At 56.1% G+C, this 57,671-nt stretch carries 47 protein-coding genes, 2 tRNA genes and 1 other RNA gene (1 of these 50 running past the window's edge); 6 read left to right on the forward strand and 44 right to left on the reverse strand.

Features of this window, described 5'->3' with window-relative positions:
• Positions 1-321: 321 nt before the first annotated feature.
• A tRNA-Leu gene (locus II896_07495) sits at positions 322-405 on the reverse strand.
• A 129-nt stretch (positions 406-534) separates the two neighbouring features.
• Between II896_07495 and II896_07500 the strand changes: the two genes are divergently transcribed.
• Positions 535-1,407, forward strand: coding sequence for a radical SAM protein (locus II896_07500; GenBank protein MBQ4444480.1), 873 nt, complete (start codon positions 535-537; stop codon positions 1,405-1,407).
• Positions 1,408-1,415: 8 nt separating this feature from the next.
• Complete coding sequence (locus II896_07505) at positions 1,416-2,126, forward strand: RNA methyltransferase (GenBank protein ID MBQ4444481.1); 711 nt, start codon at positions 1,416-1,418, stop codon at positions 2,124-2,126.
• Positions 2,127-2,239: 113 nt separating this feature from the next.
• On the opposite strand, the gene II896_07510 is transcribed toward II896_07505, so the two are convergent.
• The 24 genes from II896_07510 to II896_07625 all read right to left on the reverse strand — a co-directional run bounded on the left by II896_07510 (position 2,240) and on the right by II896_07625 (position 35,733).
• Positions 2,240-4,447 (reverse strand): ABC transporter ATP-binding protein, encoded by a 2,208-nt coding sequence (locus II896_07510; protein MBQ4444482.1) that lies wholly within the window; start codon positions 4,445-4,447, stop codon positions 2,240-2,242.
• Positions 4,440-6,326, reverse strand: a complete 1,887-nt coding sequence (locus tag II896_07515) for an ATP-binding cassette domain-containing protein (protein MBQ4444483.1) — start codon at positions 6,324-6,326, stop codon at positions 4,440-4,442. Before II896_07515 ends, II896_07510 begins: the two co-directional genes overlap by 8 nt.
• A gap of 86 nt (positions 6,327-6,412) precedes the next feature.
• Entirely contained in the window at positions 6,413-8,173 is a 1,761-nt protein-coding gene (locus II896_07520) for an MFS transporter (GenBank protein MBQ4444484.1), read from the reverse strand.
• A gap of 12 nt (positions 8,174-8,185) precedes the next feature.
• Entirely contained in the window at positions 8,186-8,965 is a 780-nt protein-coding gene (locus tag II896_07525) for a leucine-rich repeat domain-containing protein (protein MBQ4444485.1), read from the reverse strand.
• Positions 8,966-8,979: 14 nt separating this feature from the next.
• Positions 8,980-10,038, reverse strand: coding sequence for a type IV pilus twitching motility protein PilT (locus II896_07530; GenBank protein MBQ4444486.1), 1,059 nt, complete (start codon positions 10,036-10,038; stop codon positions 8,980-8,982).
• Between the two features lie 163 nt (positions 10,039-10,201).
• Complete coding sequence (locus tag II896_07535) at positions 10,202-10,549, reverse strand: type II toxin-antitoxin system PemK/MazF family toxin (protein ID MBQ4444487.1); 348 nt, start codon at positions 10,547-10,549, stop codon at positions 10,202-10,204.
• A 595-nt stretch (positions 10,550-11,144) separates the two neighbouring features.
• A tRNA-Glu gene (locus tag II896_07540) sits at positions 11,145-11,219 on the reverse strand.
• A 147-nt stretch (positions 11,220-11,366) separates the two neighbouring features.
• Complete coding sequence (locus tag II896_07545) at positions 11,367-12,143, reverse strand: RluA family pseudouridine synthase (GenBank protein ID MBQ4444488.1); 777 nt, start codon at positions 12,141-12,143, stop codon at positions 11,367-11,369.
• A gap of 2 nt (positions 12,144-12,145) precedes the next feature.
• Complete coding sequence (locus II896_07550) at positions 12,146-13,009, reverse strand: class I SAM-dependent methyltransferase (GenBank protein MBQ4444489.1); 864 nt, start codon at positions 13,007-13,009, stop codon at positions 12,146-12,148.
• The gene (locus tag II896_07555) at positions 13,006-16,113 is read right to left on the reverse strand and encodes an isoleucine--tRNA ligase (protein ID MBQ4444490.1); all 3,108 of its coding nucleotides are present in this window, start codon (positions 16,111-16,113) and stop codon (positions 13,006-13,008) included. The genes II896_07550 and II896_07555 overlap by 4 nt, the downstream gene beginning before the upstream one ends.
• A gap of 157 nt (positions 16,114-16,270) precedes the next feature.
• Entirely contained in the window at positions 16,271-17,785 is a 1,515-nt protein-coding gene (locus II896_07560) for a hypothetical protein (GenBank protein ID MBQ4444491.1), read from the reverse strand.
• Entirely contained in the window at positions 17,778-18,815 is a 1,038-nt protein-coding gene (gene ispG / locus II896_07565; protein MBQ4444492.1) for a flavodoxin-dependent (E)-4-hydroxy-3-methylbut-2-enyl-diphosphate synthase, read from the reverse strand. The genes II896_07560 and ispG overlap by 8 nt, the downstream gene beginning before the upstream one ends.
• A 74-nt stretch (positions 18,816-18,889) precedes the next feature.
• Positions 18,890-20,035: a site-2 protease family protein gene (locus tag II896_07570; GenBank protein MBQ4444493.1), complete on the reverse strand. Its 1,146-nt coding sequence runs from the start codon at positions 20,033-20,035 to the stop codon at positions 18,890-18,892.
• A complete protein-coding gene (locus II896_07575) occupies positions 20,029-21,141 on the reverse strand; it encodes a 1-deoxy-D-xylulose-5-phosphate reductoisomerase (protein MBQ4444494.1) in 1,113 nt (370 codons plus the stop codon). Before II896_07575 ends, II896_07570 begins: the two co-directional genes overlap by 7 nt.
• On the reverse strand, positions 21,138-22,133 hold the full coding sequence (locus II896_07580) for a phosphatidate cytidylyltransferase (protein MBQ4444495.1): 996 nt from the start codon (positions 22,131-22,133) through the stop codon (positions 21,138-21,140). Before II896_07580 ends, II896_07575 begins: the two co-directional genes overlap by 4 nt.
• A gap of 68 nt (positions 22,134-22,201) precedes the next feature.
• Positions 22,202-22,780, reverse strand: a complete 579-nt coding sequence (gene frr, locus II896_07585; GenBank protein MBQ4444496.1) for a ribosome recycling factor — start codon at positions 22,778-22,780, stop codon at positions 22,202-22,204.
• 70 nt (positions 22,781-22,850) lie between these two features.
• Positions 22,851-23,927, reverse strand: a complete 1,077-nt coding sequence (locus tag II896_07590; GenBank protein MBQ4444497.1) for a hypothetical protein — start codon at positions 23,925-23,927, stop codon at positions 22,851-22,853.
• A 182-nt stretch (positions 23,928-24,109) separates the two neighbouring features.
• Positions 24,110-24,811 (reverse strand): UMP kinase, encoded by a 702-nt coding sequence (locus tag II896_07595; GenBank protein ID MBQ4444498.1) that lies wholly within the window; start codon positions 24,809-24,811, stop codon positions 24,110-24,112.
• A gap of 56 nt (positions 24,812-24,867) precedes the next feature.
• A complete protein-coding gene (gene tsf / locus II896_07600) occupies positions 24,868-25,527 on the reverse strand; it encodes a translation elongation factor Ts (protein MBQ4444499.1) in 660 nt (219 codons plus the stop codon).
• A gap of 12 nt (positions 25,528-25,539) precedes the next feature.
• On the reverse strand, positions 25,540-26,307 hold the full coding sequence (gene rpsB / locus II896_07605) for a 30S ribosomal protein S2 (GenBank protein MBQ4444500.1): 768 nt from the start codon (positions 26,305-26,307) through the stop codon (positions 25,540-25,542).
• Positions 26,308-26,494: 187 nt separating this feature from the next.
• A complete protein-coding gene (locus II896_07610; GenBank protein MBQ4444501.1) occupies positions 26,495-26,860 on the reverse strand; it encodes a DUF1292 domain-containing protein in 366 nt (121 codons plus the stop codon).
• Between the two features lie 15 nt (positions 26,861-26,875).
• Entirely contained in the window at positions 26,876-27,289 is a 414-nt protein-coding gene (gene ruvX / locus II896_07615) for a Holliday junction resolvase RuvX (protein MBQ4444502.1), read from the reverse strand.
• Positions 27,286-28,575 carry a replication-associated recombination protein A gene (locus II896_07620; GenBank protein MBQ4444503.1) on the reverse strand — a complete coding sequence of 430 codons (1,290 nt, stop codon included), beginning with the start codon at positions 28,573-28,575 and terminating at the stop codon, positions 27,286-27,288. The genes ruvX and II896_07620 overlap by 4 nt, the downstream gene beginning before the upstream one ends.
• Positions 28,576-28,635: 60 nt before the next feature.
• The gene (locus II896_07625) at positions 28,636-35,733 is read right to left on the reverse strand and encodes a hypothetical protein (GenBank protein ID MBQ4444504.1); all 7,098 of its coding nucleotides are present in this window, start codon (positions 35,731-35,733) and stop codon (positions 28,636-28,638) included.
• A 95-nt stretch (positions 35,734-35,828) separates the two neighbouring features.
• Here II896_07625 and rnpB point away from each other — a divergent pair.
• Positions 35,829-36,151, forward strand: an RNA gene (rnpB, locus tag II896_07630) — RNase P RNA component class A.
• Positions 36,152-36,188: 37 nt separating this feature from the next.
• Here the strand turns inward: rnpB and II896_07635 are convergent.
• The 4 genes from II896_07635 to II896_07650 form a co-directional block, all read right to left on the reverse strand.
• Positions 36,189-36,863, reverse strand: coding sequence for a sigma-70 family RNA polymerase sigma factor (locus II896_07635; GenBank protein ID MBQ4444505.1), 675 nt, complete (start codon positions 36,861-36,863; stop codon positions 36,189-36,191).
• A 129-nt stretch (positions 36,864-36,992) separates the two neighbouring features.
• Positions 36,993-37,832: a hypothetical protein gene (locus II896_07640; GenBank protein MBQ4444506.1), complete on the reverse strand. Its 840-nt coding sequence runs from the start codon at positions 37,830-37,832 to the stop codon at positions 36,993-36,995.
• Positions 37,829-38,290, reverse strand: a complete 462-nt coding sequence (gene nrdR, locus II896_07645) for a transcriptional repressor NrdR (GenBank protein MBQ4444507.1) — start codon at positions 38,288-38,290, stop codon at positions 37,829-37,831. Before nrdR ends, II896_07640 begins: the two co-directional genes overlap by 4 nt.
• A 100-nt stretch (positions 38,291-38,390) precedes the next feature.
• Positions 38,391-38,645, reverse strand: a complete 255-nt coding sequence (locus II896_07650; protein ID MBQ4444508.1) for a YlmC/YmxH family sporulation protein — start codon at positions 38,643-38,645, stop codon at positions 38,391-38,393.
• A 112-nt stretch (positions 38,646-38,757) separates the two neighbouring features.
• On the opposite strand from II896_07650, the gene II896_07655 reads away from it, so the two are divergent.
• Positions 38,758-39,531: a sigma-70 family RNA polymerase sigma factor gene (locus II896_07655; protein MBQ4444509.1), complete on the forward strand. Its 774-nt coding sequence runs from the start codon at positions 38,758-38,760 to the stop codon at positions 39,529-39,531.
• Between the two features lies 1 nt (position 39,532).
• Here II896_07655 and sigK read toward each other — a convergent pair whose 3' ends face one another.
• The 14 genes from sigK to II896_07725 all read right to left on the reverse strand — a co-directional run bounded on the left by sigK (position 39,533) and on the right by II896_07725 (position 54,495).
• On the reverse strand, positions 39,533-40,249 hold the full coding sequence (gene sigK / locus II896_07660) for an RNA polymerase sporulation sigma factor SigK (GenBank protein MBQ4444510.1): 717 nt from the start codon (positions 40,247-40,249) through the stop codon (positions 39,533-39,535).
• Between the two features lie 8 nt (positions 40,250-40,257).
• Positions 40,258-41,028 (reverse strand): sigma-E processing peptidase SpoIIGA, encoded by a 771-nt coding sequence (locus tag II896_07665; GenBank protein MBQ4444511.1) that lies wholly within the window; start codon positions 41,026-41,028, stop codon positions 40,258-40,260.
• A 146-nt stretch (positions 41,029-41,174) separates the two neighbouring features.
• Complete coding sequence (gene ftsZ / locus II896_07670; protein ID MBQ4444512.1) at positions 41,175-42,344, reverse strand: cell division protein FtsZ; 1,170 nt, start codon at positions 42,342-42,344, stop codon at positions 41,175-41,177.
• Positions 42,345-42,365: 21 nt separating this feature from the next.
• Positions 42,366-43,529 (reverse strand): hypothetical protein, encoded by a 1,164-nt coding sequence (locus II896_07675; protein MBQ4444513.1) that lies wholly within the window; start codon positions 43,527-43,529, stop codon positions 42,366-42,368.
• A gap of 109 nt (positions 43,530-43,638) precedes the next feature.
• Positions 43,639-44,436, reverse strand: coding sequence for an FtsQ-type POTRA domain-containing protein (locus II896_07680; protein ID MBQ4444514.1), 798 nt, complete (start codon positions 44,434-44,436; stop codon positions 43,639-43,641).
• On the reverse strand, positions 44,426-45,676 hold the full coding sequence (locus II896_07685; protein ID MBQ4444515.1) for a UDP-N-acetylglucosamine 1-carboxyvinyltransferase: 1,251 nt from the start codon (positions 45,674-45,676) through the stop codon (positions 44,426-44,428). The genes II896_07680 and II896_07685 overlap by 11 nt, the downstream gene beginning before the upstream one ends.
• A gap of 3 nt (positions 45,677-45,679) precedes the next feature.
• Positions 45,680-46,810 (reverse strand): putative lipid II flippase FtsW, encoded by a 1,131-nt coding sequence (gene ftsW, locus II896_07690; GenBank protein ID MBQ4444516.1) that lies wholly within the window; start codon positions 46,808-46,810, stop codon positions 45,680-45,682.
• Positions 46,782-48,056 (reverse strand): UDP-N-acetylmuramoyl-L-alanine--D-glutamate ligase, encoded by a 1,275-nt coding sequence (gene murD, locus II896_07695; protein ID MBQ4444517.1) that lies wholly within the window; start codon positions 48,054-48,056, stop codon positions 46,782-46,784. Before murD ends, ftsW begins: the two co-directional genes overlap by 29 nt.
• Positions 48,040-49,050 (reverse strand): phospho-N-acetylmuramoyl-pentapeptide-transferase, encoded by a 1,011-nt coding sequence (locus II896_07700; GenBank protein ID MBQ4444518.1) that lies wholly within the window; start codon positions 49,048-49,050, stop codon positions 48,040-48,042. The genes murD and II896_07700 overlap by 17 nt, the downstream gene beginning before the upstream one ends.
• Positions 49,047-50,465 (reverse strand): UDP-N-acetylmuramoyl-L-alanyl-D-glutamate--2,6-diaminopimelate ligase, encoded by a 1,419-nt coding sequence (locus II896_07705; protein ID MBQ4444519.1) that lies wholly within the window; start codon positions 50,463-50,465, stop codon positions 49,047-49,049. The genes II896_07700 and II896_07705 overlap by 4 nt, the downstream gene beginning before the upstream one ends.
• A 74-nt stretch (positions 50,466-50,539) precedes the next feature.
• A complete protein-coding gene (locus II896_07710) occupies positions 50,540-52,390 on the reverse strand; it encodes a stage V sporulation protein D (GenBank protein MBQ4444520.1) in 1,851 nt (616 codons plus the stop codon).
• A 39-nt stretch (positions 52,391-52,429) separates the two neighbouring features.
• Positions 52,430-53,065: a hypothetical protein gene (locus II896_07715; protein ID MBQ4444521.1), complete on the reverse strand. Its 636-nt coding sequence runs from the start codon at positions 53,063-53,065 to the stop codon at positions 52,430-52,432.
• Positions 53,066-53,086: 21 nt separating this feature from the next.
• Positions 53,087-54,001, reverse strand: coding sequence for a 16S rRNA (cytosine(1402)-N(4))-methyltransferase RsmH (gene rsmH / locus II896_07720; GenBank protein MBQ4444522.1), 915 nt, complete (start codon positions 53,999-54,001; stop codon positions 53,087-53,089).
• Positions 54,001-54,495, reverse strand: a complete 495-nt coding sequence (locus tag II896_07725; GenBank protein MBQ4444523.1) for a hypothetical protein — start codon at positions 54,493-54,495, stop codon at positions 54,001-54,003. The genes rsmH and II896_07725 overlap by 1 nt, the downstream gene beginning before the upstream one ends.
• A gap of 1,162 nt (positions 54,496-55,657) precedes the next feature.
• On the opposite strand from II896_07725, the gene II896_07730 reads away from it, so the two are divergent.
• Both II896_07730 and II896_07735 read left to right on the forward strand, forming a co-directional pair.
• The gene (locus II896_07730) at positions 55,658-56,353 is read left to right on the forward strand and encodes a metallophosphoesterase (protein ID MBQ4444524.1); all 696 of its coding nucleotides are present in this window, start codon (positions 55,658-55,660) and stop codon (positions 56,351-56,353) included.
• A 141-nt stretch (positions 56,354-56,494) separates the two neighbouring features.
• A complete protein-coding gene (locus II896_07735; GenBank protein ID MBQ4444525.1) occupies positions 56,495-57,127 on the forward strand; it encodes a hypothetical protein in 633 nt (210 codons plus the stop codon).
• 112 nt (positions 57,128-57,239) lie between these two features.
• On the opposite strand, the gene II896_07740 is transcribed toward II896_07735, so the two are convergent.
• Positions 57,240-57,671: the 3' portion of a YihA family ribosome biogenesis GTP-binding protein gene (locus II896_07740; GenBank protein ID MBQ4444526.1), read on the reverse strand. The gene runs 201 nt beyond the window's last position; only the last 432 of its 633 coding nucleotides appear in the window; its start codon lies off the right edge, out of view; the stop codon is at positions 57,240-57,242.

Raw genomic sequence — 57,671 nt, forward strand, 5'->3', positions numbered from 1 at the left:
AAGGATAACGATCTGCTTGGCAAATTCTTTGGATTTATCACGGAGAACGCTGTCAGCCATGGTTATCACCTCAAAAAGATCATAACATAAAGACACAAATCTATCAAGTTATATTGCCACCGATGGTGGCAGTGATATTGTTCCTTCGGGTCAGTTATATTTTGCGGCAGCGCCGCAAAGTTATATTATATTCGCCCTCAAACTGCGCGCAGCGCAATATAACTCGGCGTGAGCCGAATAAAACTGCAACGCAATATAACTCGCCGCAGGCGAATATAACTGAAAAAAACCTAATTTGGTAGACAAATCAGGTTTCTTTCATGGTGCGGATGATGGGACTTGAACCCATACGGAGTTACCATACGCCCCTCAAACGTACGCGTCTACCTATTCCGCCACATCCGCATTACCACTATATTGTAGTCATTTCGATGGCGTTTGTCAATCTTTTATTTGCACTTGATAAAAAAATTACGAAACCGCACGCACCTTTGTATGTTGCAAAAGAAGAAGATCCGTGATATACTGAGACCGATGGAAACCTTTATCTGCAACGAATGCCCCAACAAATGCAACGTCAACCGCACAACCAGTGTAGGTATATGCGGCGTGGGCGTTTTGCCGCGCGTGAGCCGTGTGGGACTGCATCCGTGGGAAGAACCCGTCATTTCGGGCGAGAAAGGCAGCGGCACCATCTTCTTCGCGGGGTGCAATCTGCGTTGCGTATTTTGTCAAAACTACCAAATCAGCCATAGGCACGTAGGCAAGACCTACACCTATCGTGAGTTGGCGGACGCCATGCGTTCTTTGGTAGACCAAGGCGCGCACAATATCAATTTCGTCACCCCGTCGCACTACGCCTACGCCGTGGAGCGGGCGCTCGCTATCTATCGTCCGCCCGTCCCCGTGGTGTACAACTCCTCGGCCTACGACGACTTGGAAACGCTAAAACGCTTGGAAGGGTTGGTGGACGTGTATCTGCCCGACTACAAGTACGACGACCCCAATGTGGCGGCCAAATACTCGGGCGCAGAGGATTATCCCTCGGTCGCGTGGGCGGCCATTGCCGAAATGCACCGTCAGCAACCGAGGCTCGTAATAGAAGACGGCTTGATGAAGAAGGGCCTCGTCGTGCGCCACCTCGTATTGCCTACGATGAGCACGGAGTCTAAGCGCATCGTCGAAAAACTTTACAACGAATACGGCGATAGTATATACTTATCCGTGATGAGTCAGTACGTGCCCATGGGCGACGCGGCGGCCTATCCCGAAATCAACCGCACGCTCGTTCCGCTGGAATACACCCGCGTGGTGGCCGCGCTCAACCGCTTGGGCGCCACCAACGTCTTCGTACAGGACGCCGCGGCGGCTTCAGACGTGTACGTACCGCCCTTTGACGGCGAGTAGAGGTAAATATGGTCAAACGATACAGAAAAGAAGATCCGAATAGTTACGCCTTGGGCGCTACCCTTACCATCGAATTGCTGAAATGCCGCCCGAATATCGTCAACGCGGTCTATTATCACTCTCAATGCAAAGACGTGACGCCCTACGAAACCCTGTGCAAGGCGCACGGTATTCCGTTCATCCAAAGCGACAAAGCGTTCAATATCTTGTCGCAAAAAGAGAATTGTTTCGTCCTGGCGGACTTTCAAAAGCAATCCTTTGAGTTGGTGCAAAGCGCCAACCATTTGCTGTTGGTCAACCCCTCCAACGCGGGCAATCTGGGCACCATTCTGCGGTCGGCGGCCGCGTTCGGCGTGGAAGACGTAGCCGTCATCGCCCCCGCCGTAGACCTGTACGACCCCAAGACCGTCCGCAGTTCGATGGGCGCGGTGTTTCACCTACGCGTCAAGTATTATGACAGTCTGTCCGACTACCGGCGCGAAGCGGGCGAGCGGCACTTCTACCCCTTTATGCTCAAAGCCACCGAGACCTTGAAAAAGGTGACGCCCCTCTACCCTTGCACCCTCGTCTTCGGCAACGAAGCCACGGGACTGCCGGACGAATACCTGTCCCTCGGCACGCCCGTCATCATACGCCATACCGCCAACGTGGACAGCCTCAACCTGCCCATCGCCGCGAGTATCGCCCTATTCCAATTTTTCTCGGAAACGGACGATTGACGACGCGCGCCGCGAGCGCGACCTATGCAAAAGCCTTCGTCAAACGACGAAGGCTTTTTCGTTACACGATGGATGCGTTGCGCGATTTGCACGCCAAACGAGCACGCAAACCCCTAAATATCGTACTTACTCATCAAATAGGCCGGCGTATGCGACAACAGCACCAAGGGCGCCATCATATTGACGATCTGCGAGAGTATCACCATAAACGCGCCGCACACCAAGGCAAACCAAACGGGATAGTAGAACAAGACCACGCCCATCAAGGTCAAATTTTTGACGATTTGCAGATTGGAGATCAGTATCACGATGAAGGAACTGATGAGCCAGCCGCGCATAGCCGTGCACATACACGTCAAGCCCGATTCGAGGCTGATCTTGCCGTATATCGCGCCGCGGGACACGCCGATGGAACGGTATTGCGAATATAATTTCTGCTTGTTGATATAGTCGTTCTTGGCCATGCGGTACAGGCTGAACATTTGTATCAAAATCACGACGCCCGCCAGGACGATATACACGATTTTGCGCAAGACGGCGTCTTTGTAAAACGCCTTGCGTTTGAGCGCGTTGACGTCCTGCACGGCGTAGCCTTTTTTGTCGAGCGCGCGGCGAAGCGCCCCCGCGTCCTTGTTGAACAGCAACGTGCACTCGTGCATACCGCTGTTTTCCCGATTGTAAAAATGCACGGCAGGCAGTGCGGCATAGTCCTCGTCGCTGAGGTACAACACGGGCATATTGCGATTGACCACGCCCGCAAGGACATAGCTCTCCTCGGCCACATCCACCGATTCCACCTCTATCGCACCGTTGAGCGGCTCGTAATAGGTGCCTTTATACACGGTAACGGTAAGCTGCAACCCGACCAAGTCGCCCGCGTTGCGCGAGATACCGTCCAACGAGTTGCTGTTGACCATTCGGTTGTACAATAGTTTATCAATATACGCTTCCCCACGTTTCGCCGTGCCGCCCACCGCCGAATAGGGCATCACGCACATACTGTTGACGCTGCCCACGTCTATGAAGCGGCTTTGCGTGCCGAAGGACGCGTCGATATACGCCGAGTCTACGGAACGGTTGAGAACGACCGTGCCCGACGGCAAATCGGCGGGCAACGCGTCTTGGGTATACGACCCGCGTATGGCGACGACGCCGTCGTCTACGACGACGTTGGCGTCGCGGTTGTAGAGAAACGCAGGAGCGGACAAGGCCATTGCCAGCACGAAGAACACGCCCGTGAGATACAAAACGCGATAGGGATTGCGCCGACGCATACCCCACTTCGCTTTGAGATTACCGAACACGGTAGCGATGCAGTCCTTGAGAGAAAAGATGCGTTTTTGCTTGCCCGTGCCCGCCTGCAAAAGGTCGGTGTCGATGGCGAGGTCGCTGTCCTCGACGTGGCGTGCGACGTACTTGCCTTCGTCCAGACTAATGCTGCTGTTTTCGGTGACGAAAGTCACCTTGCTCTCCCCGTCCACTTTGAGCAAAATACGCCCGTTTTGGCATACGATAGACACCTTAGAGCGAGGAATGGAGCCGTCGTCGTACAGCAAGACGTCCATCTCGTCCGCCTTGAATTCGCGGCGCGCCATATCCCCCAAATACACATGATCGGCGGCTCGGTGCTCCAACGAGCCCGTGCCTTGGTTGGCCGAATCGTCGACGATGGCGCCGTCTTTCATGCGGATTATGCGGTCGGCGTAGAAGGCGGCGAGGTCTTCCTCGTGCGTCACCACGATGACCAGACAATGCTTGCTCAACCCCTTGAGCAACTCCATCACCGCGATGGTGTTGGTGTCGTCCAGATTGCCCGTAGGCTCGTCCGCAATAATGACCTTGGCGCCCTTGACGATGGCACGGGCGATGCCAACGCGTTGTTGCTGCCCACCCGACAAGGTGGACGGCGTGCGCTTGGCGAACTTCTCCATGCCAACCAACGACAAAGCGTACTCGATCCGCTCTTTGTAGGTGTGCGGCTCGATGCCCGACAGTTTGAGCACCAACTCGAGGTTTTGATAGACGGTCAACTCGTCTATGAGATTGTAATTTTGAAATACATAGCCGATGGTGCGGTTGCGCAATTTGTCCCATTGCTCGCATTGATAGCGCGTGATGGTAGTGCCATCGATGGTGACCGAGCCGCAATCGGGCTTTTCCAAGCCGCCCAGCGTGTTGAGCAAGGTAGTCTTGCCGCAACCCGACTTGCCGACCAGCATCACCAGCCCCTCGTCCAACTCGAGGTTGATATTTTGGAGCGCCTTGATCTCGTTCGGCTTACCTTTGAAGAAGAATTTGGATATATTATTGACCTTAATCATGTTTTCCGCCCTCCTTCAACGACATTTTGACCGTTTGACGATAGAAATACTTGTTGAAACGGTAGGCGTTGCCTATGGTAACGAATACGTCGGCAAGAAAGGCGACGACGGCTATCCACAAGAGATTCAGCCCGAACTTGCCCAATACCTGCATACCGTACGTGATCTTGGGCGTGAGGGAGAAGCCGTACACCAAGCCTATGATAACGGTGAGCGCTACGCCGCACGCCCACCCCATGAGACCTTGTATGACCATTTCGACGTAGTAGATGGATTTGACGAAGCCGTTGGGCAAGCCCACCGTGCGCATGATGTTATAATCCCGCCGTTTGCTCGTTTCGAGGGCGCGATAACTGCCCATGATGATGCGGAACACGATGATCATCATGCCGAACAACGCCAACACGATGAGCAAATTGATAATGCCCGACACACCCTGCGAAGCCTTGTCGCCGTAGAGGTGGAACACGCAGTATCCATTGTCGTGCAAGGCCGTGCGCACACGCGCGAGATCGGCGTCCGACTTGGTGACCACGGTCAGACATTCGTCCGCGTTCTCGGTGAGACACGCGTCTTTGCGGAAAAAGTCCGCCGTCACGTAGGCGGCCGAATCACCGGCCACCACGCCGACGACCGTAAACTCGGGCGCGGTATCGTTGTAATTGCCGTTCAGGTCTACCTTGACGCTCGTTTCAAGCAAAGTACGCTGCAAATACTTGCGCGATTCGGGCACGGATAGGACGATCTCTCGGTCATTCTCGGGCAGACGACCGCTGTACAAGCGGCTTTGCGATATATCGGTGCACGGTCTGAGATAGGTCAGCACGTAGTTGCCCGCCACGTAATAACCGCAGGTTTTGTTGAGATATATATTGTCGCGGTACACCTCGCTCACGCCTTTGACGGCGGCGATATCTGCTAACTCCTCGTCGGTGATGGCCGACTTGTCGTATTTCTGCACCTGCAGGTCGTAGCGATAGTATTCGTTGAAATCGGGCAATTCGGTCAATTTAAGCGCGACTAAAACGCCCACTATGAATATCGTCGTGAGAATGGTCAAGCCGAAAATGCCGAAGAAACTGCGCTTGGGCGTGGCCTTGATATTGTTGACAGCGACCGTCAGCAAGCCTTTGAACACCTGCTTTTTGGTGATGGCGGCGGGCGGAACGTCCTCGGCGGGCAAGTCCACCTCGCGGAAGACTTGGTCCTCTACGAGTTCGCCGTCGGCAAGGCGTATCTTACGCGTAGCGTAAGGCGCCACCTCGTCGTAGGAGTGCGTGACGATGATGACCAATTTGTCTTGGCTCAAATCGTGTAGCAACTTCATCACTTCGTCGGTCATCGTGCTGTCGAGGTTGCCGCACGGCTCGTCCGCGAAGAGGATGGGCGCATCCTTGGCCAAAGCCCGCGCAATGCTCACGCGCTGTTTCTGCCCGCCCGACAACTTACTGCAACGCTGTTTTTCTCTGCCCGTCAAGCCAACGGCGTCGATGAGTTTTTGTATACGCGCTTTGCGTTCGACGGGGTCGGGCATACTGTAGAGAAGCGCCAATTCGATATTTTGATAGACGGTATAACTGTCCAAAATGTTGTAATCCTGGAAGATAAAGGCCACGTTGTCCTTGCGATAGGCCGCTCTGTCCTCTTCGGTGTAGTGCGAAGTCGGCTCGCCGCGAAAATAGAGTTCGCCCTCGTCGTAACTGTCCAATCCGGATAAAATATTGAGCAAGGTTGACTTGCCGCTGCCCGAACTGCCCGTGATGGCGACGAACTCTCCGCGATGAAAAGCGGCCGAAAAGCGGTGCAAGCCCACGGCCAAAGCGCCTTGCGAATATATCTTGGATATTCCCTCGGCTTTGAGTAACGGTTCGTTGGTCATAATTCTGTTCCTTGTGCGTTATTTGCCCTTTTTTTGGGGGGCGTTTACATACAATTTGGACAACCGCAGTTGTCCAAATCATTCGTTTAGTCTTTGTCGTCCGTTCCGTCGTCGTCTGCGGCGACTTCCTCGGTCGGTTGCGCTACGATGGTTTCTTCGATTTCGCTCTCTTCGGAAGACGTTTCCAAGTCGTCCGCTTCCGCATCGGGAGGCGTTTCTGCGGTTATCTCCTCTTCGACGTTCGCTACCTCGGTGTCCGCGTACTCGACGCCCGACTCTATCTCGGCGATGATGGCCTTGCGGTCTATTTCGGTCACGCCCATTGCGTTGAGTTGCTCGATACGCGCACGCATTTTGACCAGCACGTTGAGGATGCGGGCGTGCTCTTTATCGTTGAGAGCGTATTTCCAAGTGGGAATGATGGTCAGCAAGCATCCCACGGCAGGCGGAATGGATATGACGAAGAACAATATCATCATAAAACTGCCGTACTCGGTGGAAAGTCTGGGTATACCGCCCGCCGAAATAAAGGCGTTGACCTCGGCCACACGGCTGTCCGAGAAGTGCACGACGGTGTAGGCGATACCGCAAAAGATGGTGGCCAAACCGTTCTGCAACTTGACGAGGAAGGTCTGCCCCGAGAAGAACAACGCGTCGGGCCGTCTGCCGCTCTGGTACTCCTCGTAGTTGACGCAGTCGGCGATCATCTGGGACTGCAACACGGTGGTGATACCGTTGGAGCCGCCCGCGATGAAGAAGAGCACGAAGCACACCACCAACCACCAAGCATCGTTGAGGTGGTGCGGATCCAGTGCGTACGCGCCGAAGATGGCGAGATAGGGAATGATGCTGATGATGTTCGACCAATTATACAGCGTTTTTTTGCTGAACTTCTTGTTGAGTGCGCCCGTCACGCCCATAAAGACGAATTGGCCGATGAAGAAGCCGCCTCCCAATAGGACGAGGTACACCATAGCCAAGAGCGCGTCTTTGGACGCATAGTAATAGGTGACCAAGGTCATGGCGACGATGGCGATGATCATCTTGGTGCTGCCCAAAATGCCCGAAATGAGTATCTGCATATAGGGCTTGTTGTGCACGATGATGCTCACGTTCTCCTTGAGCGAGGTCTTCTTGGTGGTGGACGCCACGTGTTCCTTGACGCCGAAGCCCGTAAAGAGGAACAAAGCCGTGCCTACGACCGAAATAATGGCCGCCGTCAAAAGGAAGCCGTACTTCTCGCCTTCCATCGCGGAAATGTGCAAAGCGGAAGACAAGGTGCCGCCCAAGCCCAAGGCCATGGACTGCATACTCAGCATGACCGCGCCGCCGCCGATGGCCGCCACGATACGCGCGGCCGTCAATATCTTGTTGCGGTCTTTCTCGCTCTCGGTCATCAAGCTGGTGACGCCCCAAAGAGGAATGTCGCCGATGGTGTAGATCATACCCCACAGTATGTACGTCACGGCCGCCCAAATGGTCATACCGACGTCCAACGCCTTGCTGCCGTCCCCGTAGAAACCGAAGGACACGTAGCACAAAATGGAGATGACCATGACGGGAATGGGTATGATACGCAGATAGGGTATGCACTTGCCCCACTTGGTACGCGTGCGGTCGACCACCGTGCCCATGATGGGATCGTTGAGGGCGTCGAAGATACGCGCGATGGTGAAGATGGTAGACACGGTCATGGCGGGCAACAGCACGGTGAACTGCAAGAAGTACATCAAGCAACTGCCGACCACGTTGTACATCATATTCTGCCCCATCAAACCGATGAGGAAGGCGTTCCGCTCCTTACGGGAGTAGGTTTTGACTTCTATCGCTTGCGTTGTGTTTTCCATGCGCTACCCCCCTTAGTGATTCGCCGCAAATATGTAATTGCGGTCCTTGTGGTCCTCGTCGGGCATATAGTCCAACCAATATTTGTAGTCGTTGGTGTGACTCTTTTTGCGTTCTTCCTTGATGACGTTCTCGTCAAAGACCGAAATATTGTCCACCCATATCTTCAAATCGGGAATGACGTAGTATTGATCGTCCTTGGACGAGCCGTTATTGACCATGAAGAAGCATTTGTCGCCGAGCTTCGGGGGCAACGTAGCGTCCACCGCATTGTGGATATAGACGTTTTGGAGTTTCTCACATTGGCGGAAGCAATAAGCGCCTATCGCCTTGCAGGCGGTGGGCAATTCGATGGCGGTCAAGGACGAACAACCGTAAAAGGCGAAGTCGCCGATGGACTCGCACGTATCGGGCAAGGCCACCCATTCCAACGCGGCGCACATATAGAAAGTACGCGCGGGAATTTCCTTGATGGGCGCGGCGAACGTGACCGAACGCACGAGCTCGTTGTTTTGGTACACCTCGCGCATTCTGCGGCTCGAAGAGCCGTCGTTGACGCTGAGGAACAAGCCCTGCTCGATTTGCGAAACGGTTTTGCCGTCCACGGCGAGCGGGACTACTACGGCGGAGGCGGTGCCGACGTACGAAACGAGGGATATGGTGCCGTCCTCCAATTCGATATACTTCCAATCGCCCGAAGTAATCGATTTGTCCTCGTCGGCGCAACCGAACAGGCCGACCGACAGCGAGGCCAAAATCGCCATGACGAGCAATGCTACGATGATTTTCTTCATACTATGCTACCCTCCTACTCGGAAGCTTTGAGTTTGAAATCCTTGGGATCGATACAATGAGAATAGGCCTCGTTGTAATCCACGACGCCCTGCTTGTACAGATTGGCGAGCGAACGATCCATCAAGCACATACCCAGATTGGTATTGGTGTGAATGGCGTTGTCGATCTGGTGCGTCTTGCCCTCGCGGATAAGCGCGGAAATGGACGAGTGCTGCAACAAGACTTCCAAGGCGGCCACGCGCCCCGTGCCGTCTTTGCGCACCAAGAGTTGCTGAGAAATGACGGCCACCAAAACGTTGGACAACTGATAGCGGATCTGCCCCTGCTGGTGCGAGGGGAACACGTCCACGATACGGTCGATGGTGTTGGCGGCGTTGTTGGTGTGCAAAGTAGACAGCACTAAGTGGCCCGTCTCGGCGGCGGTCAACGCGGTGGAAATGGTGACGAGGTCACGCATCTCACCTACCTGAATAATGTCGGGGTCCTGACGCAAAGCCGCACGCAGCGCGTCGCCGAAGGAGCGCGTATCCTGCCCGATCTCGCGTTGGTTGACGATGGACTTCTTGTGCGAATGGAAATATTCGATAGGATCCTCGATGGTGATGATATGCGCCGAGCGATTGATATTGATGTAGTCGATCATGCTGGCCAACGTGGTGGACTTACCGCTGCCGGTAGGCCCCGTGACCAAGATGAGACCTCTCGTCTTCATACACAACTGACGGAAGGTGTCGGGCAAGCCCAACTCGGCGAAGGAACGCATGGTGTTGTTGATCATACGCAAAGCCGCCGCCATAAATCCCTTTTGCGAATAGGCGTTGACACGGAAGCGGAAACCGCCAAAAGCGATACTGAAGTCCACCTCGCCCACCTTTTGCAATCTATCCTTTTGGTCGGGGCTCATGATGGAGCCGATCAGGTTGGCGGAGTCCTCGCCCGTCAGCGGCTCTTTGGGATATTTTTTGAAAGTGCCGTTGATACGGAACATAGGCGGAACGCCCACGGTAATGTGCAAGTCGGACGCCTTGTAGGTGATGCTCGCACGCAACAAGTCTTTCATAGAATAGTCCATTGACAATCCTCCAAGATTAGGTAGATATTATAATAATATCATATAAATATTAATTTTTCAATATCCTTTTTGACTTTTCCTGCCGCCCGAACGACAAAAAAATAGCCCGCGAAGGGGCATTCCGTTTGATAACGAATTATCCTATTACCGTAACGCAACGGGTTCAATCGGCGAAGAAACCCAGACTGATCAAAAGGCCTTGGTTGACGGCGCGCATTTCCTCGCCTGACAATTCGCCGATTTTTTCGCGCAGGCGGCGTTTGTCGAGCGTGCGGATCTGCTCGAGAAGCACCACCGAGTCCTTATCCAATCCGCCCACGCCCGAGGATATCTCGATATGCGTCGGCAGTTTGGTCTTGCCGAGCCTCGACGTCACGGCCGCGGCGATGACCGTCGGCGAATAGCGATTGCCGATATCGTTCTGCACGATTAGCACGGGGCGCACTCCGCCCTGCTCGCTGCCCACGACGGGGCTAAGGTCGGCATAATATATATCTCCTCTCTTGACCATACGCACCTCATCCTTCGTTTGTACATTGTATGAAACGAAGGCACCTGTTTGCTATGAGTATGGACGAAGGAAAGGCGTCGTATACCGCGATGGACGAAATAGGCGGGGACGTACCGTTGGTATACAAAACGTATCTTTATTAAGATTTTATTTATGGTATTGCAATTTGCACGAGGGCATGGTATAGTATAGATGTACCTGCGGTGTACGAGAAACGGCTTTGTCACAATCCCAAATCAATATTCGGAGGGCGACACGACGAGCCGATGTCAGGCCTCAGTAATTTACTCAATGAGTAGCAGTGGAAGGCAGATAGCTCGAGATAGCCCACCACCCTGCCATTAGCGGGTTTTGGTCAGTTGTGGATACGGCATTGCGGATACACCAATCGAAGCCGTCGGGAATGCGTTTTCCGACGGTTTTTTCGTGCGCTACGCATCACGATGGACGCGTCAATGTACCTTCCCTTTCGACTGTAACGAGCGAATTATCGCAAATAACCGCGACGAACAAATGCGGAACGCCTTGCTCTTCGGTCGCTATTTCGAAAAAAGAACGCGCAAGCCCGTCCATTGACAAACTCACGCGTATAAGTTGGTACCTCGTGGGGGAATCGAACCCCCGATTCAGCCTTGAGAGGGCTACGTCTTGACCGCTTGACCAACGAGGCATATTTTTAACATATCTATTATAGCCCAACGACAAAAAATTGGCAAGCAACTGCGCCTACTAAATGTAGGTTTTGTATTTTTATAACAAATAGGCGGCGGCCTTAATATAAGTATTACTTATCGCTCGCCGCACGTTTCGCGCAAAACTAATCGCGAATGGTCACTTTGAGTATGCCGTCCACGTCAAACCAAGACCAAGGCGGCGTAGTGACGTCGGGATACACCCGAAACATCATCAAATCCTTGGTGACGGGATGGGGGAACTTGAGTTCGTAGGCCCACAAGGCCAAAGGCGTGGCGTTTTTGGACTTCATCACGCCGTACTTGGCGTCGCCGACCAAAGGCGTGCCGATATTGGCCAACTGCACGCGAATTTGATGGCTGCGCCCCGTCTCCAACTGCACTTTGAGCAGGCTGAACTTGGCGCTCTTTTGCGTGGCGGACTCCCCTTCTCCCTCGGTCGGCCCGTACGAAACGGTCTTGGTGGCCAAGGTGTTGTACGCCAAAACCGAGCGCTTGGCGCCTTGGGTGGCGGCGGGCACTACTTTGACGATATTGAGATTCTCGTATTTGTACAAGTAGTCTTCCAATCTGCCGTTCTTCTCTTTGGGCTCGCCTACGACCACGGTCAAATATTTCTTCTCGAACTCGTCGCATTTGATGCTGTCCGACAAACGCGAAGCCGCCTTGTCCGTCTTGGCAAAGACCATCACGCCGCCCGTGGGACGATCGAGACGGTGCACCAGCCCCAAGTAGACGTTGCCGGGCTTGTTGTACTTCTCTTTGAGGTACTGCTTGAGCAGCGTGAGCATATCCGCGTCGCCCGACTTGTCCTCTTGCGAAGGCACGCCTTGCGGCTTGACCACTACGAGCAAATGATTGTCTTCGTAGACGATATTGAGTTTGTCGTAAGTATAATTCATAGTCAAAACGTCATCAGTCCGCTGCATCCGCAGGGTAGGTCTATGCCTTCCAGGGTGGGCAACGTCACTTCGTACGCCGTGGCGACGCCCCCTTTTTGGGCAAAGTGTAGATTGAGAAGATTTTTGATAACCGTGGGTTGCAAACCCGTCGTGTACGAATTGATGTGGAAAAAGAGAGGCGTATCCGACAGCACGCCCTCGGTGAGCGTGAGCAAGTCGTCGAGTTGCTGCTCTATCTTCCACAGTTCACCCGAAGGCCCTCTGCCGAAGCTGGGCGGATCCATAATGATGGCGTCATACCGCTTGCCTCGGCGTATCTCCCGTTGGACGAACTTGATACAGTCGTCGATGATATAGCGGCAAGGCTTGTCGGACAATCCGCTCAACGCGGCGTTTTCTTTGGCGCGTGCCACCATGGCCGTGGCCGCGTCCACGTGCGTCACCGAGGCCCCAGCTTCGAGGCAAGCCAAAGTCGCACCGCCCGTATAGGCGAACAAATTGAGGACGTTGACGCTCCGCCCGGCCCCGCGTATCAATTGGCCCATCCTGTCCCAATTGACGGCCTGCTCGGGAAATAGTCCCGTGTGTTTGAAGCCCTTGGTCAGTTTGAGCGAAAAGCGCAAATTGCGCCAAGATACGTTGAAACTGTCGGGTATGGGGCGAATGATCTCCCACTTCTCCCCTATTTTGCCCTCGGCGACGTACCGTGCGGACAATTTGGGGAAGCGCTCGAGGTCCTGCCGCTGGTGCCAAATGACCTGCGGATCGGGGCGCAAGAGATAGACGTCCTTGCCCCACCGTTCGAGTTTCAGTCCGTCGCCCGTGGCTATGACTTGATAATCTTGCCAATCGGTGGCCTGTTTCATACCTTGGCGACCGATACGGTGACGTCGTAACCCGCCACGTCGAATTGCTTCTCGTAGCCGTCGAGACGGTCATCCACGACATCGGCCAACACCACGGCGGCCAACTTGCCGCGCTTGGCGATGGCAAACAACGCTTCGTCAGCCACCAAACCAACATGGATATGGTCGACAACTTCGAAGCCCGCCTCTTTGCGCATATTCTGAATCTTGCTGATGAGTTCGCGCTCGATGCCCTCCTCCACCAATTCGGGCGTGACGTTGGTATCCAGCACCACCGTGATACGGTCGTCGCTTTCGGCCACGTAGCCCGCCTTGCTGGACGTATTGATGAGCAAGTCCTCCTCGTTGAGTTCGATGGTCACGCCCTCGTACTCGGTGCGGAAGGTATTGCCGTGCTGAACGGCCTTGACCAATTCCTTGCCCGCCGAAGCGAGATAGGCGCGTACTTTGCCCAAATTCTTGCCGTATTTGGGGCCCAAAGTCTTGAGTTGCGGCTTGATCTCGTAGGTGACGAGGTCGTTATCCTCGCCCAACAGCACCACCTGCTTGACGTTGAGCTCGTCCGCGGCGATATCCAGCATACCGTCGTTCTGCAATTTGTAGACCGAAGACAGGTAGATGGTGGCAAGGGGTTGCCTGTTTTTGATATTGGACTTGTTGCGGCAGGCGCGGCCCAACAAAACGGCGTCGGCCACGAAGGCCATATCCTCTTCCAAAGCGCGGTCGACGTAACGCTCGCAATAGGCGGGGTATTCGGTCAAATGCACGCTGATGGGCGCGGTCTTGTCGAAATTGCACACCAAATTGCGGTAGATGCTCTCGGCCATAAAGGGCGTGAAGGGTGCCAACAGCTTGGACAAGGTGACCAACACGTGGTACAAAGTGCAATAGGCGGCCTCTTTGTCCTCGGTCATGGTCTTGCCCCAATAACGCTCGCGCGAACGGCGCACGTACCAATTGCTGAGGCTGTCCACGAAGTCCTGAATGGCGCGGGCGCTCTCGGTGATTTTGTAGGCGTCGAGGTCTTGGTCAACCTCTTTGACGAGGGTGTTCAAGAGGGACAGAATCCAACGATCGATCTGCGCCAACTTGCACTTCTCGAGGTCGTGTTGGGTGGGATCGAAGCCGTCGATATCGGCATACAGCACGAAGAACGCGTAGGTGTTCCACAAAGTGCCCATAAACTTGCGTTGGGACTCGTTGACGTTGTCGGGATGGAAGCGCGAAGGCAACCAAGGCATGCTGGCCGTGTAGAAATACCATCTGACGGCGTCCGCGCCCTGCTTGTCCAAGACGGACCACGGATCGATGACGTTGCCCTTGTGCTTGCTCATCTTGATGCCGTCCTTGTCGCAGACGTGCCCCAATACGATACAATTTTTGAAAGGCGCTTTGTCAAACAGCAAGGTCGAGATGGCTTCGAGGGTGTAGAACCAACCGCGCGTCTGGTCCACGGCTTCCGAAATGAAATCGGTGGGGAAGGTCAGCGCGAATTTGTCCTTGTTTTCGAAGGGATAGTGCAGTTGGGCGAAAGGCATACTGCCGCTATCGAACCAACAGTCCATCACCTCTTTGACGCGGCGCATCGTGCCGCCGCATTCGCAACCCCAGGTCACTTGGTCGATGTAGGGACGGTGCAATTCGATATCCTTTTGAAGACCGCCCAAGGTGCGCAACTCCTCGCGCGAACCCACGACGTGCTTCTTGCCGCACTTGTCGCAGATCCACACCGGAAGGGGCGTGCCCCAATAGCGCTCGCGCGATACCGCCCAATCCATGGCGTTCTCGAGGAAGTTGCCCATACGCCCCGAGCCGATGGTGGGGGGCATCCAATTGACGGTATCGTTGTTGGCGACCAATTTGTCCCTCACGTCGCTCATGCGAATGAACCAACCGCTACGGGCGTAATAGATGAGCGGAGTGTCACAGCGCCAGCAGAAGGGATAACTGTGCTTGTACATGGCGTCCTTGACCAATTTGCCCGAGGCGCGCAAGTCCTTGATGATGAACTTGTCGGCGTCTTTGACGAACATACCCGCGTATTCGGTGACTTCTGCGGTCAACTTGCCCGCTTCGTCCACGAATTTGACGAAAGGCAGGTTGTATTGACGGCCCACCTTGCTGTCGTCCTCGCCGAAGGCGGGCGCGATATGCACGATGCCCGTGCCGTCCGTCGTGGTGACGTAGTCGGCGTTGGTGACGAAGAACGCCTTTTCGCTCCCCTTGTAGTAGGGGAACAAAGGCTCGTACTCGGCATACTCGTAGTCCTTGCCTTTGCGCTTGTCCACGACGGTATAACTACCCTCTTCGAACAGCGAGCCGACCAAGGCCTCGGCGAGAATATAATCGCACGCTTCGGTATGAATGCGCACGTAGTCGATGTCGGCGTGCATACACAGAGCCACGTTGCTGGGCAACGTCCACGGCGTGGTCGTCCAAGCGAGGAAGTAGACGTTCTCCTCTCCCTTGACGGCGAAACGCACGTACACCGAGCGTTCCTCCACGTCTTTGTAGCCCTGCGCCACTTCGTGCGAACTGATGGCGGTGCCGCAACGGGGGCAATAGGGAACGATCTTGTGCCCCTTGTAGAGCATACCCTTTTGGTCGATCTGCTTGACCGCCCACCACACCGACTCGATATAATTGTCCTCGTAGGTGACGTAGGGATTGTCCATGTCCGCCCAATAACCGACGCGTTCGCTCATGCGCTCCCACTCGTTCTTGTACTTCCAGACGCTCTCTTTGCACTTCTTGATAAACGGCTCGATGCCGTAGCGCTCGATCTCCTGCTTGCCGTCGATGCCCAAGGCCTTTTCCACCTCGAGTTCCACAGGCAAACCGTGCGTATCCCAACCCGCTTTTCGTTCGACGTGGTAGCCCTTCATCGTGCGGTAGCGGGGAATGATATCCTTCATGACGCGCGTCAAAATATGGCCGATATGCGGCTTGCCGTTGGCCGTGGGAGGCCCGTCGTAAAAGCCGTATTCGGGCTTGCCTTCGTTTTGTCGGACGCTCTTTTTGAAGACGTCGTTCTCTTTCCAAAACTCGATGATGTCTTTTTCACGCGAGCAAAAGTCGAGTGAAGTGTCTACTTTGTCGTACATAGTTTTCTCCATTATAAATAGAATATTTATATGATAAAACTTTTATAGGCGCAAGTCAAGCGTAAAACGCCAATATGCCCACACGCAAACGCAAATTGAACGAAAAACGCGCCCGAAGCGCGTAATAAACCGCAATTCGACGTGGTTTCAACGAAAATCAACCGATACCCTTTTCGGCGAGATACAGTTCGAATAACGCTTTGGCGTGAGAATAGGCGCTGTCCGAGGCAATCTCCACGTGGCGGGCGCGGCACGCTTTGGCGAAAGTCAGCGTTTCCTTGCCCTTTTTGAGCAGCATATCGGCGTCCGCCCAATCGCAGTCGAACGCATACCGCAACGCCTCGGCGATCTCCGCGAGGTAACGCTGCGTTTTTTCCAAATGCAGAGTGACTACGGTCTTGCCCTCGAAATACTTGACGAGGTCGGGCACCAAATCGGATATGCGCGGCGCGATAGCCACCGCCGACTTGATGGCCACGTCGATTTCCAACAAATCCGATTGATAGACGTAGGTCGTATAGCGGTCGACGGGCTTGCCGCCTACGGTGTGCAACGCGCACAGTTCGTAGGGCTGCAACTTGTCCTTGGACAGCGAACGAATGTACAAAAATACGTGCTCGCCCTGTAGCCGCTTCACGCCGCCCGTTTCGCCGTCCATGGCGAAAGACAACTGCACCAATTCGGTCGTGTCTTCCACCGCCTGCGGCTCGACGCGGTACCGCGCGGGCGGGGGCAAGGGCTTCAGCAACTCGGCGACTTTGGCCTTGTCTATCGTGCAACGATAGACGGTTTTGGCAAAGACGTTGAAGGACTCGGTGCGTTCGTTGTAGAACACCCTGCCGCGCACCAGGAATTGTCCGTCCGTCACCGACTGCAGGGGGCACTTTTCGTCGTTTGTATTGAACAGTACGCGCATGCTGTCCGTGCCGTCGTTGAGCACGAACGTATAGTGATATTTGTAGAAGCGGCGCTTTGTCTCCTCGCCTTCCTTGGGCTCTTGCGGCTCGTATTCCTTGACGCGAATATCGCTCAATTCTCCACACACGGCCGCGCGTTCCTGTGCCTGACGCACATAGTGAATCATCAAGGGCAAGCGGCTGTATTCGCTCTTGACGCCGCACAAATACTTGATATCCGCCACGGGTACGACGGTAAACAGCGCGGACGAATTGTCGGCCTGCTCTTCCTCGACCACCGCGTCCGTCACCTCTATCTCGACCTTCGCGGGCATAATGAATGCGTCCGTCAAGTCGGTCTCGACCGCTCGCACGAACCCCCTCTCCTCGGCGTATTGCTTGATGGATTGGGGCATATACACCGTGCACTCGATGCGGTCGGACGTCACCTGCACGTCCACCGTGTCCATCATGACGTTGGCAGCGATAAAGGGAAAGGTGACGGCGACGTATTCGGTCAACCGTCTTTGAACCAAGTCCGCGCTGACCAACAGGCGCTCGAAATGGAAATTGAACGTGACTTTTTTGACGATTTGACCGAAGAACGCGCGCAGGTCTTTGATGACCGCGTTGTCGAAATTCTCGTACTTGTCGTCGCGCACGTAGATATAGACGTTGGCCGTCCGCGTCTCGGTGTTGACGTCCACGTTTTTGATGCGCAAGTAGTCGTATTTACCTTCGGTAAAGGCGTAAAACAGAGAAGAAAATCTATCCATTGGTCATCTCCTCGATATAGCGCCGCAAGGTAACGAGCACGTCGGCGTTGTCGACTGTGCCCACCTTTTCGCCTTTGACGAACAGCACGGATCTTTCGCGGCCGCCCGCAATGCCGAGGTCGGCCTCTTTGCCCTCGCCCAAGCCATTGACCACGCAACCCATCACGGCCACAGTCAAGGGCTTGCGGATATCCTTGGTAAGGTCGCGCACTTGGGCGGCTACCGCCACCACGTCGAACTCCGTCCTGCCGCACGTCGGGCAGGAAATGACGTTGACGAAATCGCGCCTAAGCCCCACCGCACGCAACAATTCGACGCCCGCTTTGACCTCTTCGACGGGGTCGGCCGTCAGGCTCACGCGAATGGTATCGCCCACGCCCGACAAGAGCAAGCCGCCGATGGCCGAATAGGACTTGGCCAAGGCCGACTCGCCCGCGCCCGCCTCGGTAACGCCCAAGTGCAAGGGATAATCCGCGCGGTCGTGGAGCGCCATATAGGCGTCGAACGTAGTCTTGGCGTTAGAAGATTTGACGGACAGGCAAATATCTTTCAATCCGTATTTTTCAAACTGGCGCGCCTCGTCGAGGGCGACCGTTACCATTTTCTCGGCAAGGGTATCGCCCGTAGCATCGGTGGGCAAAGAGCCTGCGTTGACGCCTATACGCACGCCTATGCCTTTGGCGACGCACGCTTCGGCCACCGCCTTGACGTGATCTTCCCCTTGCAGATTGCCGGGGTTGACGCGCACCTTGGCCGCGCCCGCCTCTACGGCGGCCAACGCCAGCCGATAGTCGAAATGAATGTCCGCCACGATGGGCACGGGGCTCTCGGCGCACAGCCTGCGGAAAGACTCCACCGCCCCGCGTTCGTTGAGCGTCACGCGGACGATATCCGCGCCAGCTCGGTACAGACGATTGACTTGGGACAAGGTGGCGTCAAAGTCCGCCGTGCGGGTATTGGTCATACTCTGCACGGTAACGGGGGCGCCCCCGCCTATGGGTACGGTCTTGATATCGAATCTTCTCGTCATTCGTCTTTCTCCGATGATAATGCAAAGCATTATCAAATTCGCATTTATCTATCGCTTTCCACGATGCCTACGCGTCAAAACAATTTGGCTATCATGCCCAAATTGAGTATGTCAAACAATATGGTCGCGCCGAACAACAGGATAAGGCCGACAAAGTGAATGATCGCCTCTACCTTGCGCGGTATGGGCTTGCCGCGTATCCATTCGATGACGGTGAACACCACGCGCGAGCCGTCCAACGCGGGCAGCGGCAATACGTTCATAATGGCGATATTGGCGCTCATCATACCCAAAAGCACCAAGATACTGCGGAAGCCGCCCGTCGCCACGCTGCTGGCGATGATGCCAACGGTGGTGATGGGGCCGCCCAAATTGCCCTTGACGGCGACCAAACCCGTGAACATACCGCCTATGGTCTGGAAGAGGAACACGACCACCTGCACGCAGAACACCACGCCGTAGGCAAAAGACTGCCAAAATCCCGCGCGATAACTGACGTACGAGGTCATGATGCCTATGCCGCGATAGGTCGTCACGTTGCCGTCCGCGTCCGTGGAATAGTATTGGCCGAGGTAGCCCGTCACTTTGACCTTTTCCCCTTTGCTGAACACGACGCCTTTGCCCACGAATTGGGGCTTGACATTGCGCAATACGGTCATTTCCACGGGACCGTCGTCGAGGTCTTTGACAATGCCCGCCACGTTGGAATCCACCAAAGTATACACGTTTTTGCCGTTGATTTGGTAGATGATATCCCCCTCTTCGAGGGTGAACTTCACGCCCTCCTCGACGGGCGCGTTGAACTTGGCCACGGCGGGCAAGGTATATCCGTAGATACAAAAGGCCACGGTCAAGATCAAAAAGGCGGAGATAAAGTTGAACGTGACGCCCGCCAGCAATACCAAAATGCGCTTCCACGGTTTCTGCGCATTGAACGCGCCCTCTACCGTGCTGTCCTTGTCCTCTCCCTCGAAGGCGCAAAAACCGCCCAACGGAATCAAACGGATGGAAAAGATTTCGCCGTTTTTCTTTTTGTGCTTGATAAGGGGCGGCCCGAACCCGATGGAGAACTCGTTTATCTTGAATTTGAGCAATTTTCCCACGGAATAATGCCCGAACTCGTGCACGACGATCATCACCATCAAGGTCAACAGCGCCACGATAATATATCCGATTGTCGTAAAGACGGACTTGGCGTCCGCCATCAATAATGCTAACATAATCCTTCCTTCGCCGTTTGCGCCGCTTCGGCGTAGATACGCCACACGTCCGCAAGGTCGCGCACGTTGCCGTCGAACGCGTCGACAGCACGTTGTAATATTGTATGTATGCCGCCCAAGGGGATATGCCCGTCGAGGAAGGCTTTGACCGCCGCTTCGTCCGCGGCCACCGCCGCCACCGCTTTGGCGGTAGATTGCGCTGAGGCGTCCACTACGCAACGGAAAGCGGGATAACGCGCCTCGTCCAACCCCTCGAAGGTAAGCGAACGCCCGACCAGATCCAACGCGCTCACCAAAGACGGGCGACGCGCGGGATACAGCAAGGCGTATTGAATGGGCAACCGCATATCGGGCACGCCCAACTGCGCTTTGACCGAATTGTCCCGCAACTCCACCATGCTGTGCACGACGCTCTCGCGGTGCACCAATACGTCGATATCCTCGTACGGCACGTCGAACAGATAATGCGCCTCCACCACCTCGAAGGCCTTGTTGACCATGGTGGCGCAATCCACCGTTATCTTGTCGCCCATGGCCCAATTGGGGTGCGCCAGCACCTCGCGGGGCGTGGCGAGGGGCAATTTATCCAAAGGATAATCCCGCAACGCGCCGCCCGAAGCCGTGAGAATGATGCGCTTGATATCGCGGTAGCGATTGCCCTCGAGGCTCTGCCATACCGCGCTGTGCTCGCTGTCCACGGGCAGCAAAACGCCATTGGACGAAATGACGGCGTCCATGACGAAACGCCCGCCGCACACCAAACTCTCCTTGTTGGCCAAACACACGATTTTGTCGCGGTGCAGGGCCGCGAGCGTAGGCTTGAGCCCGCTCAAACCGCCCACGGCGACCACCAATATATCGTAATCGCCTTCGGCGGCGTAGCGCACCAAGGCGTCCTCGCCCGAATAGACGGTGCCTTCGCACTCTATATTTTGCGTAAAAACGAGGGTTTTAACCCCGAATTGCCGCGCTTGCTCTTGCATAAGGCGCGTGTTCGTATGACAAGACAGGGCGCACGCCGACAATTCGTCCGCGTGTGCGCGTATCACCTCGAGGGTCTGCCGCCCCACCGAGCCGGTGCTACCCAATACGGCTACTTTTTTCATGCGACGATAAGATTGTAGACGGTGAAGAACAAATAGACGATGGGCATAGCGAAAATCACGCTGTCCATACGGTCCATCACACCGCCGTGCCCGGGGAAAATCTTGCCATAGTCCTTGATGCCGACCTGCCTCTTGATCCAACTGGCCGCGAGGTCGCCCGCCATACCGGCGATCATCACCAAAACGCTGAGAAGCGCATACAGCAATATGCTCACCCACAACTTGTCGCTAAGCGCCGTGAGCCCAATATTGTTGAAACCGTCGAAGACGTGAAACACGTCGAACAAAAGCATAACGGCCGCGCCCGCAATCAAGGCGCCCGCCACACCGCCGTAGAGACCTTCGACCGACTTCTTGGGGCTGATGGTGGGGCACAATTTGCGCTTGCCGAACTTACTGCCTACGAAGTAGGCGGCGGCGTCCGAAGCCAAAGGCACCGCCAGCATCAACAAAATGGCCAGCAAGTTGCCCGCGCGCAGGTTGACGGCCATGATCATGGCCACGAAAACGCAAGGATATACGATATTGAGGACGGTCAGTCCCAAATCGGTGAGCGAATGCGTGTGCTTGAAGGTGAATATGCCCAACGCCACGCACGCGGCTACGGCGGTGGCTATCATGATACCTTCGGTATAGAAGAACCAAAACAGGGGATAGACCGCCACGAAAAAGACGATAAGGGGCGCGAGCATCACGTTGTGCCCGCCCGAGCGAAGAGCCTTGTACATCTCCAATCCGCCCATCACGATGAAGAACATACCGATGAGATCGAAAGAATGCACGCTCAGCGTGCGGAAATACAGCAAAAACGTGAGCATTACGCCCAAAAGGCACAGGCCCGTCAGCAGGCGTTTGAGCCCCGAGGACATACCTTTCTTCGGTTTCGGTTCGCTCGTAGCGGGCGCGGGGACCGAGGCGACCGTATCCGCCGCTCTCTCTTCCGTCTCTCGTTCTTCGCCGATATTCGTCACTTCTTTTTCGTTTTCGTTCATACCCTATACTAACCAAATGGTACGCCCGCAAGCGTACCACTATCGAATGCTATTCGTTCGGAGCCGAATTACACGCTGGTGATCTCGGTCTCCTTTTCTTTGAACATCGCGTCTACTTTGGCGATGTAGTTCTGCAACATCTTGTCGACGTCCTTCTCGATATTCTTGACGTCATCCTCGGTGATGACGTTGTCCTTTTTGAGTTTTTTGGTCAACTCGTTGGCGTCGCGGCGCGCGTTGCGCAACATGACTTTGGTGTTTTCGGCACCCTGCTTGATCTCTTTGACCAACTGCTGTCTTCTCTCCAAGGTCAACTCGGGGAACACCAAGCGAATGACTCTGCCGTCGTTGGAGGGCGTGATGCCGATGCCCGAATCCAAAATGGCTTTCTCCACGTTTTTGAGCAAAGAATTATCCCACACGGAAATGACGATCATACGCGCCTCGGGCACGTTGATATTGCCCACCTGATTGAGGGGCACGTCGCTGCCGTAGGCGGACACGCGCACTTTGTCCAACAGGTGCGGATTGGCTCTGCCGCAACGCACTTGTTGCAGTTGATATTGATAGGACTCCACGGCCTTATTGAGGTCTGTCTCGAATTTGTCGAACAATTCCAACACTTCCAATATATCGTAGTTTTCCATAAAGCAAACTCCTTTTTGTTATATTCTACATTTGATTATAGCATTAAACTTCGAATTTGACAAGAATATTTTACAAAACGTTGACATAATCGACCGAAGACCGCCATTCGGCGAAAATATCACGATATTCGGCCTTGACGACGCCCTTGGCGAGATTCATAGTAAGGGTGATGATATTTTTGCGCGGCGTAACGTAATCGCGCATGACGATATTGACGGCTTTGGCTTTCTCGGCGGGCAACGTGAGCAAATAGTCGTTCATATTGTCGGCGTGCGACACCTCGCGATAGGCAGGGCCGAACACGTACAGTCTATCGGTCAACTGCCCCTGCAACACGAACAACCCGCCGTTGCTCTCCTCGTATTGCCGCCAATACACGGGCAGACAATCGGCAATATACTTCGCGGACGATTGGGTATTGTATTCGGTAACGTAGTAGGAATGCAACGCGGCGTCGGGGCGGCGGCCCGCGTCGTCGTCGCGCAGGAACACCCAATCCGTCTGCTCGTATTGACCGCGCCTTCCCCAAAACACGAGGCACTTGCCGCGACAGTCGGCGAGGCGCAACGATTTGACAAAAGTCAAATCGTCCATATCGGTATCGTTGTGCACGGCCAAGTCGGACAACGCGCTCTCGACGACGTTGAAAGTCGACTTTTGGGCGTCTACTACGTCTTCGTTGAAGAAATGTTGGAAGTCCAGCACCACGAACTCGCTGGGGTTATTGGTCAAAAAAACGCGTATATCGCTCAAAATCGGCAAGAAATCCACGCCCAACATATCCGCGTGGAAAATGCGCAAAGTGCCCTCGTCGTCCGCCACTCTCAGGTCGAAATAGCGCGTGCCGCAAGCCAACTGCTCTGCAATCGACGTGTTTTGCGTTTGATACGCCCACATCATATCCATACAGCCCGCGTCGTGCGAGCCGCCCATCGCTATATTCGTCACGAGGGTATCGTCCTCTATCGCTTGCATCCAATTGACGAGGGACAATCCGTTTTGGGGCTCGGGCGCCGTGCTGCCGTCCGTATAGATGGCCGACATGGTGTACATGGCAAAAGCCGCCATAGCCGTAGCCAAAATCAACCTGCCCAGCAAGGACAGAATGCACATCAGTACGACCAACAAAACTCTTTTGGCTTTCATACGCGACTCCTTTTGACACCTCATTATACCAAAATCAACCGATATTTTCCATATTTTTTCAAAATCTTAATAGATTTTTACAAAAGGCGCGTTCACGGGCGCAAAAGAAAAGGGGAACGCGCATGGGCGGTTCCCCTATTCAACGTATCGAAATCGAAACTATCTATACACAGTATAGATAATCAATGCAGTAAGGTGCCGATTTTCTCCCCCGTGACGGCGCGCTTGATACTGTCTTTTTCGGACAATCCGAAGAGCACCACGGGCATACCGACGTCCTGACAAATGGCCACGGCCGCGGCGTCCATCACCTGGAGGTTTTGCGCGAGGTAATCGCGATAGGTTATCTCGTCCAACTTCTTGGCGTTGGGGTTTTTGCGGGGGTCGCTGTCATAAATGCCGTCGATATTCTTGGCGAGCAGCATCGCGTCCACCCCGATCTCGGCGGCACGCAAAGCCGCGCCCGAATCGGTGGAGAAGAAGGGGTTGCCCGTACCGCAGGCGAACAACAGCACGTTGCCCTCCTCGAGGTATTCGACCGCTTTGCGTTGGTCGTACAACTCGCCTACCTTGTCGATGCGGAAAGCGGTCATCAACTTGCACTTGACGCCCGCTCTGAGCAAAGCGTCCTCGAGGCAAAGCCCGTTGACGGCGGTAGCCAACATGCCCATATAATCGGCGGTCGGTCTGTCCATCTCGCGCCCTTCGCGGCCGCGCCAAATATTGCCGCCGCCCATCACGACGCCGAGTTCGACGCCCATACCGTATATGGCTTTGAGTTCTTCTACCGTCTTGGCGATAATGTCCTGGTCGAAGATATTTTCGGCCGAACTCAACGCCTCGCCGCTCACTTTGATCAAGATGCGTTTATACTTCAATTCCATAGCGCACTTCCTTTGAAAAAAAGAGGGACAAGCCCTCTTTCTTCCCTTGAAAACGATTACTTGTTGACGGAGTCAACAGCCTTTTGGATCTCGTCCGCAAAGGTGTCGGCTTTCTTTTCCAAACCTTCGCCCATCACGAAGCGCACGAAGCGGCGGATGGTGATCTTCTCGCCGATGGAGGCGATGGTCTCGTTGAGGTATTGTTGGATGGTCTTGTCGGCGTCTTTGACGAACTTTTGGTCGAGCAAGCAGAAGTCCTCGTAATACTTCTTGATGCGACCTTCCACCATTCTGTCGATAATCTTCTCGGGCTTGCCTTCGTTGAGGGCTTGCACACGGAGAATTTGCTTCTCATGTTCCAACACTTCTTGGGGCACTTCGGCCTCGGAAACGTAGATGGGGTTGGCGGCGGCGATTTGCAACGCGATGTCGTGCACGAACGCTTTGAAGTTGTCGGCACGCGCAACGAAGTCGGTCTCGCAGTTGACTTCGACCAACACGCCGATCTTGCCGCCCATGTGAATGTAGCTGTCAACCACGCCTTCGCTGGCTACGCGGCTCTCTTTCTTCTTGGCGGTGGCCATGCCTTTCTCGCGCAAGATCTCGATGGCTTTTTCCATATCGCCGTCGGCTTCGGTCAGGGCCTTTTTGCAATCCATCATGCCTACGCCGGTCTTCTCTCTCAATTCTTTTACGTCATTAGCGGTGAAACTCATATCTTCCTCCTATTATTCTGCGTCTGCGTCGGCGTCGGCGTCGACGTCACTCTCGGTTGCTTGCTCAGTGGCCGCGGCCGCGTCGAACGACACGCCCTCTTTGCCTTCGATGACGGCGTTGGCGATAATGGAAGTCACCAACTTGACGGCACGCACGGCGTCGTCGTTGCCGGGGATAACGTAGTCGATGGGATCGGGATCGCACTTGGTGTCGACCAAGGCCACGATCTTGATGCCGAGTTTCTTGGCTTCGGACACGGCGATGTGCTCTTTCTCGACGTCAACGATGAAGATGATGTCGGGCAGACCGCCCATGTTCTTGATGCCGCCCAAGTTCTTCTCGAGGTCGTCGCGCTCTTTCAGCAAATCGCTGGCCTCTTTCTTGGAACGAAGGCTCAACTCACCCGAAAGCTCCATATTGGTGATCTCTTTCAAGCGATCGATACGGGTTTTGATGGTTTTCCAGTTGGTCAAGGTACCGCCCAACCAACGCTCGTTGATGTAGAACATACCGCAACGCTCTGCTTCCTCGCGGATGGCGTCCTGCGCCTGCTTCTTGGTGCCGACGAACAAGACTTTCTTGCCGTTGTCGGCGGCCAACGTGTCGCGCACGAAAGCATAAGCCTTTTCGATTTGGTCCACGGTCTTCTCGAGATTGATGATGTGGATACCGTTACGAGCCGTGTAAATGTACTGATTCATCTTGGGGTTCCAAGTGCGGGTCTGGTGACCGAAGTGTACGCCGGCTTCCAACAAATTTTGCATGATAACTACTGCCATTTTTTTATCCTCCTGTTTTTTTCTTCCCTCGGGTATGGCTTCTAAAACCGAAATTGGCAACAGTCGAAACCTAAGCCCAAGGTGCTAATCTTGGGTAATAATATCATAGATTGCCCCATTAGGCAACCGTTTGAAACAACTTTTTCGCAACAAAATATAATATATTTTATCTAAACACCTTCCCGCGTCAGTCCTCGTCGTCGCCTGAACCGCAACCGGGGCAACCCTCGCACACGCCGTTGCACCCTTCGCGCTCCACGTTGGTGGCCCACTCCACGTAGATGGCGTAGACCGTGTCCAAAATATCGTCGTCCTCTTCGGGGATAATGGTAACGGTGTCCGACTGTCCGTCGTCGATCATCTCGAAGATGGCGCAGGAGTCCTCGTCCAATCCGGGGTACTTATCCAAAGGATGCATGATGACGTAGTGCTTGTCCTCGTAGGGGACGTGCAACACGATCTCGAACGTGTGTTTTTTGCCCGATTCGTCCGTCAACTCGATGGTTTCGACGCCGTCTTCCGTTTGCATGATATCACTTTCTTCGTTTTTCATAATCGTTGATTCCTCCTAATGTCTGTCTAAATAGCAACGCAAAATGATGGTTGCCGCTACTTTGTCAATGACGTCTTTGCGCTTCTCGCGCCGCACGCCCTGCTCGATCAAAACGCGCTCGGCGGTCACCGTGGTCAGCCGCTCGTCCTGATAGTCGATGGGCAGGTCGCTATGCTTCGCCAAACACGCGGCGAACGCCCGCGTTTTCTCCACGCGCACGCCCTCCGTGCCGTCCATATTGATGGGTAACCCGAGGACGAATTTATCCACCCCGCGCTCCTTGGCCAAAGCAGCGATATAGGCGCAATCGGCCTCTTCGTCGTTCTTCTTGCGCACGTAGGTTTCCAACGGGTTGGCGGTGATGCCCAAAGGGTCGGAGACGGCCAAACCGATACGCACGTCGCCTATGTCCAATGCCAATATTCTCATCCTTTGTTCCTCTTGATTTTCTTCGCTCGTATAAGCGTCTTTTCCTCTCCGTTTTGCGAGGGCACGTAAAACTCGGCGTCTTTGAGACTGTCGGGCAAATACTGCTGCTCCACCCAGCCGCCGAACGAATGGGGATACTTGTATCCCTCGACGCGTTCGGACTTGTAATTGGGGTCGCGCAAGTACATGGGCACGTTGTCGTCCCGCGTTTTGACGGCCGCATCGGTCGCCGCCGCCAACGCCTCCACCACCGAATTGCTCTTGGAAGACTCGCTGACGTAGATGATGGCCTCGGCCAACGGAATGCGCCCTTCGGGCAGACCGATATTTTGGAAAGCGTGCATCGCCGACACGGCCACGACCAACGCCTGCGGATTGGCCATGCCCACGTCCTCGGCGGCGTGAATGACCACGCGGCGACAAATGAGCATGGGGTCGCACCCCGCCTCGATCAATCGCTCGGCCCAATACAGTGCGGCGTCCGCATCCGAGCCGCGCATACTCTTGATGAACGCCGAAATGAAGTCGTAGTACATACTTTCGTCCACCGAAAGCGCGGGCTTTTGAATGGATTGCTCGGCAATCTCGATGGTGACCTCTGTCTCCCCGTCCGCATTGAGGGGCGTGGTGAGAACGGCCAACTCCAACGCGTTGAGCGCGGTGCGCAAATCGCCCGCCGCCGCCCAAGCGAAATGACGCAAAACCTCGTCGGACACTTTGGGACGATAGTCCGCAAGCCCCTCTTTGGCGGTCAACGCGCGGCGCATGGCCAGAATGACGTCCTCGTTGGAGAGGGGTTTAAACTCGAAAATGCGGCAACGCGACACGATGGCCTTGGTCATGGAAACGTAGGGATTCTCGGTCGTGGAACCGATGAAAATGATGTCGCCCGCCTCGATGGCGCCCAACACGCAGTCGGACTGCGCCTTGTTCCAGCGGTGGCATTCGTCCAATACCAAATAGGTGCGCTTGCCGTACATACGCAACCTGTCTTTGGCCTCGTCGATGACGCGCTTGGCGTCCGCGACGCCCGAAGACACGGCGTTGAGCTGCTCGTAATGGGCGTTGGTGGATCGAGCGATGATATTGGCCAACGTGGTCTTGCCCGTCCCCGGGGGGCCGTAAAAAATGCAACTACCCAACCTGTCCGCCTGAATGGCGCGACGCAAAAGCGTGCCCTCGCCTACCAGGTGGCGTTGACCTACGAAGTCGTCCAAAGAGGACGGACGGAGCCGCACGGACAAGGGGCGCGGCGCATTGTTTTGCATACAATCGAACAAATCCATAGTGCAAATATTATCATAGCACAAACCCCCGATTTTGGCAATGATTTTGCGCGATTTCTCCTAATTGCACCGTTTCGTCGTGCAAACGACGTGTTTCGTGGCGTCCTCGGGCAACAAACAGCGCTTCTCTTCGCCGTCTACCGTCAAAGATTCTTCTTCGCCGAAGCGAAAATAGATATGAAAGGTCTGCCCCCGCCATAGATAGCGCAATTCGGTATCGCCGAGCGCTTTGGGCAGTCTGGGGTGCACCGTAAGCGTGTTGCGGCATACCCGCACGCCGTAGAACCACTCTACTATCAGCATAATCGCCCACGCGGCCGAGCCCGTGTACCAAGTCCAGCCGCCCGCGCCCGTATATCCATCGGCCGTATATACGTCCGCCGCCAATACGTATGGCTCTACGCCGTACGCAACGGCCGCGCGTTTGCCCGCGCACTTTTCTATGGGGTTGAGCAACCGCAACAGTTCGTAGGCGTACTCCACTTCGCCCACCTCGACCAAGGCCAAACAATACCACAGCGCCGCGTGCGTGTACTGCCCGCCGTTTTCGCGTATCCCTTTGGGATAATCCGCGATATAACCCACCTTGTCTTGGGGTGCGAAAGGGGGCGCAAACAGGCGTATCAACCCGTTTTCGTAGTCCACCAACCGCTTGGCCGTCTGCAATGCGAGCCGCGCCATATCCGGCTCCACCGCACCCGACAACGCGCCGAAAGCCTGCGTCATAAGGTACAATGCGCAATCCCCGTCGCCACCGCCTACGGTGCGCCCGTCGTCCGTCGTGTAGGCAAAAAATCTGTCCTTGACGAACGCCTTTCTGACGCCGTGGCGAAGCCGCGCGAGTCGCTTGTCGAACAGTTCGCTCTCCCCCTCGAACAGACTTTTCGCTCGCTCGATCACCCGATAGGCGAACATACTCAGCCATACGCTTTCGCCCTCGCCCAATAGCCCGATGGCGTTGACGCCGTCGTTCCAATCGCCCCCGTACACCAGCAGTAAATCGTGCTTGCCGAAGCGCAGTACGCTCGTCGCGGCGCGGCGCAAGTGCTCGCGCATCGTATATTTTTCGCGGCTGACGGTGGGCGTTTCGTAGCGCGAAGGCACGCCTTTGCCGAGCGGTTCGGACAGCAAAAACGGTACTCGTTCGTCGAGGAACGCGCGGTCTTCGGTCATATCGAGATAGCGGCACGCCGCCCATACGAGGAACAGCCTGTCGTCCGTGATTTGGGTGCGCACCCCCGTATTGGGTTCGTGCCACCAATGCATCACGTCCCCTTCGGCGTATTGATGCGCGGCGAAGTGCAATAAAAGCCGTCGCGCCGCGCCCTCGTCGTACGGCATATAGGCCGCGATATCCTGCAGTTGGTCGCGGAAGCCCCACGCGCCCCCGCATTGATAGTAGGCGGTCTTGGCATGTAGACGACTGTGCACGAGTTGGCGCCACGCCCCCTCTAAGAGATAGTCGAGAGGCCTTGCGCCCACCACTCCGTAGGGAACGGTCAATTCGTAGACGGCGTTGCCTTTGGGCTGTCCTTCCGCGAGATAAAAGGTCACGCGTTTGCGTTGGGCCGCGCCGCCCACCAAGTCGAACGCGTCCTCGACGGGCGCTTCCCCGTGGACGAGGGCGTACAAGTCCTTTACGCTCGTATATATTTCGCCTTGACTCACCGCGAACGTCATCGTCTGACGGGTGCGGGCGTTTTCCACGACGGCGGCGTGCTCGGTCCTCTTTTTGAGATAGCAATTCTCGTTGGGTCGCCAATCGAGCAAAGGCACGAAGTCGAGATAGAGCCACAACTCGCCCGTCTGCTCTACGTCGACGCGTATCTTGTTGCCCGCGATGCGATAGGTGGCTTCAACCCGATTGTCGCCGATAATCGTGCAAAAACGCGTAAAATCCTTGCCGTGCGTGCACAGAGAATAGCGCGCGTCGTTCAATCGATAATGCGCCGCTCCGTCCGTCGCGCCCAAAATATGCGTAGGCAAGTCGTTCATAGGATCGTTGCGCCAATAGGTCAACTTGTTTTGGCGGCTGTTGCGCCCGAAAAAATAGCCGCCCCCGTTCTCGGTGAGCACGAACCCGATAGCGCCGTTTGACACCACGTTTGCGTAGGGCATACGCGTTGCGCGGTCCACGGGGCGCACCGCATACGCGCCGCCCGCGACGAAAGTACCCTCGCCCGTCACCCAAACGGGGGTGGGCATCGCAGGTCGCGCCGAAGGGGAAAACCGCCGCCTTGCCCAGCGTGCGCCGCGCGGCGTAAACGCCGCCCCTACGTCAACGAGCCTCGCGGCGACTTGGGCGACCAACGCGCCCTGCCTATCCTCGGACGGGCGGAACATACGCACGTCGGCCACCCCCTCGCACAGCCTGACGACGAGCGCATTGGTCAAATTCTCACGAAAATTCGTCGTGTAAGGCAACACCCGCACGCCGTCCGCGCCGCCCAACTGCGCCGCCACCCGCTCCTCGTTGTCCAACAAGACCGAAGCGAGCGCGGGCGCCACTTGGTCGTCCGCGTATTTGTCGAACACCCGCGCCGCCGAGGACAAACACTCGGAAAGTCCGTAATAATCGGTAGCGTGCGTCAGGTATATCGTCTTGTGCGCGGCCGCGCATTCGGCCGCACTACCCGTCGCCTTGCCGCAACACAAATAGACGCGCGCCGAGCCATTGGGCGGCACGACCACCCGCCCCGTAGCGGCAAAACAGGGATAGAGCACCGCGCCCTCGTGCGGATACTCGCCGTCAAAGCAGTCGAACGCCTCGCGCGGCAAAAAGTTGCGATGGGGAAAGTTGCGCCGATTGGTTTCGTACCGCACGGCGTCAAGCCCCTGCACGTCGACAAACACGCGGGACTTGCATTCGCCCCCTTCCTCGCGCCACGCCGACACGCCCTCCGCTATGGCGGTGCGCACGAACATATTGCGGTAGGCGGCGTGCGACAACGCGCCCCCCTCGTCCGTCAACGTCAACGGGAAATAGACGGCAACGCGATAGACCTCGGGCACATCGGTGGGATTGTCTATGCGCAGGTCGCGTACTTCGGTCTGTCCGTCGGGCGAAAGGCGCACGGTTTCGGACGTGGCGTAGGTCAGGTTGCGATAGACGACCGCGCCGCCCTCCACCTCGAACGCGTACTCGGCGCCCACGTCCGTCACCTCGGGATAGGGGCTGAATAGGCGCCCGTCCGAGACTCTCTCCACCAACACGAAGCGTTCGGCCGCGTAATTCTTGCCAATGGCAAGTCCGTCGACCAAATCGCGTCCGATATGCAATTCCTGCCGCCCGTCCGAAAGATATACGCCTTTCATTTCGCCCGACGATAGAACGTGCGCCGCGCGGACGGGGTAGGGATAGACGAAGCGCTTGGGCGCGAAGACGGCGGTGGGCGTGCGCTTGACCGTGCGGAAAGGTCGTCTGCCCTCTTCGCCCCGCTCGTTGGCAAGCAGCAGGGCGCACTCCATACGCGCGTTGCGCATGAACAAGCGCGATATCGCATTGTCGCATACGGCGTTGCACAAAGCGGCCAAAGTCATGCCTTGATGGTGCGCCATGTACGCCTCGACGACGCGATTGCCCTCCACCGCCTCGTAAAAGCCGTACGCCCCGTAGGCGCCTCTCTCCTTGAGTCGCAACAGGTTTTGGAAGGCAGCCTGCGGATAATAGGCGGCGGTCAACGCCGAAGCGTAGGGACTGACGACCTCACCGCCGCAATCGGGATGCATAGCCAAGGCCTCGATGCCGTTGGCTTGGTAACGATAGCGCATTTGGTCGTTGAAGGCGTAGTAGCAACTCTCGGATATGCCGTACACCCCATCCACGGGCGAATGCGCTTGCATACGCGCGGCATTGCGTTCGCTGCGGTGCAAAAGACTGCCCACGGGGGGCGTCACGAACACGCGCGGCAACAAATATTCAAACGCCGTGCCGCCCCAACTGACGAGAGTATTGCCGCCGTAGCGCACGCACGCGCGACTCAATCCGTAATAGGCCTTGACGGGCAACCCCTCTGCCGCCGCCAGATAGTAGGCAAGGCGTGCCTCGGACGCCAGCGTATCGTAATAACCTTCGTTTTTGCCCTCGTCCACGCGACGAACGATAGACAACATATTGCGGTCGAAATCGAAAAATTCGGCAAACGAAGCACCGAGAAAGGGGCGGCACAATTCGACGATATCCCGCCGTCCCTCTTCGATGGCAAGTTGCTCGGCGCACAGCACGCACGCCATAAAGTTGGCGCTGTCCACCGTGGACACCACCCGCTCCAATACGCGGCCGTCTACCCCGTACCAATTATACAAATGCCCCTGCCATCGCTCCAATTCGCCTATGCGCGCAAGCACGGTTTTCAGCCGCTCCCACCCGTCCGGCGCAAGTTGGGAGACGATGGCCGTCACCTCGGCCAAGACGGCGAACCCCATATCCGTGGGCGAGGTCATATCCTGCCCGCCGGGGATGGGGCGCACCTGCAAATTGTCCTTTATCAGGCCGTGCGGCGCGTTGTCAACGAAATAGCGATAGGTGCGGCGCATAACGTCGACGACTTCGCGCGAGTACTTGGCGGGCACTTGCGGCACGCGTAGTTCGCGCTCGTCCGCCACCCACAAAACCGCGGTAAGCGTAAAAGCCATATAAACGACAAACCATAGGTTAAAGGAAAGCAACGCCAACATAATCGCCCCCACGGCACTCGGCAAAAAGGCGACGAGATAGCGACCGAATCCGCTCTTTTTCTGCGTGGTAAAAAAGGGTTTCCACACGAGCATATTGCGCCCGGCAATCGAACCGAACGCCGTCGTGCAAAACGTGAAAAATCCGTCTATTGCCCAAAAGGGCAATAAAACGAGGTTCTCGACGATTTGCAATAGGACGTACCCCACTTCGCCGAGCGCGTACCGCAGGCGTTTGCTCTCCCAAGAATAGATGGCGCCGAGCAAGGACGGCAAGAAGGGCGCGAGGTAGTAGCCTACCCCCAACAGAGCGAGATACAAAGAGCCGCGAAGCGCGCCCAAAAACACCATCGACAAAGCGAAAAACGGGCGCAACACGGATAGGATATTCTCCCAGATCACGGCTTTGTAAACGGGCGCGATGCCGTTGAGCCGCTTGCCCCGCCGCCCCTTGACGACGGGCGCGAGATAGGGAGCCAAAAGCAAGTCGCCGCGCTGCCATCTGGCGGTGCGCGCGCGGTCGGCGAGGAAGGTATTGGGCACGTCCTCGCAGACGACCTGCCGCAAGCGCCCCGACGAAAGTATCGCCCCCTCGATGACGTCGTGGCTGAGAATACGCTCGTCGGGAAAAGCGTCCCGCAACTTGGCGAGATAGGCGTCGATGCGCACGATGGCCTTGCCCGAATAAATCGCCCGCCCGAACGCGTCGGCGTAGAAGTCGCCGTCTACGGGATACGCGCCCTCTTCGCGGTAGCGGGCGTAGCGCAAACCGTAACGCCTGCCGACCGAAGCCACGCGGTAGCGGGCGTCGAAGGTCATCAAATCGTAGCGCCGATTGGCGGGGTGCAGCATACGGTTGACCGCATCCAATACGCCCAGAGGCATCAAACGGCTGTCGTCGTCCAACAGCACCGCCAACTTGCACCCTTGGGGCGTGTAGGACTTATAGACGAACTTGGACGAGTCCCCGGTTTGCAAGGCTTCGAAATAGTCCATAATGGCGCCGCGCTTTCGTTCCCATGCGACGTACCTGTCCCCGTCGGGCACGCGCTTGCGCACCGCGTAGCACAAGCCGTCCTCGCGGGCGTAGGCCTTGACGGCGGCAAGCAGAGTTTCGTCTTTCTCCGTCCAAGGCGCATCGGCCTTGGCGAAGTCGATAAGTAGGCAATAGTGCAAATTGCGCTTGGGTGAATTGTGGGACAAAGCGCGCAGTCGACGCACGGCTTCGGCCAAGTCCTCTTCTCCCCCGACGTAGCGCGACACCACGACGACAGTTTTGCCTTCGTCGGGCACTTCCGCGTACCCCATGCGGCAGTCGCAAGCGGGATTGCGCCGCCAAAACCAACAGACCATGCCCCGCGCAAACGGCCACGCCACCCCGAATGCCAATACGCACGACACGATAGGGACGTAATCGGTGCCCGCAGCCAAAGGCAAGCCCGCCAAGAGCGCGGTCGCCAACGCACAGCACGCGATATACGCCCTTTCGCGCCCTTTGGACAAGGGCGTTAGGCGCGAAACGCCCGTCCGCATATAACGGCGAAAAGCACCTTGGTCAAATAGCGCCGCCGTAACGTCCACGCCCACCGTCTCGGCGACGTGGCGGCAGATATGCGCCACGGCCACTTCCTGCACGTTGTACCGCTCGGCGAGATAACTCACCCGCGCTAAACACGCCAAACGCGTCTCGCGCGAGACGTTTTCGTCCAAAGCCAAGGCGTTGCCGGTCTCCGACAAGGTCATCAGGTATTCTTGGGATACGTCGTCTATGGCCGTCAGCATAGCCAAATACTGCTTGGCTTTGCCCTCTTCGCGTATGAGATATTGCCAAAAACGGCGTTTGACGCCATCTACGTCCACGCCCTCGGGCGGTTTATACCCGTTTTCGACGTAGGCGTAGTAGAGATATGCGTCCGACTGCGCCCGATTGCGTCCGCCCGCCGCCGCCAAAGCACGCATACGCCTTAGGTCGAGCGAAGCGCGGGACAATTCCGCCAACCGCTCGAGTACGGCCAGCCGCAACCCGTCGGGGATATGCGCCGCTTCCTGCCAAAAGACGGGCGTCACCGCCCCCAAATCGGTCAAAGACGCTTGTATGCGCTCGCGCGTCAGCGCGTCCGTATGCGCGACGATATATCTACAAAGGGTGAGAACGCGCGGCGTTCCCGCCGTGGTCGGCAAACGGTGCAACGCGGCATTGCGCACGGACGACAGCGCGCGTTCGATCATATAATCGTTGTCGCGCAGCCACTTCTCGAACGAATAGAGTTCTCGCCGCGCTTTGACGTCGCGGTTGAGCGCACGCACCGCTCGCCCGAACACGCCGAACGGGCGATAGTCGAGTGGCACGAAGCCCTTGGTATAGGTGCGAAACGCCAACCCCATCTCGTGCAGGTCGGCGTAGGAGACCGCACGGGGCGGATGCCGATAGGTGAACAAGAGCACGAGAAGACAAATAAGCAGCGCGATAAGGGGATAGGTCATACGAAGAGTTTGCCCCAAAACCTTCGATATAAACCGCTTGGCGACGATTTGCGCCCGACGCTTGCATTTGCCGCAGAAACGTGCTACAATACTATCGAGCTAACCGGATAATCGCATCGCAAGATGAGGAAAGTCCGAGCACCACAGGACGGAGTGCCGGCTAACTACCGGTGAAGGCGACTTCAAGGAAAGTGCAACAGAGATATACCGCCGACCACGTCGGTAAGGATGGAAAGGCGAGGTAAGAGCTCACCGCACCCTCGGTAACGCGGGTGGCTATGTAAACCCCACTCGGTGCAAGTTTTGGGAGGCTAACGCTGTCCGCCACTCCCTACACACGCTGGAGCCTATTGGCGACAATAGGCGTAGAAAGATGATTATCGAATACAGAACTCGGCTTACAGGTTAGACTCACGGCGCATTAGCGCCGTTTTTTTTCAACCGGCGGCGCTTGCCTACAAAATATCCGTCAATCCGTGCTCTTCGCAATAAGCGCGCATTTTGCCCAGCGCCTTCTTCTCGATACGAGATATGTACGAGCGCGATATGTTTTCGCGTTCGGCAATCTGCCTTTGGGACAGGACGGGTTGGTCGAACAATCCGTAGCGGCTGACGATGATGCGCCGCTCGCGCTCGGTCAACGCGCCGAGCACGCGGCACACGATGGCTTTGACTTCCTCTTCCTCGGCGGCTTTGCCGATATCCTCGCCTTCGTTGTACAACGTGTCGATATAGGTCACCTCGTTGCCGTCTTTGTCCACGCCGACGGGCGCGTACAGGGACACGTTCTGCCTGTCGTGCTTGGTCCATCGAATATACATCAATATTTCGTTTTCGATACATTTGGCAGCGTAGGTTGAGAATTGCGTGCCCCGCTCCACGCGAAAAGAATGAATGGCCTTGATTAGCCCCATCGAGCCTATGCTGATGATTTCTTCGTTGTCCGCCACCCCCTGATAGCGTCTGACGACGTGCACCACGAGGCGCATATTGTGTTTGACCAACACGTCCAAGGCGTGTTTGTCCCCCTTGGCGAGTTGTTCAAAATAGGCTTTTTCTTTTTCTTTGGGCAGAGGTTTGGCAAAACCGCCGCCCACGTCGTCCGGAGCATAGCAAGCAAAAAACGTCATGCTATACTCTATTCGTTTTCGACAAGATAATTGCAAGTCCGCTTTTTTTAGTTTGAATTTTTGGGTGCGGCTTCGCATAAAAAACGCTCTCCCACGGGGGAAAGCGTCGCGTATAGTCGTTGGCTCGTCCTATTGGACGGTGCGAAGGTCGGCGGGCAACTCGATGGTTGCTTCGCTGAGATGGGGCAATTCCCGCACCGAGGGAAAGACCAATTTGTACGCCGTCAGTTGCTGTTTGTCCTTGCCGTAGCGTCTGTTCACCCTGTCGTCGCCGTATTTGCCGTCGCCGAGGATAAAATGCCCCCAATCGGCAAGTTGCGCCCGCAGTTGATGGGTTTTGCCGCCTCGCAACGCGATGGTGACGGTCGTCAGGCCGTCCTTGTAGGCAAGGGGCGTCACCACGCACTTCACTCTGTCGGCGTCGGCGGATTCTTGGTGTAATATGCGCACTCTACCAGCCAACTCGTCTTTGACGAGCCAACCCTCGAGCACGGTTTCTTCGCGCACTTCGCCGAGGACTCGGGCCAGGTAGTATTTGGTGATGCGATGCTCGGCGTTGAGGCGGTACAATATCTCGTAGGCGCGTTCGTTCAAAGCGAACATGAGCAGCCCGTCCGTATTGGTGTCCAAGCGGTGCAATAGGCGCACGTCGCCGAAGACGTATCGAGCCAAAGACTCGAACGACCGCTCCCCCGCGGACGCCACGCCCTTGGGCTTGTACAAGACCAACAAGTCTTGGTCGCGATAGACCACGCGAATGCGAATGAGGTCGGGCGCGCAAAATAAATCCACCGCGTCCCCCGAGCGCACTTGGGCGCCTTTGGGGGCGCGTGCGCCGTTCAAAAACACGTCGCGCTTGTCGACGAGGCGCATAAGCAAAGAATACGGCAACTCGGGATAGATGTCCGCCACCGCTTTCGCAAGGGCTTTCGGGTTGCCGTCGTACGTTCGCTTAAAATATTCGCTCATTTATTGTTTTTGCTCAAAATCTCGCTGATTTTGGCCATAAAAGTCTCGATATCCTTGAACTCCTGATAGACCGAACAATAGCGCACGTAGGCCACGTCGTCGATATTTTTCAGACCTTCCATCACCAAGTCGCCGATGTGTGCGGTGGACACCTCGTTACTGCCCGAATTCAAAACGGCCTTGGTGACGTCGGCCACCAAGCGGTCTATCTTGTAGATGGGAACGGGGCGCTTCTCGCAGGCCTTGACGATGCCCGCGCGCACTTTGCCCGCGTCGAACTCCTGCCTGCCGCCGTTTTTCTTGACGACGTAAATAGAAGACTGCTCCACCATCTCGTAGGTCGTGAAGCGGCGCTTGCACTTCAAACACTCGCGTCTTCTGCGGATACTCGTGCCGTCCTCGGACATACGGCTATCGATTACTTTACTGTCCAAACAACCACAATAATTGCATTTCATATCTTTTTCACCTGTCATACAGTATAGCCCATATTTTGTGGTTTGTAAAGATATTTTCGCATTTTTATCAAAAATATTGTGTTCGTTTGGATTTGTCGAATCACATGGGCGGCAACGCTTTTACGTTCAGATCCACCAAAATCACGTCGTCGCCTATGCGGCATACCTGGCGCCACGGCACGAAAATGCACTTAGCGTCCCCTATCGTTTTGAACACACACTTGTCCGCCGGGAGCAAGATGCCGAGCACCTGACCCGCAAGAGAAAGGGACAAATCTATGATGTGACCGAACTTTTTGCCGTCCGACATATTGACGACTTCTTTTGCTCTCAATTCGCCGAAAGATATTTCCATACTACACGATATGTATAAACCGCCCGAAAAATGAAATAATAAATAAAGAACCTATCCGCGTGGGCCAAAAGCCGTTACATAGGAGTAACCCTTCTATCCAAAGGAGAATCGAATGGCCTACAAAGTAAAACTATGCGGCATAGACACGTCGGCGCTGCCGCAAATGAGCACCGCCGAAAGCAATCGCATTTTGGAAGAGATCGCCGCGGGCGACGACACCCACCGCGACTACTTCCTCACCTCCAATCTGCGCTTGGTATTGAGCATCATTCATCGTTTTAATTTCGACAGCGACCGCGCCGAAGACGTATTTCAAGTGGGATGCTGGGGGTTGGTGAAAGCCCTCAACAATTTCGATCCCAAATACGGCGTGCTCTTCTCTACCTACGCAGTGCCCATGATCATCGGCGAGATACGGCGCTATCTCCGCGAAAGCACCGCGCTCAAAGTCAGCCGCAGTATGCGGGACACGGCCTACCAAGTGATGCAAGCCAAGGAAGCGTTGCGCCTTGCGGACGTCTACGAGCCTACCTACGACCAAATCGCGGCCTATATCGGCATAGATACGTCCGAAATCGTATGCGCTTTGGACGCAATGGCCGACCCCATCTCCATCGACGAACCGGCTTTTGCCGACGGGGACGAATCCGCCACCGTGCGCGACCAGATAGCCGAATGCAAAGACCGCGAAGAAAAGATGGTAGAGCATATCGCTCTCGAAAAAGCCCTCACCTACCTGACGCCGAAAGAGCGCGAGATCATCGACCTTCGGTACTACCAAGGGCGCACGCAGACCGAAATATCGCGTATGCAAGGCGTCAGTCAAGCGCAAATCTCCCGCATAGAGTCGGCGGCCATACGGCGGCTAAGGCAATATATGCTGTAGGTCAATCCACGTATTTGGTGATCTCTTTGCGCAATTTGCCGATGACCTTCTTCTCCAACCGCGAGATATAACTCTGGGATATACCCATCATATCGGCGATCTCTTTTTGGGTGCGCTCTTCGCTGCCAAACAAGCCGAAGCGCATCTTGATGATCTCGGTCTCGCGCCGATTGAGGCTGTCGATGGAGCGATACAAAGCCTGTATTTCCTGCTCGCGTTCGAGTTCTTTGCCGATGGCGTCCGGCTCGGTGCCCAACACGTCGGCCAACAGCAATTCGTTGCCTTCCCAATCGGTATTGAGCGGCTCGTCCAGGGATATTTCGCACTTTCTTCTGGTCACTTTGCGCAAATACATCAAGATTTCGTTCTCGATACAGCGCGAGGCAAAGGTGGCCAACTTGTTGTTTTTGTCGGCGTCGAAGCAGTTGACGGCCTTGATAAGCCCCATCGAGCCCACCGAAATGAGGTCGGCGACGTCGGGCACGGCGTTTTCGTACTTCTTGGCGATATAGACGACCAAGCGCATATTGCGTTCGATAAGCAACCGCTTGGCGTCCTCGTCGCCTTCGGCCATACGGCGGACGGCCGCCTGCTCTTCCTCGGACGTCAACGGCGTGGGCAACGGCTCGCCCGAAAGATAGTGCACCGCCGAGGGCGCTCGCTCGAACACGTCGAAAATACGTCTGAAAAATGCCGCCAACTTGTGCAAAAACCGCATACTTCCTCCTATAAATCGCAGGGCAGCAACGCGTCGCACCCCGACAGGTTGTCCCGCGCGTACGCCACGTTGACCCGATTAATTGTATTCACCTGCCCATCGGAATATATCTTGACGCAATCTATTTGGTACAAACGAAAACGATTGTACCCCAATATCGTGCGTACGTCCACGTCCTCCGCCGAGGGTAGATCCCCTATCGAATCCTTGATTTTGGGCGACAAAAACACCACGCCCTTGCCGTTTTTGGCGACGACGGTATTCCCTGTGTCGTAAAACCCTCTAACGAAGACGAATCGCCCGCCTTGCACCAACTCCACTTTGACCAAATGGCGCTTGTGCCGAATCTCGGTGAGAATGCCTTTCACTTGGCGTATCAAATACAAAGCGACCAAGCAAGACGCGGCGACCAAGGCGACCACGCCTTTGGACGTGGACAGCACGCCGTATTGCAAATCGACGGCGGTGCCACCGACGAGATAGACGACGCCCCCCATCAACGCCGAAAACGCGGCGTACAATATCAAATTCTTTCGTAGCGATTTCCAACTGTCCGAAAGGGGCAAACATACCGCTACCAACACCGCCACCTTGTACAGTATTCGCGCCCAAACGGGCTTGATATAGAGAAACGGGAAGACGAGCGCCGCGCCCACGACGGCCGAAAACAAAAGGCGCCACCAAGTCGCCTTTTCGCCTGCGGTTATGCGGCACAGATAGGCGAGCAACAGGTCCAACGCCAAGTTGTCCAATATCACCCATTCCACGTATACGATCATACCGACAGTATATCGTACCGCCGACCGCCGATAATGGGAAAGGCTGTCGCAAAATGGGTATTTAGTTGGCAGGGAAAGGGCGCAAAACCCCTATTGCACGAAAAAAAGGCGCGAGCCGTCGCTCACGCCCTTCTAAATAGACCGAATCAGTTGTTGTTGTCGTCGCCGCCGTTGTGCATACGGTTGACGAATTTGGGCACGCCGCCCATACTGTAACGAGGCGCCGGCGACTCCTGCGGTTGCGGTTGACCGGCGAACGGCGCGGCTTGTCCCGCCGTGCCTTGGGCGGGTTGCGCCGCTCTGGCGGTCGGGCGCGACTTGAACCCGGTGGCAATGACCACCACGTCCAATCTATCGCCGAGATCGGGCGACAAATTGACGCCCCAAATGATATTGGCGTCGTCTTCCAACACGTCGTGCACCAAATTGGTGGCGTCCTTGATCTCCTCTACCGCGAAGTCCGTGCCCGCCTGGTAGTAGATGATCAACCCCGTGGCGTTGTAGATGGTGGTCTCGGTGAGTTGATTGTTGACGGCTTGGCGCACGGCCTCGACCGCGCGGCCTTGCCCTTTGGCCGAACCGATGCCGATATGGGCGTAGCCCTTATCGCGCATAATCGTGCAGATGTCCGCGAAGTCCAGATTGATGGTCAAAGGCTTGCTGATGAGGTCGCCGATGCCCTTGATGGCGTGCAGAAGCACGTCGTCCGCCTGGGCGAACGCGTTGTTGATGGAAGACTTGTCCAACTTGTCGTTGGGAATGACGATGAGGGTGTCCACGTTGTCCTTCAATTCCTCGATGCCCGCCTCGGCGTTGCTCATACGGGGCTTGCCCTCGAACTCGAAGGGTTTGGTGACCACGGCGATGGTGAGAATGTTCATCTCCTTGGCGATGCGCGCGATGACCGGCGCGGCGCCCGTGCCCGTGCCGCCGCCCATACCCGCGGCGATGAAGCACAACTCCACGTCTTTGAGCAGGCGTTTGATATCGTCCACCGACTCCTCGGCGGCCTCTTTGCCCTTTTCGGGGCGTGCGCCAGCACCCAAACCGCGCGTGCTCGTCTTGCCGATTTGCAACAATTTGATAGGCACTTTGGCCGAAGACTTGATGGCTTCCATCTTGACTTTGTACAGCGCCTGCACGTCGGTATTGACGGCCACGAAGTCCGTGCTGTGCACGTCTTGATTCATCAAGCGCATAATGGCGTTGCAGCCGGCGCCGCCCACGCCCACCAACAAGATCTTGCAGACGTTGTTGTTGAACATCTCATAATTCTCTTCGCTGAAATCAAACTCGAGATTGTCCTCTTCTAACATACTCAATTTCCTCCTTGACCTCTATTTCCAAAAACGATTGCGTTTTTTCTCTTCTTGCTGAAACGCGTAATGCGCTATGCCGATAATGCCCGCGTGCATGGGCTTTTTGTACTCGGGGCACATGGTGGGAGCCGCCAGGCGCACCTTGCGATTGAGTTTTTTGCTGAGGCACTCGTCCGCGCCGCGCAACCCAAGGCCGCCGCCCAAAAGGAACATACCCGCCGTAATGCTCAACGTCTCGTCGAACCCCTGCAAAATGCACTGCACGTTCTCGGCGAAGGCGGCGATACACTCGGTAATGTAACTCTGCACCTTGGCGATGGGGAAGTCCATTTGGCTGTGCTCGCCGTCCGCGCCCACGATGTCCACCGAATAGGAATCGCTCTCGCGCGCTTCGTAGGACAAATCCGTCTTGTCGTACAAGGCTTCCGCCGAAGCGAAAGGTATCTCCAACCCCTCGGCCAACCACATGGCGAAGACGCCCTTGCCGCACGGGAAGGATCGCATTTGCATAATGCCGTCGCCACGCATCAAAGCCACGGTCGAGGACAAATAGCCCGCGTCGATGGCCAGCACCACGCCGTTGTCGCGGACGTTGGGATCGAATACGCACATCATTTCGGCATACATGCCGCAGGTGTACTCCACGTCGACAACGTTCGCTCTTTGGAACACCTTGTCCAAAAACTCGAGCACGCGGCGTTGACAGGCGATGTAGGACAAATAGCCCTGCAATTCGTCGGTAAAGATCCCTTCGGGATCTACCACTTTTTTGTTGCCCTCCACCGTGTAGTAAACGGACGAACGGTTGACCACCACTTTGGTCATATCGTTCTCGAAGGGATCGTTCTTATTGTACAGCAAATCGAGGTCGCCCCGCTCCACCTTGCGGCGTTTGGCGAACGAAGTCTTGGTGCGCACGGTCTTGACCACGCAAAACTCGGAAGGCACGGACACGTACAGCCGTTTGAATCTGACGCCCGCGTCGCGCATACGCCCCACGGCCTGAATGATGGCGTCCGCGGTGCTGTCGCCGTCCACCCACTCGCCGTCGTAGTAGCCGTCGTGCGATTGCTGAATAATCTGCTTAACCGAAAAAATACCGTTATTGGGTCGTTCGACGGCCAATATGCGGATCTTGGACGAGCCTATATCCATAACGACGACTTCTTGGGTGCGCGCCATAGTTTCCTCCTAAGTTTTATAAAACAATTATAGTATAAAAAAAGCCTGCGTGTCAACAGGCAAATATATATTTTATGATTAAAAAATAATTTTATTCCGCGTATGCGCGTTAATATTGCAGACGATAGGCTTCCGTGGCCACGTTGTCGTATTCCGACCACACCCAGCCGCCCCGCTCGGTATCGAAGAAAATGAACCCTTTGCGGCGATGATAATCCTGCTCGTCGAAGGTCTTGTACAACTCCAACGCCACCCTTAGGTGTTGCTTGACGTCGATGCGGTCGATGTCGTCCAACCGCACGGTGACGCCCGTGCGCAAGGTGACGTACGCGCAGTTGTTCTCGATGGTGATGGCGGAGAAGAAGTGCCAGAACTGCAACTGCTCTCCCTCGGACACCTTGCCGATGGCCAAAAGGCAGCGGTTGCAGGTGTCGTTGTCGTCCAAGGTAACGCCGACGATGGGCGACGCGATTTCGACGTGATTGATATGCGTGGCCATTTTGTAGAGATCGCTCGACGCGTCCACCACGTCCAATATTTTGAGGTCGGTGTCGATGATGGCGTAGCGGTCGGTCGTGGCCGAAACGGCGATACTCATCACGGGCGTGCGCATATCCACGTGAATGATGACCGCCGAGGGGAACTTGCGTTCGACGGTGACCACTTCGAGATAGGGGAAGGCCTCCTCTATTTTGAGGCGCGCATTGGTCTCGTTGAGGAGAAAGATATTTTGATTTTTGGCAATGCCCGAACTCTCGATGATGGCGGACTTGTCGATATAATCGGAATAGACGGCGTTTTGCACGGAGATATCGCTGATGGTGAAAACCGTCATGTTCAACAAAATGAACACGACGATAAACACGACGATACCCGCGAACGCAATGATTCTTCCGTTACCTTTCATCTATCCTCGTAATGTCGGCGCCCAGCGCGGCGAACGTGCGTTCGATATGCTGATAGCCGCGGTCTATAAGACCGATATGGTTGATTGTAGATATACCGTCAGCGGCAAGGGCGGCGCACACCAAGGCGGCCCCCGCGCGCAAATCGCAACACGAAGTATCGGCGCCGTGCAATCGTCTGCCAACGACTCTCGCGGTATCGCCGAATACCGAAATATCCGCTCCCATCTTGCCGAGCTCGGCGGCAAGCGCAAAGCGGTTTTCAAATACGCGCTCCCGCACCAACGCCACGCCTCGGGCCGTCGCGTCGTACGCCAAAGCCAAGGACTGCATATCGGTAGCGAAGTCGGGATAGACGCCCGTCGACAAACTGAAAGAACGGGGGCGCTCCTTTGCGCATAGGTGTATTGTATCACAACTTACCCTTGCTATGCAAGAAGAATTTTTCAATTTGTACAAAAGTGCCGAAAGCGGCTCGTAACTCACCCCCGTCACCGTCACCTCGCCCCCCGTCATCGCCGTAGCGATAAGCACGGTCGCCGCCACGATCCTATCCCCTATGGGTCTATAAGTCAAGCCACACAGTGGCTTGCCGCCCTCTATAAGCAATCGCCTGCCGCAGAGGGACACGTCGGCGCCCGCCGCACGGAGAAAATCCACGAGATCGACCACTTCGGGCTCGACGGCCACGTTGTCCAATACGGTCGTATCCCGTTTGGACAAAGCGTAGCACGCCAAATTGACCGTCGCGCCCACGCTCGGGAAGGGCAAACGATACGTAGACGCCCCGCCCTCGCGCCGCCTGACGTACAGCCTGTCCTCTTTCTCTTCGACTTCGGCGCCCAATCTGCGCAGCCCCTCGACGTGAATATCGACGGGCCGCGCGCCGATGACGCAACCGCCCACCGTGCCCAAAGAAACCTCGCCCATTCTGCCCGCCATACTGCCCAACAGGAAGAGCGAAGACCGCATACAGCCCGTCAAGGGCGAAACGCATGCGGTTTTGTCTATGCCCGTGCAATCCACCTCGATTACGTCCCCCGTTTGGGACGTGGACGCGCCCAAGTCCGCAAGTATGGTCAGCATGGCGTCGACGTCCGCAAGACGAGGACACCCGACCAAAGTCACCTTGCCGCGAATGAGCGTCGAGGCGGCCAGGATGGGCAAAACGGCGTTTTTGGCGGCGGGCACGCGGCAGGCGCCCCGCAAGGGCTTTCGACCGACGACACGAAGATAGGCCATGCTCTATTGTATGAACGGCCCGCGGCGATTGACACGGTCGATATTCAGCAGTATACCCATCGCCGCGAAGAAGCACACCAAAGACGAGCCGCCGAAACTGACGAACGGCAAGGGCACGCCCGTCGGCGGCACGCACCCCGTCACGACGGCCACGTTGAGCAGAGTCTGCAAGGCCACCACCGCCGTAATGCCGTAGGCAAGCAACGCGTCGAATCGTCTGTCGGCACTTGCCGCGATGCGCAACCCCAAATAGACCACCGCGAAAAACGCCAGCATCACCACGACCGCTCCGACGAGTCCCCACTCCTCACCGATGACCGAAAAGATGAAGTCGGACTCGGCGAAGGGCAAAAACATATACTTCTGGCGGCTGTGCAAAAAACCAACGCCGAACAGACCGCCCGAACCCAACGCGTAGTATGACTGAATGAGTTGGTATCCCTCTCCCTTGGGCGAAGCCCACGGATTGACAAACGCCAACAACCGTTGCAAGCGGTAGGGTTCCACGGCGATAAGCACGGGCACCGCCACCAAAATAGGTACGGCCAGCACCGCGAAGTGCTTGCCTTTCGCGCCCCCCGCGAACAGCATACACAAGGTCAACCCCAGCATGATCATCGTGACGGACATATTGGGCTCCAACAACAACAGCACGCAAAACGCCCCGCCCGCCAAGAGGGGGACGGCCAACTTTTTGAAGGTGTCCACCCCTTTCTTGTCGATATAAGCGGCGGCGGACAACACGAAGGCGAACTTGCCGATTTCGGAGGGCTGCATACTGAACAGACCGAAGTTGAGCCAGCGGCGGGCGCCGTAACTCTCCACGCCCAAAGCGGGAATGAACACCAACCCCATCAAGACGTACGAAACGACCAACAGGGGAATTTGGGCTTTGCGCACCCATTTGAGGGGCACGCGCGAGGCGGCAATCAAAGCAAAAACGGCCACCACCAAGGCGATAGCCTGCTTTTTGACGTAGTAAAACGCGTCGCCGTACTTATATTCGGCCGTATAATACGACGCCGAATACAGCATGACGATGCCGAACGCGGCGAGCGCCACCACCAAACCGGCGAGATATACGCCATATCGCGGCGCGCGGTCGTCAAACGTACCGCCGAACTTCTTTTTCAAAATCCAACCCCCGCTCGACGTAAGAAGAATAGGCGTCGAAACTGCTACACGCAGGCGAAAAGAGAATGTTGTCTTTGTCTTGGCGAAAAGCCAACCGCACGGCGTCGGCCACCGTAGCGGCGTAAGCCACTTCGCGGAAGCCCGACAAGAGCGCCTCTCGATAGATGCGCACGCCCGCCGCGCCGAACGCGACGATGGATACGCCTCGGGGCAACTGCATAAACAGCCGCGTAAAGTCCTCGCCCTTGTCCCAACCGCCGACCAACAACACGGTATCGCCCACCATTTGGCGCATCGCGGCTATGGTGGCGGCGGTATTGGTGCCTTTGCTGTCGTTATAGACGTAGGGGCGGCGGTCGGTCAATCGCTCCACGCGCATCCGCTCTCCCCGAAAGGTCAACACGCTATCGGTAAAGGTCGCTCGGTACCCGACGACGGCGACGGTCAACGCCAACGCGCACAGCACGTTGTACAAATTGTGATTGCCCCTAAGGGGCAAATCCTCCACTTTGGCCACCTCGTACACGCGCCCCGCGTCGCGCACTTTGACCGTGCGCCCTTCCACGAACGCCGTCGAAGCGGTATCGATCAACGAATAGGGGTAACACGGCTTGCCCGCTATGCGGGGCAAATCGGGATCATCCGTGTTGAGCGCGTAACTTTGCGCCATGCGTAGCAGTTTTAACTTCGCCTCGCGGTAGGCGTGCAAGTCCCCGTGCCATTCGATATGGTCGGGCGCGACGTTGGTGATGGCGGCCACAGTGGGCGTGAACAACGCGCTTTGGTGACATTGGAAAGAACTGATCTCCACGACGGCCACGTCCAACGGACGCTCTACCCCGCAAAAGGGCACGCCGATATTGCCGACGGCCAAGGCCACCACGCCGGAGTCCGAGAGGAGTTTTTCTATTTGGCGTACCGTAGTGGTCTTGCCGTTGGTGCCCGTCACGGCGACGGTCTTGCACGGATTGATCATCCAGCCGAAGTCTATCTCGGATATGGTGGGCACGCCGCGCCGCGCCAAAGCCGCGAGAAGGGGATGGTCGGGCTTGACCGCAGGGCTCAAAATCACCGTGTCCCAATCGGTATCTTCCGCTTGCAAAAAGGAGCATTGCCGCTCCTCTCCCTCGAAGTCGTTGTCATCGTAAAAGACGGGCGTCGCCCCCAACGATTCGAGCCGACGATAGGCGGCCCTGCCGCTCTTGCCCTTGCCGAAAATAAGTATCTTTTTATCCGTCCACTCCATAATAGCCCAGATACACTCCCGCCACGGCGATTGCCGCGCCAAGCAAGGTGAGGGCTACGTATAACGCGCTGATCTTGGCCTCGCTCATCCCCTTGCGCTGCAAGTGGTGATGCAACGGCGCCATCAAAAATACGCGCTTGCCTTTGGACAACTTGAAGTAGCCTACCTGCACTATTACGGTTATGCAACTGACTACGTACATTATGCCTATGACAGGCAGATAAAACGTGAGGCGAGAGAAAACCGCGAGCGAACACACCGCGCCGCCCAAGGCCATACTGCCCGTATCGCCCATGAAGACTTTGGCGGGCGAGGTGTTGTAGAGCAAAAACCCCTCCAGCGCGCCCGTAAGCGCCAGCGCAAACACGCTCAATTCGTCGAGATTGCGCCCGCTATCGCCCTCCGCCACCGCCACGAGCACGAAAAGGGCCGTCGCGCCGAGACAATAGACGACCGTCGTATTTCCCGCAAGCCCGTCCAATCCGTCCGTCAAATTGACTGCGTTGGTGCCCGCGATGTAGACGAAGGCGGTCAGCGGCAATATCCAATAGCCTATGTCCACCGCCTTGTAAAAAGGGATATATACCACGGTGGAGATGGACGGCGTGCGCCAGACGTACCAGCACAAAATGGCGGCCACGCCCAACTGCGAAATGATTTTTTGATAGGGTTTCAACCCCCCGTTGTCCTTGCGCTTGATTTTGAGGAAGTCGTCCAAAAAACCGATGACGGCGTAGGCCGACGTCGTAATGACCGCCACGCGCCCCGCGCCGAGGCCTCGCGTAAAGGCAAGCGTCACCAAGATGGTGGGCAAGATGAATATCCAACCGCCCATCGTAGGCGTGCCCGCTTTGACGGCGTGCTCCTCCACGTAGCGCAGGATGGGTTGACCCGCTTTGAGTTTCGAGGCCGCTTTGATTACCGTCGGCGCGGACAGCACGGACAGCGCAAAGGACGCGACGAGGGCAATCACGCCCCGCAACACCGCGCTCATTTCAGTTTCTCCAAAACGGCGTAATCGCTGTACGCCACCTTTTTGCCCCCGATTTCCATCGAGGTCTCGGCGCCCTTGCCCGCGATAAGCACGCAGTCGCCCGCCCGACTCGCCCGATAGGCTTCGCGGATAGCGGCTTCTCTATCTAATATCACGGTATAGTTTTCGTCGCCCGCCATACCCGCTTCGATCCCCTCGGCGATGCTCTCGGGGCGCTCGCTACGCGGATTGTCGTTGGTGATATACACGTAGTCCGCCATGGCGGCGGCAATCTCGCCCATCTCGCGGCGCTTGGTTTGGTCGCGGTCTCCCCCGCACCCGAACACCAGCCGCAGTTTGCCGTCCGTCTGCGTCCGCGCTGTTTCGAGACTGTTTTTCAGCCCGTCGGGCGTGTGAGCGTAGTCGATGATGAAGCGCACGTCGCCCACGTCCACGACGTTGAAGCGGCCGAGGATATTGATATGCCGCAAGGCAAGGGCGACGGTGACGGGCGACACGCCGAAATAACCCGCCACGGCCATAGCCGCCAAGACGTTGTATGCGTTGAAGCGACCATGGAGGCTACTCTCCACCTTCGTCACCACGTCGAACGCGTTGGCGGCGAAGCGCAGTCCCTCTCTCGTATCGCGGACGTCCACCGCGAACACGTCGGCGGGATTGTCCAAGCCGTAGGTCAACAGGGGCACGCGGTGCGCCAAAATAATCCTTCTGCCCCATTGGTCGTCCGCATTCACCACGCCGAGGCGGGTTTGGTCGGGCGAAAACAAGCCGAGTTTGGCCTCGCCGTACGCCTCGATATTCTCAAAGAAGTCCAAATGGTCCTGCGTGAGATTGGTGAATACCATGGCGTTGAAGGTCAACCCCGCCACCTTGCGGAAATAGGCGGCGTGTGCGGACACTTCCAAAAATACATATTTAACGCCCCGCTCGGCAAGCATGGCCAAAAGGGGCGCCAGCGTCATGGGATCGGGCGTCGTCAAGGTGGGCGGCAACAGCAATTTGTCCGCCACCACGCCCAAGGTGCCTATGTACGCCGCACGCTTGCCCGACGCGGAAAAGACGCGTTGCAAAATATACGCCGTGGACGTCTTGCCGTTGGTGCCCGTCACGCCGACCAAGACGAACGGGGGCTTGTCCAAGCCATAAAAGAAAAAGGCTATCTGCGATAGCGCCTTGCGGGTGTCCGTCACGACCAGTTGGGGTACGTCGAGGGGCAATTCGTGCGTGGTGACCAAAGCGACCGCGCCTCTACCCACGGCGTCGGCGGCCAAATCGTGACCATCCACGTGCAGACCCTCGACGCATACGAACAAATCCCCCTTCTTCACCTCTTCGAGCGACTGCGCAACGCCCGTGAACGCCGCCTCGCCCCTTCGTTTTCCTTGCGTAATCGGTTGCAGTTGAGATAGATACATAATAACCTCCTATCTCATCATAGCACCCTTTTCGCGCGTCAACCTACATTCGCAAAATTAGTCATAATATTACATTATCCCATATCCACGTACAGCACGCACTTGGCGGTGCACTCGGCACCCGCCACCGGGAATTGGTAGGTGACGGCGCCACCCTCTCCGCTCGCTTCGAGATAGATGCCCAAATGGCGGCACACGCCCTGCACCTCGCCGTAGGACTTACCCATGAGGTCGGGCATCACGAACGTTTCGAGGGGTTGGACGGACTCGGTCGGCACGAGGTCGAGGTAGGCCGCCGTATTGCGAAAAATATCCCCCACGAAGGGCGCGGCCACCTGACTGCCGTAATACAAATACCCCTGCGGCTCGTCCACGTACAACAGGCAAACGTACTGTCTGTCGCCCGCCGACAAAAAGCCGATGAACGAACTGAGGTATTTGCCCCGATCGATACCGCCGTTTTTGTACTTTTGCGCGGTACCCGTCTTGCCGCCGATCTCGTAGCCCTCCACGCCCGCCAAGCGGCCGCTGCCGCCGTTGACCACGCCCAAAAGAAGGTTGCGCACGGTCTCCGAGGTGGATTTTTTGAGCACCTCTACCCCTTTGGGGTAGAATTGCGCCGCCACGCGTCCCTCCGCATCCGTCACGACGTCCATAACGTGCGGGGTGTACAACGTGCCGCCGTTGACGCACGCCGTCACCGCGCGCACCAATTCCATGGGCGTCACGGCGATGGCCTGCCCGAACCCGATACGCGCGAGGTCGACCGTCTTGACGTCTTCCTCTTTGAGCAAAAGCCCCGACGCTTCGCCCGAAATGTCCACGCCCGTCTTCTCGGTAAGACCGAACGAGCGGAAGTATTCGTACATTTTTTGCGTGCCTACCCGTAGCGCCAACTCCATAAAGGCGCAGTTGCAACTGTTTTGCACGGCCTCGCCGAGCGTCTGCGAACCGTGTCCCTTGCTCTTCCAACACTTGATCCGCTGACCGTCCACCTCTTTGGACCCCGCGCAGTAGAACGTGTCGTCCAACCGTGCCACCCCCTCGTTGACGGCGGCCGCCAGCGTGATGATCTTGAAGGTGGAACCCATCTCGTACACGTTGGTGGTCGCGCTGATTTTGCTCGTGGCGAACAGCGTCGCCAAGTCGTCGCGGGGCACGTTGTTGAGGTCGAAATTGGGCGCTTCGGCCACGGCGACCACGCCGCCTCGGTCGTCCATCACCACACAGGCCGCCCCTTTGGCTTGGTATTTCAAATAGGCGTTTTCTACCGCGCTCTCGGCAAAATATTGAATGCTTTTGTCTACGGTGAGCGTGAGGTCGAGCCCCTCCACGGCGGGGATATAGGCGATGCCGTCCGCTATGCTCCTGCCGCGTATATCCGCCTCGGTCAGTTGGTAGCCGTCCAAGCCCTTGAGATAATCGTCATAATAGAGTTCCAACCCCGTCTGCCCCAAGGTGTCCGCGTCCGTAAAGCCCAACAGTTGGCACATAAAATTGCCGTACGGATAGTACCGCTTGATATCGCGCGAGAAATACATTCCCTTGCGACCGGTCGCGATGAGGGCCACCATCTGCTCTTTGGTGACGCGCTTCGCCACCGTCACTTCGGACGCGCCTTTTTTGTTGATTTTGGCAGATACAGCATCGCGGTCGAGATACAAAACGTCGGCGATGGCGGCGGCCAACCCCTCTTTGTCCGCCACTTCGACGGGGCGCACGTACAAGGTGTAGGCGGTGTCCGTACCCGCCAACAGCACGCCGTTGCGGTCGTATATGCCGCCGCGCGTCGCCCGCAACGGGACGTCGCGCGTCCATTGGTCCAAAGCGCGCGCCTGCAAATTGCGCCCGTCGTACAGTTGGATATAACACAGCTTGCCCGCCACGATACAAAAAAAGAAGGCTACCGCCAATATCGTTGCCAATAACCTTCTTCTGAATTTGATTTGCGTTGTCAACCCCTATCAACCTCCTACTGCGTTGTTGAGCCAGTCACACAACTTGTCAAACCAGTTCGTTTGGGGTTTCACTTCCTCGTAGGGCGTCAATTCCACTACGACTTTCTCGCCCGAAAGGGTGTAGATGGTGTTGACGTTGACCTCGGGCACCTCGGTTTCGGAAGCCGCGGCCACGGGGTACATCTTGGACGTACTCACGGTGAGGGACTTCTTCTCCCACGCCGTACCGGGCATCGTCAACAGCAGGGCCAGCACCACGCCGATGGCCAGCAAAATGTACACGACCAACCACACGGCACGTTTTTGATTGAATACGCGCACGGTCTCGGTCTCGGCCTTTTGGGCGGCTGGAACGGCGGGAGCAACGGGCGCAACGGGAGCGACGGCTTCGACCGAACCTTCGGTTTCGACTGCCTTCGATTGATACTCGACCGATTGATAGCGCACGGCGTCCTCATATTCCACTTCGGACACGGCCACGCCCTCGTTCATCAGCAATCCCTCGAGATAGTTGCGGTAGGTGTCGCTCGTCGCGGCCTGCTCTGCGCTGTAGACGGAGTCTCCCATGACCTTAGTGTCCACGGGCGTTTTGTTGACCGTTACTTTTTGATTGTCGGTGACTTTCTCTCTTTCGGTAATCATTGTATTCTCTCCTACAGTCGTTTATGCCTTGCGCTCGGCGATCCGCAACTTTGCGCTCTCCGCTCGGGGGTTTCTCTCCAACTCCTCGTCCGAGGCAACGAGGGGGTGTTTCGTGATAATTTTGGCAATGCTCACCTTGTTGCAGGTGCACACGGGTTGCCGTTTGTCGCATATGCAGTCGCATTCGGCGTACCGAAACGCGTTCTTTGCGATGCGGTCTTCCAAACTATGGAAGGTGATGATGGCGATGCGCCCTTGGGGATTGAGGTTCTCGATACCCTTGAGGATGCATTCGTACAGGCCGTTGAGTTCGTCGTTGACGTAGATGCGCAGGGCCTGAAAGGTACGCTTGGCGGGATGGCCTCCCGTGTAGCGGTATTTGGCGGGCGTGGCCGCCTCCACGATCTCGGCGAGCCGCAAGGTCGTCTCGATAGGCGCTTTTTTGTGTTCCTCGACGATGAAGCGGGCGATTCGAGAGGCGAATCTGTCTTCGCCGTACTTGTAGATGATGTCGGACAGCTGCCGCTCGTCGAACGTATTGACGACTTCCATCGCCGAAATGCCTCGGGTGGGATCCATACGCATATCCAACTTGCCGTCGAAGCGATAACTGAATCCGCGCTCGGCCGTGTCCACTTGATAGCTCGATACGCCGAGGTCCATCAATATGCCGTCCACGCCCTTGAGGTCGGGCAATACGTTTTTGAAGTCGTCGTGGACGAAGGTCACGTTGGGATAGGTCACCCGCTCTTTGGCTACCGATAGGGCGTCGGGATCTTTGTCGATGCAAATCATCTTGCCCGTCGTCAGCCGCTCGACGATCGCCTTGGTGTGTCCCGCCCCGCCCGTCGTGCAGTCGACGTAGGTGCCGTCGGGTTTGATCTGCAAGCCCTCGATCACCTCGGCGAGCATAATGGGCTGATGGTAGAACTCCATTACTTCTTGTCCTCGGCTTTGGCCTTCTCCAACGCCGCCAAGCGTTCGTCCGCTTGATTGCGCTCCTCGTCCGTGAGGACCATGTAGTAGGCCACGTCATCGTTGTTGCGAAGTTCGAAGTACTTTTTGCTCCAAATCTCCACGGTGGTGTTGTTGCCGATGACGACCACTTCGGCGTTGTCCTTGAAACCGAACTCGTTGCGGAACTGCACGGGGATCTTGAATCGGCCTTGCGCGTCACACTCGAAGGGCATCATACTCAGGAATAAGTTACGGTAATACTTGTACTGCGTTCTTTCGGTCACCGGATTGACTTTCATTTGGTTCTCCGATTCACGCTCGTACGATTCGGCGGTATAAATGACGAGATACTTACCGAGGCCGTAACCGATGCGCAAACCACTGCCCAACGAGTTGCGAATCTCGGTGGGAATGCGCATACGACCTTTCTCGTCTATTTGGTAGAAGTAGCTACCGCTGAATCCGTTTGCCATACTCTCTCCTCATTTGGTAGCCACATTATAACCCATTTCATCCACCTTTGTCCACCCCAAATTGAAAAAATATTTCGCGTTATTATTAAGAATTGTTATGAATTGTTACAGTTTTATTAAGATACACCAACTATTTGTAAAATATCGTACAATTCGTACAGCAAATACAACTTTTTGTTGTACTCACTCGGGCGTATTTTCGAGAGTTCTGTCGATACGCGTAAACTCGAGGTGGATTTTGGCGGTGGACGGAGGGGGACGAACGGTGGTCGACAAGGGATAAAAGGTGGTCAAACCCGTCTATTCTCCTTCCTTACACGATCTCGAGGCTCACTTATGTATGTATATAAAGTTAGATAATTATATTATAACACAATTTTTGACAATCTGGTGGTTAAAAGTGGACGAGTATATATTATTAAGTAATCTTAGTCAAAATCGCGGAAATTGCCCGACGAATTCCCTTCCCCGCGTAAACCGCAAAACCTCACGCGCGTGTGCGAGCGAGCGCGCACGCGCACAAAATTCATTTGACTCGCACCCGATTGCGCCCGTGCCGAGCCCACGCGCGCCACAAACACGCGCACAAAATCCATGTCGTCGCGCGCCCTCGCCGCGCTTTCCGCTGCTCTTCCCATGCACCCGCGCCAAGCGTACCAATACGCACTCGCGCATATCGTTCGCTCTATCTATACGCGCCCGTGCGCTTGGACAGGCATTGTCGTTCGATAAAACTATATTCGCGGTGCGTATGTCGCGCAGAACGCGCGCACATATTCGTTCGACTTGTCTATATATGCGTGCACGCACTCACGCATTATCGTTCGATTATCTATAATGTGCGCGCGCACGAACGGGCATTTTGTTCGATAATTCTATATGCGCACGCACGCACCGCACAAATCGTTCGTCGGATCTATTACACGCGCGTGCACCCATCGCGCCCAAATCGTTCGATATAAACAATACCACGCAAGCACGTGTTTTAGGCGCGGGCGCAAAATATTTCGCGCGCGTGCACGCTCTGCGTCAATCTATCGTACAGGATGCGGGCGCAGCATGATACCTCAACAAGTCTCGTCCGTACCGCAACGCTATTTTCGCCGCGGATTAATTGACGGAAAGCATTGCAAAAGTGCGACCGCTTTGGTATAATTGTAGTATGATATACGCCATCAGCGATTTACATCTCAGTCTCGACGGCAACAAGCCCATGGAAGTCTTCGGCGACGGTTGGAAGGATTACCTCAACCAGGTCGAAGCCTCTTGGTCTGCCCTCGTGCGGGAAGAAGATACCGTGCTATTGGCGGGCGACCTCAGCTGGGCGCTGAAATTGGAAAACGCCAAAGCCGACTTCACCTTCCTCGACAGAATGCCGGGGCAAAAGGTCATCATTCGCGGCAATCACGACTATTGGTGGACCTCGTACAACAAGGTTTGCCTGGCCGTTCCCCCCTCGGTGCACCCCCTGCAAAACAACGCCTATCGCATAGACGGCGAAGGCGTGGTCGTATGCGGCAGTCGCGGCTGGCTCATCGCCGACGACAAATCCACCGACGAGGACAAGAAGATTTACAATCGTGAATTGATTCGTATGCAAATGGCGTTGGACGACGCCGTGCGCATTCGCCGCGAAGGGGATCGTCTCTTCGTTATGACGCACTATCCCCCGTTCGGTCTCAACTTCGCACCGACCGAAATGACCGCCTTGTTCTCCCGCTACGGCGTAGAGAAAGTCATCTACGGTCACATTCACGGCAAGGCGAGCTATTACGAACTGATGCGCACCATAGACGGCGTTATTTACGTCCTCACTTCGACCGACTTGCGCGACCATACCCTCACCCTCATACCGTAGTCGGGGTTGCAAAGCCCCCTCTTTGCACCCATTCCAAGCCCGCACGCCCGCGCCGCAGTCGTCTCTGCGGCGCTTTGCTTTTGCGATTTATTTCACCAAAATCCCCGATGCGTCATATCCTCTACTAAAGGAGGATTTAATATGCCATTTTCCAACAACGTTCGTCCCGACCGTATGCCGGGACCTATCAGCGGCAACCCCGCCTCGGGCTTGTGCGAAAAGGTTTGCATACAAGTCACCAAAGTGTTCGACGCTTGCATCAAGCAAGAGACGATGCCGCAGCAAGCGGTCACGGTGACCGACATCACGCCCCAATCGGCCACGCCGCCCTATACGTTCGTCAGCGCGCGTTCCACCACCTCGCAAGGTACGGTGTCGAGCGTCACCCTGACGACCTTGGACCCCAACACGGGCGCAACGCGCATCCAAATGAACGTGGACATTCCCATCGAGGTAATGTTCACCGACAGCACCAACCAAACCGCAGTCGGCACCGCCACCCTGACGGTACCTCGCGATATCGTGCTCAACGTGCCCCAAGCGTCCGTCATTCCCTACCGTATCGAAGCGGTCGTCAACGCGGTCAGCACGGTAGGCGCTTACGCGGGGGACGACACCTTCAACCTGACCTTCTGCGTGACCATCATCGTCAAAATAGTCACCGACGTCGAACTGCTGGTGCCCTCGTACGGCTATTGTTACATACCGCCCTGCCAGGAATTCCAGCAAGAAGTCTGCGACGGCTTCTTCGACCTGCCCCTATTCCCGCAATAGGCAACCAACCAAAAGAACCGTTTTCCATAGCGGAAAACGGTTCTTTTATATTGCTATCATACCTTTATACCGCGTAGCGGTATCGGCGTGCAAAAGCGCGTCGAATGCTCTCTTAGGACTCGCCGTCCGCGCCGTCGTCATCGCCGACGTCCGCATAGGTTTCGGCCGCGACGAGCAATTCCTCAATGCGCGCCAGCACCCTCTCCCTGCCGTACTTGTTTTGACTCGATACGGGATAGACGGCGGCAGGCGTCAAGCACAGGGCGTCCGCCAGCATTTTGACTTGACGGGGAATTTGGCTCTTGTTGATCTTGTCCGCCTTGGTCGCTATGACCGTAAACCCTATGCGGTAGTGATTGAGGAATGTGATCATCATCTTGTCCAACTCGTTGGGCTCGTGGCGGATATCCAATATGACAAACACGTTTTTGAGTTGCGTGCTCCCACGGAGATAGGCCTCTATCAAAGTGCTCCACCGCTCTTTCTCGGCGTCCGACACGCGCGCGAACCCGTAGCCGGGCAAATCTACGAAATAGCATTGTCC

The sequence above is a fragment of the Clostridia bacterium genome (assembly GCA_017394805.1).
Taxonomy (GTDB): Bacteria; Bacillota; Clostridia; order Christensenellales; family CAG-1252; genus RUG14300.

Coding starts and splice junctions, on each gene's coding strand:
- II896_07705 (MBQ4444519.1), bottom strand. CDS start 50,465: ATGTATCTATCTCAACTGCAACCGATTACGCAAGGAAAACGAAGGGGC.
- II896_07650 (MBQ4444508.1), bottom strand. CDS start 38,645: ATGGAAATATCTTTCGGCGAATTGAGAGCAAAAGAAGTCGTCAATATG.
- II896_07635 (MBQ4444505.1), bottom strand. CDS start 36,863: ATGACGTTTTTTGCTTGCTATGCTCCGGACGACGTGGGCGGCGGTTTT.
- II896_07520 (MBQ4444484.1), bottom strand. CDS start 8,173: ATGGAAAACACAACGCAAGCGATAGAAGTCAAAACCTACTCCCGTAAG.
- II896_07685 (MBQ4444515.1), bottom strand. CDS start 45,676: ATGGCCTATCTTCGTGTCGTCGGTCGAAAGCCCTTGCGGGGCGCCTGC.
- II896_07500 (MBQ4444480.1), top strand. CDS start 535: ATGGAAACCTTTATCTGCAACGAATGCCCCAACAAATGCAACGTCAAC.
- II896_07610 (MBQ4444501.1), bottom strand. CDS start 26,860: ATGAAAAACGAAGAAAGTGATATCATGCAAACGGAAGACGGCGTCGAA.
- murD (MBQ4444517.1), bottom strand. CDS start 48,056: ATGGAGTGGACGGATAAAAAGATACTTATTTTCGGCAAGGGCAAGAGC.
- rsmH (MBQ4444522.1), bottom strand. CDS start 54,001: ATGGAGTTCTACCATCAGCCCATTATGCTCGCCGAGGTGATCGAGGGC.
- II896_07675 (MBQ4444513.1), bottom strand. CDS start 43,529: ATGGCGCGCACCCAAGAAGTCGTCGTTATGGATATAGGCTCGTCCAAG.
- II896_07570 (MBQ4444493.1), bottom strand. CDS start 20,035: ATGTTAGCATTATTGATGGCGGACGCCAAGTCCGTCTTTACGACAATC.
- II896_07595 (MBQ4444498.1), bottom strand. CDS start 24,811: ATGGAATTGAAGTATAAACGCATCTTGATCAAAGTGAGCGGCGAGGCG.
- II896_07590 (MBQ4444497.1), bottom strand. CDS start 23,927: ATGAAAGCCAAAAGAGTTTTGTTGGTCGTACTGATGTGCATTCTGTCC.
- ruvX (MBQ4444502.1), bottom strand. CDS start 27,289: ATGAGAATATTGGCATTGGACATAGGCGACGTGCGTATCGGTTTGGCC.
- rpsB (MBQ4444500.1), bottom strand. CDS start 26,307: ATGGCAGTAGTTATCATGCAAAATTTGTTGGAAGCCGGCGTACACTTC.
- II896_07620 (MBQ4444503.1), bottom strand. CDS start 28,575: ATGGATTTGTTCGATTGTATGCAAAACAATGCGCCGCGCCCCTTGTCC.
- II896_07725 (MBQ4444523.1), bottom strand. CDS start 54,495: ATGGCAAACGGATTCAGCGGTAGCTACTTCTACCAAATAGACGAGAAA.
- II896_07730 (MBQ4444524.1), top strand. CDS start 55,658: ATGATATACGCCATCAGCGATTTACATCTCAGTCTCGACGGCAACAAG.
- II896_07680 (MBQ4444514.1), bottom strand. CDS start 44,436: ATGAAAGGTAACGGAAGAATCATTGCGTTCGCGGGTATCGTCGTGTTT.
- ftsZ (MBQ4444512.1), bottom strand. CDS start 42,344: ATGTTAGAAGAGGACAATCTCGAGTTTGATTTCAGCGAAGAGAATTAT.
- sigK (MBQ4444510.1), bottom strand. CDS start 40,249: ATGCGGTTTTTGCACAAGTTGGCGGCATTTTTCAGACGTATTTTCGAC.
- II896_07535 (MBQ4444487.1), bottom strand. CDS start 10,549: ATGGTCAAGAGAGGAGATATATATTATGCCGACCTTAGCCCCGTCGTG.
- II896_07700 (MBQ4444518.1), bottom strand. CDS start 49,050: ATGAGCGCGGTGTTGCGGGGCGTGATTGCCCTCGTCGCGTCCTTTGCG.
- II896_07625 (MBQ4444504.1), bottom strand. CDS start 35,733: ATGACCTATCCCCTTATCGCGCTGCTTATTTGTCTTCTCGTGCTCTTG.
- II896_07715 (MBQ4444521.1), bottom strand. CDS start 53,065: ATGATTACCGAAAGAGAGAAAGTCACCGACAATCAAAAAGTAACGGTC.
- II896_07640 (MBQ4444506.1), bottom strand. CDS start 37,832: ATGAGCGAATATTTTAAGCGAACGTACGACGGCAACCCGAAAGCCCTT.
- II896_07510 (MBQ4444482.1), bottom strand. CDS start 4,447: ATGATTAAGGTCAATAATATATCCAAATTCTTCTTCAAAGGTAAGCCG.
- II896_07515 (MBQ4444483.1), bottom strand. CDS start 6,326: ATGACCAACGAACCGTTACTCAAAGCCGAGGGAATATCCAAGATATAT.
- II896_07655 (MBQ4444509.1), top strand. CDS start 38,758: ATGGCCTACAAAGTAAAACTATGCGGCATAGACACGTCGGCGCTGCCG.
- ispG (MBQ4444492.1), bottom strand. CDS start 18,815: ATGACGAGAAGATTCGATATCAAGACCGTACCCATAGGCGGGGGCGCC.
- II896_07555 (MBQ4444490.1), bottom strand. CDS start 16,113: ATGTACGACAAAGTAGACACTTCACTCGACTTTTGCTCGCGTGAAAAA.
- II896_07530 (MBQ4444486.1), bottom strand. CDS start 10,038: ATGGACTATTCTATGAAAGACTTGTTGCGTGCGAGCATCACCTACAAG.
- tsf (MBQ4444499.1), bottom strand. CDS start 25,527: ATGAGTTTCACCGCTAATGACGTAAAAGAATTGAGAGAGAAGACCGGC.
- II896_07665 (MBQ4444511.1), bottom strand. CDS start 41,028: ATGATCGTATACGTGGAATGGGTGATATTGGACAACTTGGCGTTGGAC.
- II896_07735 (MBQ4444525.1), top strand. CDS start 56,495: ATGCCATTTTCCAACAACGTTCGTCCCGACCGTATGCCGGGACCTATC.
- II896_07560 (MBQ4444491.1), bottom strand. CDS start 17,785: ATGGATAGATTTTCTTCTCTGTTTTACGCCTTTACCGAAGGTAAATAC.
- II896_07505 (MBQ4444481.1), top strand. CDS start 1,416: ATGGTCAAACGATACAGAAAAGAAGATCCGAATAGTTACGCCTTGGGC.
- II896_07550 (MBQ4444489.1), bottom strand. CDS start 13,009: ATGAAACAGGCCACCGATTGGCAAGATTATCAAGTCATAGCCACGGGC.
- II896_07575 (MBQ4444494.1), bottom strand. CDS start 21,141: ATGAAAAAAGTAGCCGTATTGGGTAGCACCGGCTCGGTGGGGCGGCAG.
- nrdR (MBQ4444507.1), bottom strand. CDS start 38,290: ATGAAATGCAATTATTGTGGTTGTTTGGACAGTAAAGTAATCGATAGC.
- II896_07525 (MBQ4444485.1), bottom strand. CDS start 8,965: ATGAAGAAAATCATCGTAGCATTGCTCGTCATGGCGATTTTGGCCTCG.
- II896_07545 (MBQ4444488.1), bottom strand. CDS start 12,143: ATGAATTATACTTACGACAAACTCAATATCGTCTACGAAGACAATCAT.
- II896_07580 (MBQ4444495.1), bottom strand. CDS start 22,133: ATGAACGAAAACGAAAAAGAAGTGACGAATATCGGCGAAGAACGAGAG.
- frr (MBQ4444496.1), bottom strand. CDS start 22,780: ATGGAAAACTACGATATATTGGAAGTGTTGGAATTGTTCGACAAATTC.